Raw genomic sequence first — 55,413 nt, 5'->3', positions numbered from 1 at the left:
GACGCTTTCCGCAGGAATTGAAAGCCCGACCATGGCAAAGTAGCAACAGCTGCCGGCCAGCGAGCCAAGACCGGAATTTCCTACAAGGCTTCCGGAGTTTTTCAAAATACGTCCGTCACCACCTGTGCCCCAAGCTTTGCTGGAGTCATTTGGAATGCCATTCGGTTCGCGCATTGCTTGCCATCCGGCCGGATCGATCACATGAGCGGGGCTGGCGATGCGGGCCCGCTTCGATCAATCACGAATTGTTTTTCAGGGGAACGGGGAGGGAGGCCTCGGGTTGAAGTTCATCTGGGAAATATCGGGAGGCCGAAAAATGCCGGGCGATGATGGTCCCCCCGGATCGGTATCCGGAGCCAATCCGGCCCGGCAGCCGCTGCTCAACGTGAAGGGCGGGCTTTCCGTCCGCAGTGCGCGCAAGGTGCAGGAGTTCCTGAACGAGAACTTCTCGCGCAAGCTGGCGCTTGCCGAAATGGCCGCCGTCTGCGGATTTTCATCGTACCACTTCGTGCGCGCCTTCTCCAAGACGTTCGGCATGCCGCCGCATCAATATGTTCTCGATCTCAGGCTGGACTTCGCGGAAAGACTTCTTGCCGACAGCCGCATGACCATCGCCGACATCGCCCATCTCAGCGGGTTTTCGAGCCAGAGCCACTTCACCACCATGATGAAGAAATACCGGCAGATGACGCCGATGCAGGCGCGGGCGGGCAAGTTTAACGCAAAGATTAGATGAAGCCGCGCTCTCGTCATTATTTGATTACTTGATTTTAAAGCAGTTGCTAAGGTAACGAGCCGTTAACCTCCGCGTATATGCTCGTATCTTTTCTCACAAGACAGCAATTTCGTGAAATACCGCGAAGGGGAATCATGTCTTCCTGCTGTGGAGTGGAAGTGTCAGACATTTCGTGCCGGCCAGCGGAGAGGGAACCATGACCGACAATCATATTTCGGGCGGCCATATTTCGGGCGGCTCGCTCCTTGTTCAGCGCCGTGCGGCGCATTTCGCCAGTCACTGGATCGCGAATGGCGATCCTCGGTCCCGTTCGGCCCGGCGCCGCTTGATGGCGGTCCTGCGCATGGCGCATCGTGCGCTGGGCATGGGGCGCAAGCGCTTGGGGCTGGGAACGCTGGGCGTCGGCGGGGCGCTCGGGACAGCCGTGACGCTGGGCGCCTTCGCGATCGGCATGGCCGCGACGCCGGCTCAGGCGCAATATCAGGCCGGCGGCGGTTCGGCGACCGCTCCCGAGGCCATCGCGGTCGGAAACGGCTCAAACGCCAGCCTTAACTGGGCCATAGCGCTCGGCTTCCAGGCCCAATCGACGGCGCAATACGGCGTCGCCATTGGTCGCACCGCGTCGGCCACGGGCACCGGCGGCGCAGTGGCGATCGGCTCCGGTACGATTTCAAACAATATCAACACGGTAGCGATCGGCGTCGCCGCGGGTGCCACTGGGGCCGGGGCCAGCGCGCTGGGTACCAACGCCCAAGCTTCGGGAGGGAACTCCACCGCAGTCGGTGTCAGCGCCACGGCCAGCAACAACTATGCGTTCGCCGCTGGCTACGGATCCGTAGCCAGCGGGCTGCGCAGCACTGCGATTGGGCAGTTCGCAGGGGCGTCCGGGCTGGATGCTGTTGCACAAGGCACCAGCACCGTTGCGAACAGCCAAAATGCCGTCGCCGTCGGCTTCCAGTCGACCGCAACCGCGATAAACGCCGTCTATCTCGGCTCGCGCACCGCTGCCGGGACGGGAGCCTTGGCCCAGAGCGCCATTGCTATCGGTACGGACGTGACGGCGTCTCAGGTCGACACCACCGCAATCGGACGCCAAAGCAAGGCAACGGGAACGGGCGCCACGGCGATGGGTAAGAACGCCAGCGCCTGGGGCAACCAGTCCATTGCATTCGGTGTGGGCGCGCAGGCAGGCGTGCAGGCCGACACGGCCGTGCCCAACAGCATCGCCATCGGCACCAGCGCGCTTGCGAATAAGAACAACGCGATGGCGCTCGGCACGCTGGCCAATGCCACGGAGGACGGTGCCATCGCCATGGGCTCCTCTACCAACGCGACAGCCACGCAGGCCGTGGCGCTTGGCGTTTCCGTCAACGCCACTGGCGCCGGCGCCACCGTGGTGGGCAGCGCAGGCTCCACTGCGTCCGGCGCCTACTCCATTGTGGTAGGCGCCACCAGTACCGCGAGCGGAGCCAATTCCATCGCCATCGGCCCCTCGACCAACGCGACGGCGGCTAACACCATCGCCTTGGGCGCCAGCGCCAAGGCGGATTCCGCCGAAGCGGTCGCCATGGGCACCAATGCGGTAGCGACCGGCGGCAAGGCCGTCTCCATCGGCTCCGGCAACACCGCCTTTGGCGACGGCGCGGTCTCGATCGGCGACCCGAGCTATGCCAGCGGCACCGGCGCCTTCACCGGCGGCGCCAACAACATCGCCAACAGCGACGGCACGGCGACCGCCACCGCGGCCAACATGGCCAACGGCGCCGTCGCGATCGGCAACAGCAACAAGGCGATCGGGCAAGGTTCCGTGGCGCTGGGCAACGGCTCGACGGCGGGCGCCGCCGGTCTTGCGGGCAATGTCGCGATTGGCGATGGCGCGACGGCGGCGGCAAGCTCCGGCGACGTGGCGCTCGGTTCGGGCTCGGTGACCACCACGGCGGTCGGCACGGCCAGCGGGGTGGTCAACGGCACCACCTACGCCTTCCAGGGCACCAACCCGACCTCGACGGTCAGCATCGGCGCGGCCGGCGCGGAACGCACCATCACCAACTTGGCGGCTGGGCGGATCAGCGCGCTCTCGACCGACGCCATCAACGGCTCGCAGCTCTTCGCCACCAACCAGGCGGTCGATGCCATCGGCGCCGTCGTCAACAACATCAATGTTGGCGGCGGCATCAAGTATTTCCATGCCAACTCGACGCTGGCGGATTCGCAGGCGCTGGGAGCCGATTCCGTCGCTGTCGGCCCGAATGCGGTCGCCAACAATGCCGGCGATGTCGCGATCGGCCTGAATTCGACGTCGGGCGCCACGACCAATGTCGGCGGCACGACGATCGGCGGCGTCAACTATACCTTCGCCGGCGGCACGCCGGCGGGCGCCTTCTCGGTCGGCTCGGCCGGCGCCGAGCGCCAGATCCAGAACGTCGCCGCCGGACAGTTGAACGGCGGTTCGACCGACGCGGTCAACGGCTCGCAGCTCTTCGCCACCAATCAGCAGGTGACGGCCAACACCACCGCCATTTCCAATATCGGCGCAGGCGTGACCAATCTCGGCAACACGATCAACAACATCACCGGCGACACGTCGACCGTCTTCACCGACGCCAATGGCGAAGGCATCCGCTATGCCCGCACCAATGAGTTCGGGCTGGCGCAGACCGATTCCTTCGCCCAGGGCGTCGGCTCTACAGCGGTCGGCTACAATGCGACCGCCACCGGCGTCAGCGCGCTGGCGCTCGGCCGCGACAGCAATGCCAGCATCGACGGCGGCGTGGCCCTCGGCTCGGGTTCGCTCTCCGATCGCCCGATCGCTCCGGCTACCGGGCAACTGCCCGCCGGCCCATCCAACTTCATCCAGTACAACACCACCGACAAGGCGCTGCTCGGCGCCGTTTCGGTCGGCAACGCCACCTCCTACCGGCAGATCACCAATGTCGCCGACGGCACGCAGGACCAGGACGCGGTGACGGTGCGCCAGCTCGCGGGCGCCATCGCCGCCGTGTCGGCCACCTCGACCAAGTATTTCCATGCCAATTCGGTGGCGGCCGACTCGCTGGCGGTCGGCGCGGAATCGGTCGCGGTCGGTCCGACCACGGTCGTCAACGGCGATAACGGCATCGGCATCGGCAACGGCGCCATCGTCGACCAGACGGCGCCCGGCGGAACCGCGATCGGCCAGAACGCCCATGTGATGCTGGCGGACGGCCTGGCCTTCGGCACCAATTCGCTCGCCTCCGGCATCCAGTCGGTGGCGCTCGGCGCCGGCGCGCAAAGCACCTTCATCAACAGCGTGGCGCTGGGCGCGCAGTCCATCACCTCGGTCGGCGCGCAGGCCGGCTACGCGGCCTTTGCCCTGACCGCTCCGCAGACCTCGGTGGGCGAGGTGTCGATCGGCGACGCCGGAGCTGAACGCAAGCTCACCAATGTCGCGGCGGGCTCGGCCGACACCGACGGCGTCAACGTCTCGCAGCTGCGCGGCGTGTCGCAAAACGTAACCAACCTGTTCGGCGGCAACACCACGCTCAACCCCGACGGTTCGATCACCGGGCCGACCTACACCGTCCAGGGCAACACCTACACGACCGTCTATGACGGGCTCACGGCGGTCGACAATGCCTTGACCACCATCAGCAATGGCGGCGGCATCAAGTACTTCCACGCCAATTCGTCGCTGGCCGACAGTATCGCCGGCGGCACCGACGCCGTGGCGATCGGACCCGAAAGCGTGGCGAGCGGCAACGACAGCCTGGCCGCCGGCCATGGCTCTACCGCTACCGGGACGGGCGCCGTCGCGCTCGGCCAGGGCGCGCAGGCCAACAACGCCAACGATGTGGCGCTCGGCTCCGGCTCGGTGACGCAGACCGCCGTCGGCACCTCCAGCACCGTCATCAACGGCAAGACCTACGCCTTTGCCGGCACGACGCCGACCGGAACAGTCAGCGTCGGCGATGCCGGTGCGGAGAGGACGATCACCAATGTCGCAGCCGGACGGATCGCCGCCGACAGCACCGACGCGATCAATGGTTCACAGCTCTTCGCCTCCAACCAGGCGATCGAGGCCCTGCAAACCGGCGTCGGAAATCTCAACCAGAATGCGGTGACCTATGACACGCAGGGCGGCGCCAAGACGAACACCATCACGCTGCAAGGCGGAGACGTCAACGCGCCGGTCGTCATCTCCAACGTCGGACCTGGCGTCGCCGGCACCGACGCGGTCAATGTCAACCAGCTGACCAAGGGCCTGGACACCGCCATCAGCACATCCAACAGCTATACCGACAAGGTGGCGGCCACGACCCTGCAACAGGCCAACGACTATACCGACCAGAAACTCGGCCAGCTGAATTCGGACATCAGCGGCATCCGCGACGAAGCCCGGCAAGCGGCGGCAATCGGCCTCGCCGCCGCCTCGCTGCGCTACGACGACCGTCCCGGAAAGCTGAGCGTCGCGGCGGGCGGCGGCTTCTGGCGGGATGCCAGCGCCTTTGCCTTCGGCGCGGGCTACACCAGCGAGGACGGCCGCATCCGCGGCAATGTCTCGGGCACGGCGGCGGGCGGAAATGTCGGTGTCGGCGCCGGCCTGAGCTTCACGTTAAACTGAGGCGGGAATGAACGGGGCAACCAGCCGTCATGCCCGGCTTTTCCTCCTGACCTGCCTGGCGCTTGCCGGCGGCCTGTCCTTGGCCGCCGGGCCAGCCGCCGCGCAAGCGACCGCGCCCTACAGGATCAAGCCATCCGACGTGGCGGTGCCGCCGGATGTGAAGCTGGGCCAATACCAGCGCACCATCCGGCCCTTCGAGAACTGGACGCTGATCTGCGACGAGAACCTCAAGGCGCGCAAGAAGGTCTGCAATGTCTCGCAGGTGATCGAGGACGGGGCCGGCAGGATGGCCTTCAGCTGGTCGCTCGCGGCCACGCAGGACGGCAAGCCCTACATGATCCTGCGCACCGCGCCGAACGCCAAAAGCGACGGCCTGGTGTCGCTGAAGTTCGACGGGCGCGACCCGATCGACGTCCACTTGAACGGCTGCAACGAAGTGGTCTGCGTCGGCATGCTGCCGGTGGGGCCCGTCATGCGCCAGCAGATAGTGCAGAAAGCGACGCCGGCCATCTCCTACCCGACCGTCGACGGCCAGACGATTACCGTGACCGCAACGCTCAAGGGGCTGTCCGAGGCCCTTGCGCCAATCAAATAACCGAGGCAGCACCGTGAGCCAGCAAGACCCGTTCATCTCCCCAGCGCGCGGCCCGAGCGTGGAGCCGGACCGCAAGAGGATCGTCGAGCCCGATCGCAAGAGGGGCGCCGAGCCGCAGCGGCGGTGGCCGCGCGTCCTAGCCTTCTCGCTGCTGGGGCTGGCCATGATCGGCATCGGCTTCGCTGCCGCCAACTATGCCGCGATCGCCGGTCTCGTCGGCACCCCGACGGCCGCACAGGCCGGGATCGCGCCGCCCGCATTGCCGGACTCGCCCTTCCTCGAACATGTCAAACAGGCCGGGGTGCAGGCCTGCTCGACGATCTTTCCTGTGCTCGGACAGGTGCTGACGACGGGTTCTAAATACAGCGTCAAATCCTTGTGGAACGACCAGGCCGCCGACAAGCACGCCGTGCAGGCCCTCGTCGGCATGGAGTATGCGACGGAAAAATACAGCGGACCAGCCGCCGGCGTGGTTTTCGCATCGCCCACCACTTCCGGCTGCGAAGGCGCGATGGTGCGGGTGGCGCCGTTCGCCAGCCCGTGTTCGGAGATCCCGTCCGTTCTTCCGCAAGGCAGCAAGATCACCGACCATCTCGGCCAGGTCGAAGTGTACGAGCTGGGCGGCAATTCGGGTGAAGCGCTTCTGCTGCCGACCGGCAATAGCTGCGTGGTGATTTCCATCGCGTCGGCGTCGAAGTGAGACACGGGATAGGCGAATGGGCGAGGGCTCCTGGAAAGGATTGCAGACCATGATATCGCGACGTCTGGCAGTTTTGTGCATGGCCCTGCTGTGGAGCGGGCAGGTTGTCTCGGCCGACCTTGTGGCGCCGCCGGAGCCGGAGCCGAAGGAGGAAAAGGGCATCTGGGGGGCGATCGCCTATTCCAGCATCGATACCAAGCACGGCTTCTTCTGGGGCGCCGACAAGCGCCAGGAGGCGAAGGACGCCGCGATGAAATATTGCGAGAACGCCGGCGGCAAGGGCTGCACTGTTGTCACGGTGTTCCGCAATCATCGCCATTGGACAGACGACGACGAGACGGGCTTTCCCTACAAGCGCTGCGGTGCCCTAGCTGTGGCTAAGGAGAAGCAGAGCGACCGGCTGACGCCGTGGGGCGCGAACTCCGCCGAGACCCGCAAAGACGCGGAAGATCTCGCTCTGCATGCCTGCGAGGCGGCGGGAACCGAATGCAAGGTCCGCGAGTGGGTCTGTACCTGAAGCGCGCCGCGCTCACACGGCGCGCTTTGGAATTGCTTTTGCACGCTGCGTGAGGCAGATGACCATGCCCGCGGCCCCGAAAATCCCATCCGGTTTTTGGGGCCATGCGCGTGAACCCCGAAAGAGAAAGTCGCCATCGTTGTTTGACAGATTTGTTCTTCTGAAGGCGGCCGCAATCTGCGCGGTGGCCCTGGCTACATCGAGTGCCTGTGCGCAACAACAGCAGGCGGCCACGCTTCCAAACGGCGCGTCGTCGCTCCAGGAGACCTATCAGGACTGGAGCCTGGCCTGCACCATCCAGGACAATGCACGCGCCTGCTCGGTTTCGCAGGACCAGACGCAGAAGAACGGCCAGAGGCTGCTGGCGGTGGAGTTGCGGGCGGGGCCGAAGGGTGGATTGACCGGAACCCTGCTTCTGCCGTTCGGTATCCTGTTCGACCCAGGCGTGACGATCCAGATCGACGACCAGCCGCCCCTCGGCCAGTTGCGGTTCCGCACCTGCCTGCCGAACGGATGCGTGGCGCAGTTTCCGATCGATCGGGCGCTGGCGCAGAAGCTGAAGGCGGGCGGCGTATTGACGCTCAACGTCATCACCGACGCCGAGACCAAGCTCAACTTCCCCGTCTCCCTGAAAGGCCTCGCCGCCGCCCTCGACCGCGTCGCGGCGCTGAGCGGGCGCTGAGGAGGGGCGAAGTCGGCTTTAGTCCAGCTCGCGCGGCCTTTGGGCCGCAGCGCCGGAGCCCCACAAGGCGCGCCTGAGCAGGTTCCGTCCGCCCTTGCGCGGGACAAGATTGATATCGCTGACAAGCTTTGCGCCGCCCTCGCGCCGCTCCAATGTGATCTTGCGGCTGTGGAAGGCTTCCAGCTCGGCGCGATGCGCGACGCTTATGATGGTCACCTTCGGTAATTCATGGATGACCGTCTCCATCATCTTGTCCTGGCTCTTCTCATCGAGCGCAGACGTCGCTTCGTCCAGAACGACGATATCGGGATGATGCAGCAGGAGGCGCGCGAAGGCGAGCCGCTGCTTTTCGCCACCCGACAGGGTCTGGTCCCAGGGCGCGTCTTCCTCGATCCGGTCCTTGAGATAATCGAGCCCCACCTTGTCGAGGGCGGCGTTGATCTTCTCCAGCGTCCAGTTGTCGGCGGCGGCCGGATAGGCGACCGCGCGGCGCAGCGTTCCGGAGGGGATGTAGGGACGTTGCGGCAACATGAACAGCCGCCTGCCGGGGTGGAAGTCGACGCTGCCGCCACCCCACGGCCAAAGGCCTGCGACGGCCCGCACCAGCGTGCTCTTGCCCGAACCGGATTCGCCGGCCACCAGCACCCGCTCGCCAGGCTCGATCTCGACCTCGGTTTCCTTGACCACGCCGGTGCCGTCGTCGAGCGACACCGAGAGATTGTCCAGGCTGAGCATCGCACCGTCTTCGGTTTCGCCGTGCCTGATGCGGCCCAGCGCGTCGCTGCGTTCGGCGCGCTCCAGCCCGTCAAGCGACATCATCAGCGAGGCAATACGCCGTGCCGAGGCGTTCCAGTCGGCGAGGCGGGGATAGTTGTCGACCAGCCATCCGAACGCGGCCTGCACGATGGCGAAGGCTGAGGCAGCCTGCATGATCTGTCCAAGTGTCATGCTGCCTTCGAGAAATTTTGGCGCGCAAAGCAAGATCGGCACGACCGGTGCAAACAGGCTCGACCCCTGCGACACCAGCGCCGTGCGCATGTGCTGGCCTGTCAGCAGCGCCCATTGCCGGAGCACCGTGCCGAACGTCTTGTCGATGCCGCTGCGCTCCTCCTCCTCGCCGCCGAGCAAGGCGATGCTCTCGCCGTTTTCGCGCACGCGCGTCAGCGTGTAGCGGAAATCGGCTTCCGCTTGGTTCTTCTGCTCGGAGAGCCGCACGAAATGGCGGCCGATGACCACCATCGAAGTGGAGGTGATGGCGGCGTAGATCACCGCGGTCACGACCAGGAAGCCGGGAATGGTGACGCTCCAGCTTCCGATCGGCAAAGTCAGCGCCCCGCCGATCGTCCACAGCACCACGATGAAAGTGGAGGCCGACAAAAACGCGTTGATCACGCCGGAGATGAAATCGACGGGCGATTCCGTGGCGATCCGCAAATCCTCCGCGATGCGTGCCTCGGGGTTCGTGTGGTCGCCGCCCACGAGGTTCAGCTGATAGTAGCGGCCGCTTGCGAGCCAGCGCGCGATGATGGCAGTGGTCGACCAGGAACGCCAGCGGCGCTGGATCGTCATGCGAAGGTAGACTTGCGCGACGACAAGGCTTGCGCTTCCAACCACCAGCGGCGGGAACACGGCGCTGAGCACATAGACGGTGTGGGCATCGCGTTGCTCGATGGCGTCGAAGATCGAGCGGTTCCAGATGTTGATCCCATACTGGAAGCCGACATTGATGCATATCAGCATCAACAGCCCGATCGTGAACGGCCAGGCCAGCTTGTCGCCGCGCGTGCTCCAGTAGCCGCGCGCGCTGATCCAGAAGCGCCTCAGCAGGTATCGCTTGCGCGCCTGCTCGGCCTCCCGCGGCGTCAGCTCCGGACCGGGTTCGATGGCCCCGGGCGGCGGCGCAGCCTCGCCCACGACCTCGGACGCAACTTCGACTGTCGAGGCCTTCTCCTGGTGCGACTTCTCTGCCTTGCGCCGCCTGGCGCCGTCGACCGTTTTCGGCATGAGTTCAGCCTCGGATGTAACGGCGACAACGGCCTAAAAATCAAAAAGTTTCACCATGCCCGCTCCAGACGGCGCCATGGGTCTCCCCGTGCTCCCCTGCTCGACCCGCGATGCCGCCAGCCGCCGCTGGACAATTCGCCAGCCGGCGGGCCCGTTTAGCGACGGTCTCCTCGCAGCCGGAACGAGACCGTGTGCTTGGAACCAATGATGGGCGAGACTGTTTAGCCATGAACTTCGATGCGACGCCGACGTCCCGGCCCGGTCGGGTGAGCAGCGACCTTCAGGAGCCCCTTGTCATGAAGATTTCGTCCAGATTTCGTTCAGTCGCCATCGCCGTGATCACTGCCGCGGGCGTTGGCTTTGCCAGTGTCGCGCACGCCGACACCGGAACGATCCGCTTCTCCATCTACAAGGCGGCCTTCTTCATCGGCGGCGCCGGAGGCGAGGGCACGCTGACCTTCCATGGCCGCCGGTATCCGATCTCGGTCGGCGGCATTTCGGGCGGCCTCGCCTTCGGTGCCTCCAAGACCTATTTCCGGGGCACCGTGCGCCATATCAAGCGCGCCCGGGACGTGACGGGTGTGTACGGCGCGGCGGGCGGCGGCGGCGCGCTCGGCAAGGGCGCCCAGGTGATCGTCATGACCAACGACAAGGGCGCCCAGCTCGAGCTCACGGGCAGGCAGGTAGGGCTGCAAGTCAACGCCGATCTCAGCGGCATGAGCATCACGGTGAAGTGAGGGCGGTCACTGCGTCGGTGTTTCGAGGGATGAGCCGGCGGCCCCTCCCTACCGCTCCTCCACGATCCGCAGATAGGCCGCCGTCACGAACAGCACGATCAGGCCGAACAGGATCCTTCTTGCCCCCTCCGGCATCTGCAAAATCGTCAGCAGCGTCGTCAGCACGGTCAGGATCAAGGCACCGATGATGGTGCCGGTATAGCCGCCGCGGCCGCCGAAGATGGAGGTGCCGCCGATGACGGCGGCGGCCACGGAGGGCAGCACCAGCGGTTCGGCGAGGGACAGGGAAGGGGCCTTGATCAAGCCGATATAGAGCAAGCCGGTGATGCCGGCGAGCAGGCTGGAGAGGACGTAGAGCGCGGTGATGACCTGCCAGTAGCGCACGCCGGAAAGGCGGGTCGCGCGCTCATTGTCGCCGACGGCGTAGAGCAGGCGGCCGAAACCGGTGCGGTTGAGGCCGAAGACGATCAGCACCGCGACGGGGACGAACAGAAGCAGCGCGTTGGGAAACCCTGCGGTCACGCCGGTGCCGAGCCAGGCGAGGAAATCGGGGATCTTGGCGCCCGAGGCGATCACCGTGCGTTGATAGACCTGCAGGAAGCCGGTGCCGATCAGGCTGGTGCCCAGCGTCATGATCAGCGGATGGACGCGGAAGACGCCGACGCCGATGCCGTTGACGAGGCCGATCAGCACCGCCGGCATCATCGCCAGGAGGAAGGCCACGGCTGGCTCCTGGTTGACGGCTTGCGTAGCCATGATGAAGGCGCTCATCGTCGCCACCGTGCCGACAGAGAGATCGATGCCGCCGGTCAGCATGGTCATGGTCTGGCAGCCGGCAAGGATCGCCAAGGGAATGGCGAATTTGATGGTGTTGGCGATCCAGCGCTCGTTGACGATGCCGGGGCGCAGGATCTGCAAAATCACAACCAGGATGACCAGCAGGATGACCAGCGGAATCAGCGGCCGGTCGGCCATGAAGCGTTTGACACGGCGGCCGAAGGGGACGGGTTGGGGCGTGATCGCTGACGTGCTCATGGGGTGGCTCTTGTCTGCAAATGTAGCGCCCTACGGCGCCCCCCTCTGTCCTGCCGGACATCTCCCCCTCCAGGGGGGAGATCGGACGGGGTGACGGCTTTCGCAAATTGTCGGCGTTGCAAGAATGAGCGAGACGCCGAAGCTGCCAATCTCCCCCCTTGAGGGGGAGATGTCCGGCAGGACAGAGGGGGGCCTCGTAGAGCGCTGCGCCACATTTCACGCCCACTCATCATTGCCGCCCCCGCATCGTAATGAAAGCCCCGAACATCACCACGGCGACCATGATCAGGCCCTCGATGATGGCGGTGACGTTGGGGTCGATGGCAAGCAGGGTGAGATCGGTGCGCACCAGGCGCAGCACGAAGACGGCGACGATGGGGCCGAGCAGGCCGCCCTTGCCGCCGCCCAGCGCCACGCCGCCCAGCACCACGGCCGCGACGCTGGCGAGCAGATAGGGGCCGGGAATAGGAGCGCCGATGCCGGTGCTCATGGTCAGCGCCAGGCCGCCCATGGCCGCGAACAGGCCCGACAACGCATAGGCGATGATGCGGGTGCGCTTGACCGGCACGCCGCTGCGGAACGCCGCCAGCTCGCTCGAGCCGATGGCGTAGATGGACAGGCCGAGGCGCGAGCGCCTCAGCGGTATCCAGACGATGCAGAGGCAGATGATCAGCACCAGCAGAGCCTTCGGCAGCCAGGCGTCGATGTTCTGCGGCAGGCCGGGTATCGGGACCGTGCCTGAAATCATCGCCTTCAGCCATTCGGCGGCGCCGCCGCCCGGCGCGCCGAGCACAAGAAGCGCTGCCCCTTGCAGCACGAACAGCATGGCGAGCGTCACCACGATGTCGGGGACGCGGGTGACGACAATGAGCAGGCCGTTGAGCGCGCCGAGCACAAAACCCATGGCCAGTACGAAAGGCACCACGAACAGCGCGTATTCTTCCGAGGCGCTGGCCATCATCGAGGCGGCGGTGACGCTGGTCAGCGCCATCATGGCGGCGACCGACAGGTCGATGCCGCCGGCGATGACGACGACGGTCTGCGCGGCCACGGCAAAGGCGTAGGGCAAGACGGCCCGCGCGAGCGAGCCGAAATCGCCGCTGCCATAGCCGGGCTGGATCAGCTTGGTGACGACGAACAGCACGACGAGGAGGGCGAACAGGCCGGCGACCCAGCCCTGGCGGCGCAGGAGATGGCTCATGGCGTCGCCTCCGGTGCATCCGGGGTATTTGCTGTGGGGTCCGCCAAAATGCCGACATCGGCCTTGGCGCCGCGCGGCAGGCCGTAGGCGGCGCGCATCAGTGCCGGCTCGTCCGCCTCCTCGACCGGGAAGATATCGACGACGCGGCCGCCGAAGATGACGATGACGCGATCGCAGACGCGCTGCACCTCTTCGAGTTCCGAGGTGTAGAACAGCACCGACTTGCCGTGGCCGGCGAGCTCGCGCAGCAATTTATAGATCTCCTGCTTGGTGCCGACATCGATGCCGCGCGTCGGGTCGAAGCACAGGATGGTGCGGGCATCCGCCGCTATCCAGCGGGCGATGGTCACCTTCTGCTGGTTGCCGCCGGACAGGCGCTGCACCTCGCCTTGCGCGCGGGTGTCGATCTGGAGGCGCGCGATGGCGCTCGCCACCGTGGCGCGCTCCTTGCGCATGGCGATCGGCCCCCAGTTGCGCAAGGCGGCGCTGAAGGGCAGCGCGATGTTCTCGCGCACTGAGCGCTGCATGGCGAGGGCCTCGGAGCGGTCGCCCGGCACATAGGCGATGCCGGCGCGGATGGCGTCGATCGGATGGGTGAATTTCGCCGGCTGGGCGTCGATCTCGATCGTGCCGCCGGACGGTTTGATCGAGCCGGCAAGGGCGGCGAACAATTCATCCTGACCCTGGCCTTCGAGCGCGACGACGCCGGCGACCTCGCCGTCGGCGAGATCGAAGGAGACGTCGTTGAGCTTGGTGCCGACACGCAGATTGCGCACGGCGAGACGCGGGCGGACAGGGGCCGACGTGGCGGCCTGGCCGGCGGCGCGGGCTGCCATCTTGGTCTTCTCGATGCGGGCGCCGAGCATCAGCTCGACGATCTTTTCCTCCACGCCGGGCTCGATGTCGAGAACGCCGACGGTCGCGCCGTCGCGCAGCACGGTGGCGCGGTCGCAGAGCGCCGAAATCTCGACGAAGCGGTGCGAGATGAAGATCACGGCGCGGCCGCTGTCGCCCTGGCGACGCACGACTTCCAGCACCTTTTCAGCGAGGTTGGCGGGGAGCGCCGCGGTCATCTCGTCGAGCAGCAGCACGTCGGGCTCGACGGCGAGCGCCCGCGCCAGATCGAGCACGCGCAGCACCGCCAGCGGAATGTCGCGCGCGGTGTCGCGCAGGTCGAGGTCGGGAATACCAAGTTCGTGCACCCAGGCACGGAACGGCTCGACGGGCGTGCCGGTCAGCCGCAGATTGGACAGTATGTCGAGATCGGGGATCAGCGACGGTTCCTGGTAGACGGGCAGAAGGCCAGCGCGGCGCGCGGCGGCGGGCGAGCGTATGTCACGCGCCTCGCCACGGATCAGCACGCGCCCGGCCGAGGCAGGAACCGCGCCGGTCAGGATCTTCACCAGCGTCGACTTGCCGGCGCCATTGGCGCCCATCAGGGCATGCACCTCACCCGGCAGCACGGACAGCGACGCGTCGCGCAGCGCGGCAACCGCACCGTAATTCTTGGCGACGCCGGAGGCGTCGAGGAGGGGACTGGTGGTCAAATTGCTGTCCGTATCAGAAACTCAATTGCTGGCGCTCTACGGCGCCCCCCTCTGTCCTGCCGGACATCTCCCCACAAGGGGGGATTGGCCGTAACTTCGGCTTTCGCCAATTTTCAACGTGGCAAGACGAGAGCCGGCGCCGAAACTGCCAATCTCCCCCCAAATGGGGGAGATGTCCGGCAGGGCAGAGGGGGGCGCCGTAGAGCGCTAACCTATCAAACCTTTGGTTGGCGAGGACGGCAAACGCCATCCTCGCTAGCCAATCAAAATAGCCCTTACTCCCCCGGCCCCTTGCACGCGACGATCTGGTCCTTGGTGTAGGTCGTCCAGTCCGGGATCGAGATCGAGACCGGCCATTCCGGGCTGAGCGACGGATCGGCGGCGGCTTTCAGCTTGGCCTTGCCTTCCTCGGTGGCGTTTTCCCAGAGCTGCGGCTCGACCAGAACGGTCTGCTGCGCCGGCTTCTTGCCGTCGAGGATCTGGAGCGCGAGCGTTACGCCGGCGCCGCCGATCGAGCCGGGATTGGTCACGGCTGCCCCGACCAGGTCCTTGACCGAATTCAGCTGGCCGACGAAACCGGCATTGTCGGCGCCGACCACAGGCACCATCGGCGCCTGCGATTCCACCAGCGCGTCGACGATGACGTTGTCGATGCCCGAGGTCCACACGCCGTTGAACGGCGTGCCGGTGGCGAGGAAGGACAGCATCTGCTGCTTGGCCTGGTCCTGCTGCCAGCCGGTGAACACTTCCTGTGCGACCTTCACGTTGGGGAATTCGGCCAGCGCCTTCTTAAAGCCCTTGTCGCGGTCGCTGTCGGCCGAGGCGCCGGCGGCGCCGCGCATGTAAAACACCTCACCCTTGCCGCCCATCTGCTGGAACAGCCATTTGGCGCCGAGATAGGCATATTGTTCCTGGTTGTTGGAGATGATGTAGGCCGAGGGCTCGGTGACCGCCTGGTCGACGGCGACGACAACGATGCCGGCCTTGGTGGCTTCCTCCAGCCCGGCCTTGATGCCGGCGGGATCAGCCGGATTGACAACGATGGCGTCGACCTTGGCGCTGATAAGGTTGCGGATGTCCTCGAGCTGCCCGGCGGCGTCAGTGTTGCGGTGGGCGATGTTGAGCTTGGTCACTTCGCCGGAGGCCAGCGCCTGCGCCTTCATGGCGCAGACCATCTCCTCGCGCCAGCCATTGCCCTGCACGGTGTTGGAGATGCCGATCGTGTATTTGCCCTCGGCGGACGAGGCGCCCATCGAGGCCAGCAAGGCAGCACCGGCGAGGAGCGGAACAATGGGCAGCGGCACCATGGTCAGGTATTTCTTCATTTCAGATTTCCTCCACTTTGATTTTCATTTCAATTCCAAGTCGTTACACCGGGCCGCGCAGAAAGAGATTCAGGCGGCGCCTCGATGTTGTTTTTGCGCCTTCATTTGACGAAGGGACGCAGCACGTCGCGGGCAAGCAGGAAACCGCGCTTGACCTTATCGTCGCTGCCCTCGAACCACCGGTCCTCGTGCTCGATGATGATCGGGCCGTCATAGCCGGCACGGTAGAGGCCGGAGAAGAAGCCGTTCCAGCCGACATCGCCCAGCCCCGGCATGCGCGGCACCTGCCAGCCTATGCCAGACGAAAGGATTCCGCGCTCGTACAAACCATCATGATCAATCATCAGGTCCTTGGCGTGGACATGCAGCATGTAGGGGCCGAATTCCCTGATGAAGCGGGCCTGGTCGATCATCTGCCAGACCAGGTGCGAAGGATCGAAATTCATGCCGACATCGCCACCCCAGGTTTCGAGGATGCGGCGCCAGACCAGCGGCGAATAGGCGATGTTGTGGCCGCCCGGCCATTCGTCATAGCTGAAGATCATCGGGCAGTTCTCGAAGGCGAGCTTGACGCCGTGGTCGCGGGCATGGGCGACGATGTCGGGCCAGACCTCGAGCGCGTGCTGCCAGTTGACGTCGACGGTCTTCGAGGCATCGCCGCCGCAGAAGGTGTTGACCAGGGGCACGCCCATATTCGCGGCCAGCACGATCACCCGCTTCAGATGGTCGATCACCGTCTTGCGGTGGGCGGCATCGGGATGCAGCGGGTTGGGATAGTAGCCGAGACCGGAAATGGTCAGCCCCTTGCCGGCAAGGTTTGCCGCGATGTCCTTGGCCTGCGCCGGCGAGGTCGCGGCGGCGTCGATGTGGCTGGTGCCGGCATAGCGGCGGCTGGCGCCGGAGGCTTTCGGCCAGCAGGCGATTTCCAGCGCCTCGAAGCCGGCCGAGCTTGCCCAGTCGGCGACCGCGTCGAGCGGCGTCTCCGCGAACGGTGCGGTGAGCAGTCCAAGCCTCATAATGCCTCCCCCGGTCGTGAATTCACGACCGATTCCTACTATGCAGATCGTGCCGGTTGCTTCAACCGCTCATCTGCCGGTTGCGCGCATGCATGCCTGACGGTTGCCATCGGATCGTCCGACAACAGCCCGTCGAGCGCCGATGTGACGGCCTTGCGGAACATGTCGTTGGCGGCGAGGGCGGGATCGAAGATGGCGTCAATCGCCAGGATGCCCGCAGCCAGTACCGGGACGTCGCGTCCGCTTGCCTCCGCTATGCCAGCGATCTTGCCGGCATAGGGGTCCGACACCGGCCAGCGCCGGCCGAACCGGGATGAAGCCTGGATCAGATAGGCCATCCAGCCGGCGACGGATACCGACAGCAGCGCAATGCTTTTTTCCTCGCCCAGCCGATCGCGGATCGGGTTGAGCAAGCGCTGCACGATCTTTTGCGAGCCGTCGGTGGCGATCTGGTGGTTGCGGTGGCGGATCGCGGTATTCTGCAGACGGCCAAGGCTCTGCTCGACATAGGCTGATGGGTCCATGCCGGGCACCGGCTTCAACGTTGGCAGCGTCTCCTCGACGAGCATGCGGCGCACGAAGGCCGACAGCAGCGGGTCCGCCATCGCATCGAAAGTGTGTTCAAGGCCGGCCAGCACGCCGAGATAGCTGAGCGTCGTCTGAGCGCCGTTCAGCACACGCATCTTGAGATGCTCGAACGGCGTGACGTCGTCGACGAAGGTTGCCCCCACCAGGTCCCAGCGCGGCACGCGGCCGGCGAATTTCTGCTCGATCACCCATTGCCGGAACGGCTCGCCGACAACGACGGCTCCATCGCGGTAGCCGAAAAGCTGCTCCACACCGTCGAGATCGGCCTGCGTGCTCGCCGGCACGATGCGGTCGACCATGGCGCTGGGGAAGGCGGCATTGGCCGCGATCCAGCCGGCAAGGCCGTTGCCGCGCCGTTCGGCAAAAGTCCGCACGACATTTTCCAGGATGGTGCCGTTCGCCGGGATGTTGTCGCAGGAGAGCAGCGTCAGCGGCCGGCCGTGCGTGGCCATGCGTTGCTCCAGCGCCCGCGCCAGAATGCCGGGCACGCTGCGCGGCGTCAGCGGGTTTGCGAGATCGTGGACGATGTCGGGATGGTCGAGGTCGAGCGCGCCGCTGGCCGGAATATGACAATAGCCCTTTTCGGTAACGGTCAGCGTCACGAATTCGATGTCCGGGGAGGAGAGCACTTCGAGCGCGGGCATAGCGCTCGCCTGGCTGTCGACAACGCGCACGATGCTGCCGATGACGCGGGCCTCGACATGGGAATCCTGGCGGATGAGCCTGGTGTAGAGCCCGTCCTGAGGGCCGAGCGTATCGGCGAGCGCCGGCGGACGGATGTTGATGCCGACCACGCCCCAGCGGCCGAAGCTCCGCGCCAGGAGGTCGTCGGTGTATTCGGCCTGGTGGCAGCGGTGGAAGGCGCCGACGCCGAGATGCGCCATGCCTGCCTGGAGCAAGGCACGGTCATAGCCGGGCCTTTGCACCGTCGCCGTCAGGCGGCCGAGCAAGGCCGGACCGAGCGTCTCGTGCGCGGCTCTGCTCACCGGTTGGCTCCGATCACCCACTGTTCCTGGTCGATCAGCGAGCCGGTCATCGGTCCCGCGGCGTCGGAGAGAAGGAAGACGGCGAGCCTGGCCACGTCCTCCGCCGAGAACAGCCGGCCGAAGGGCTGCGCGGCGTTGGCGGCATCGAGCCAGCCGGCGCCGTGGCCGAGCGTCTCGGCCTGCATGACGCGCTCGGCGGGCGTATCGGTCCAGCCGACATTGATGCCGTTGACGCGGATGCGGTCGAAGCGGTGGGCGTTGGCGGCGTTCCTGGTCAGCGTCGCCAGCGCGCCCTTGGTGGCGGAATAGACGGCGAGCTCGGGCGAACCGCAATGGGCATTGATCGACAGGATGTTGACGATCGCGCCGCCCTGGCCCCGCTTCCGCATGTCGGCAATCGCCGCCTGCATGAGGAAGAAAGGGGCGCGGGCATTGACGGCGAACAGCGAGGCCCAGTCGTCGGGGGTCGCATCGAGGAAGGAGGCCCGGTCGGTCAGGCCGGCGGCATTGACGAGACCGTCGATACGGCCGAAGCGGTCGATGCAGGCTTGCGCCAGGAGGGCAGGGGCTGCCGGGTCGGAAAGCTCGGCGGCGATGAAGTGTGCCGGCGTGCCCGCTTGCGAGAGCTCCGCAGCAACGGCCTCGCCGCGCGTCCCGTCGCGGCCGGTGACCAGCAGGCCGCCGGCGCCGGCACGCGCCAAGGTTTCGGCGACTGCCCGGCCGATGCCTTGCGTCGCGCCGGTGACCAGCACCATCTTGCCGTCGAGCTGAAGCTCCATTCCTCCTCCCGGAACAAAGTTTCTATTTCTGAAGATATGGAATGTCAGTTCCCGTTAGTCAACCGCGCAATCATTCTGCCCGTTGGGCCACGACACCATGGACCAAAGCCATGCCGACGGCGAGCGACGCCGCCAGCGAGCGGAAGCCTGCGAAGTCCTGTTCCACAACTTCCAGCCAGGTGTCCGAGAACTTGACCAGCGGAGAAAAAGTGCTGTCGGTGATGGTGACGATCCGCGCGCGCCGCTCGTGGGCGACCGCGACGAGGTCGGGCGTGATCGAATTGTAGGGACTGAAGGAGACCGCCAGCACCGCGTCGCGTCTGCCGATGCAGCCGACCTGGTCGAGCGCGGTGGAGCCGACATTGTCGACCAGCACATTGCGCACGCCTTGCTGCGACAAGGTCAGCGAGAGATAGCTGGTGACGGGAAAGGCGCGCTTGGAGCCGATGACGTAGATCAGCTCGGCGGCCGAAAGCAACGCCACCATTTTCTCGAAGCTCTCGATATCGAAGCCGGTTTCGATGCGGCCGAGCGAGGCCTGCGAGGCGCCGACCATGCCGCGCAGGAAATGCAGGTCGGCATTGGATACGCGCGGCGTGCGTTCCTGGCCGCGCCCTTCCGGCCAGGACGCCTTGACATGGTCCTTGAACAGGCCCTGGAAATCGGAAAAGCCGGCATAGCCGAAGATCTGGGCGAAGCGCACCAGCGTCGAAGGCTGCACCCCTGCCTGCGCGGCGACCTGTGCGATGGTGCCGAGCGCGACGTCGCTCGGATGCTGCCACAGGAAGATCGCGACCTGGCGCAGCCGCTTGGGAAAATGGACCGTGCCCGACGACAGCACCGCGCGCAGCTCCTCGTAAGTCTGCGGCTTGATATAGCCGAGCGCCGCCAGCGAGCGCCCGCGCTTGCGGGTCGTCGCCTCGTCGGCGCTGGACCGTCCGGATGATTTGCGCGCCCCGCTCATGATTTCAGGCTAGCGCGATACGATCGTTTTACAATATGAAAATTGGAAATCCTGTTCGAGGGTGGTAGCTGTTCTGCAGCGAAGAAGTTCGATGCATTCAACATAGCACCCTATGGCGCCCCCCTCTGTCCTGCCGGACATCTCCCCCACAAGGGGGGAGATCGGATGTCACGCCGGCTTTCGCCAAATTGCCAGCGTTGCATGAAAGGCGTCGCGGTCGACGCTGCCAATCTCCCCACCTGTGGGGGAGATGTCCGGCAGGACAGAGGGGGGCGCTACAGAACTCGACGGTGGGTGCTGGCTTAACATCCTTAAATCGGAGGAGACAAACATGGTCTATGCGACATCGGACGGATCGGCGGGCAAGCGTTTGCGCGTCGGCATGGTGGGAGGCGGGCAGGGCGCCTTCATCGGCGCGGTGCATCGCCTCGCCATGCGGCTCGACGACCAGATCGCGCTGGTGGCCGGCGCGCTGTCGTCCGACCCCGGGAATGCCGCCGCCTCGGCCGCCGAGATCGGCATCGCGCCGGAGCGCAGCTATGCCGATTACCGCATGATGGCCAAGGCGGAGGCGGCGCGCCCGGACGGCATCGAGGCGGTCGTTATCGTCACGCCCAACCATCTGCACGCGCCGGTCGCGACAGCCTTTCTGGAAGCCGGCATCGATGTGATCTGCGACAAGCCGCTGTCGACGACGCTGGGCGAGGCGCAAGCCCTGGTGGCGCTGACGCGGGAGAAAAATCGCCGCTTCGTCGTCACCCTCAACAACACCGGCTACGCCATGGTGCGCCAGGCGCGCGAGATGGTGGCGGCGGGCGAACTCGGCCGCATCGTCTCCGTGCACGGCGCCTATATCCAGGACTGGCTGACCAGGCCGATCGATGCCGACGGCCAGAAACAGGCGGAATGGCGCACCGACCCGGCGCGCGCGGGCCAGTCGGCGGTGCTGGCCGATATCGGCGTGCATGCCTTCAACCTGGCGAGTTTCATCAGCGGCCGCGAGGCCGAGACGGTGTCGGCCGACCTGTTCACCGCCGTGCCGGGACGGCGGCTCGATGACAACGCGCATGTGCTGGTGCGCTGGGCGGGCGGGGCACGCGGCACGATCCTGGCCAGCCAGACGTCGCCCGGCCACTATAATGATCTCTCCGTGCGCATCTATGGCGACAAGGCGGGGCTTGAATGGTCGGGCACGCGGCCCGAGGAACTGCGCTTCTCCAGATATGGCGAGGAAAGCCGCACGCTCGTGCGCGGCGGCCATGGCTCGACGCAGGAAAGCCGGCGCGTGTCGCGCATGCCGGCCGCTCATCCCGAAGGCTATATCGAGGCCTTCGCCAATTTCTACCGCGACGCCGCCGACATCATCCGCGCGCATCGTTCGGGCGCCGCCGTCGATGCGGCCCGGGCGGCGCAGGTGCCCGATGTGGTCGACGGCGCGCGCGGCGTGAAGTTCGTCGCCGCGGCGGTGGAGTCGAACGCGGCTGACGGGGCGTGGACGGCGGCAAGGTTCGGGTGAGGGTGTGCCATCCAATGTGACATCGCGGCCACGCCCGACGGTGCCGCGCGGTTGACGGCGATCAAGAGTTGGCCGTCCATTCGGGACCGCGCTGTGTTCCGCCATTTTTCAAGCCCGTTGCGAGGCTGGTTTCGAAGGCAACAGCCGGTTGACTGGCTTCCAAATCGTTGCCGCCGACCTTGCGCGAGGTGATTGCGACGCTATGTCAGGCGCATCCGCGTTGCTCCCCGCCCGCGCATTCGGCAATCTGTCGCTTCTTCGGCGTTGAAGGCTTGCTCCGATGGAACTCGGTCTCATTGGATACTACAGCGACTTCGTGGTTTACCCCCTGGCGATCGCCCTGCTGGCTGTGGCCGGGCTTATCGAGGCCGGCGAAGAGAGCGCGCCAGGCTGGCTGGCGACGGCGCTGGCGTGCCTGTGTCTGTGGACGCTGATCGAATACGTCATGCACCGCTTCGTCCTTCACCACATTCCCTGGATCAGGGATCTGCACGCCCGCCATCATGTCGAGGAGCGCAGTCCGGTGGGCACGCCGACCTGGCTCAGCCTCGGCGTGCATGCGCTTGTCGCGTTCTTTCCCGTATGGATGGTCTCGGATTTCGCGGTCGCCAGCGCGGCGAGCTGCGGGCTGATGCTGGGCTACCTATGGTACGTCAGCATCCACCATGTGATCCATCACTGGCATCCCACTCATCCGAGCTATCTCTACACGCTGAAGCGCCGCCACGCGCTGCATCATCATGTCGACGAAAACGTCAATTTCGGCGTGACGTCGCTGTTCTGGGATCGGGTCTTCGGCACGATGCGGCTCTGAAGCCAACTGGTGTGCGCCATTCGGGAAGCGCAGACAGCCATTCCCGCTTACAATTCCTTCTGCGCCAATTCCCTGAACTCGTCGGGCACCGAGCGGGCCGCCTCCAGCGCCACGGTGCCGTAGCCGACGGCCTGTTTGCCGAAACGCTCGCGGATCTTGTCGATGGCGCGGTCGGCGCCGAAGCGTGCGAGGCCCTTCCTGGTGCCGGGGCGGCGCTTTTCGTCGGCGAGGCCGAGCGGCAGTTCGAGCTGCAATTCGGCACTTTCCTCCAGATGCGAGACCGAGATCGCCAGCAGCGAAATCGTCCTGTCATGCGGATGATCGGCAAGCACGCCCCGCACCAGGTCTGTCGCGATCTCGGCCAGCATCACCGTCGCCGAGATCGGCTGGTCGAGCGTGATCGAGCGGGTGACGGCGCTGAGGTCGGCGAAGCGCACGCGCACCGTCACCGTGCGGCCGGGGCGCGCCTTGGCGCGCAGCCGGCTGGCGACCCGGTCGGCCAGATGCAGCAGGACGGGGATGTAGACGCATTCCAGTGCCGGCTTGCGGCCAAGCGCCGACTGGGCACCGGCCGAATGGGCGCGGCGACGTGTTTCCAATTTGCGCGGATCGCGGTTCCACGACAAGGCGGCAAGCTTTTCGCCGGCGGCAGGGCCGAGCAGCCGCGCCAGCGCGCCGCTGTGCGTCCTGGCCAGTTCGCCGATTGTCTGGACGCCGATCTCGGCCAGCCGCGCGCTGGTCGCCGGGCCGACGCCCCACATCAGGGAGACCGGCAGGTCATGCAGGAAGGCGATCTCCGTGCCGGGCTCGACCACCACCAGCCCATCGGGCTTGGCCACCTGCGAGGCGATCTTGGCCAGGTGCTTGGTGCGCGCCACGCCGATCGAGATCGGCAGGCCGAGTTCGCTTCGCACGCGGCGGCGAATGGTCGAGGCGATCTCCCGCGGCTGGCCGAACAGATGCGTGCAACCGGCGACATCGGCGAAGGCCTCGTCGATGGAGATGCGCTCGACCAGCGGCGTGAAATCGTCGAGCACCTTCATCGCGGCGTCGCCGAGCCGCTGGTAGTCGCGGAAATTTCCGCCGACGAAAATCAACTGCGGGCAGAGCTCGCGCGCCTTGCGCCCCGGCATGCCCCCGCGCACGCCGAACGCGCGGGCTTCGTAGGAGGCGGCGAGCACGACGCCGCCGCCGACCGCGATCGGCTTGCCGCGCAGCGACGGGTCGAGAAGCTGCTCGACCGAGGCGTAGAAAGCGTCGAGATCGGCATGCAGGATGGTGGGCTCCATCCCCGGTTCCTCGCGACGTTGTAGAGTATGGAACATAAAGAGAACAAACATTGCTCGCTGTCAAGCGAGGTCGCGATCCGCCGGAACATTGTCGCTCACAATCGCGTTGACGGCCGAAGGGCGCCGCGTGCGGAGGCTGGCATGGGCAACTTTGAAATGATCGATCTGGTTTGCGTCGTCAACGCCTGCTCGACCGACCGCGCCGCGGGGCGGCTGGTTTCGATGGCCAAGGCCGTGGAGGAATTGCGGGTGCTGACCGGCGATTTCGTCTCGGCCGACGAAACGGTCGCGAATGCGCTGAGTGAAGTCGCGCTGCAGTGCGGCTGCGCCGTGCTGTTCGATGAGCAGGCGGGCGCCGACATATTGCGCACGCCATAGCTCGCCGCCGGCGTGCTGCAATGCATCACGCGACCGCTCCAATCGCTTGTTTTTGCGCTATTCCGAATAGAGGGCCGTGACGCGCTTTCTGAGGCGCGTTGCCTGTGCGGGTCGTTGTCCCTGAGGCCGCCTTGGCGACATCCATCAACCGAGATGCTCCGCCCGCAGCGCCTGCTTGAGGCGCTCCAGCGCCGGCTCGCCGTCGGCAGCGAGCTTATCGGCGATCCTTGCCAGATCATCGTCGGCCTTGCGGTGCTTGCTGCCCCAAGCGCCGAGCGTGGCCAGCACGGGCACAAGGTCGATGCCGGCCTCGGTCAGGCGATAGATCGCCTTCAGGCCATGCGTGGGATCACCGCTGCGGGTGAGGATGCCTTCGTCCTGCAATGTCTGGAGGCGCTCGGCCAGCGTACGCGAGGAAATGCCCTCATCGGATTGCAGGAATTCGCGAAAGTGCTTTTTTCCGGCGAAGACCAGGTCGCGGATGATGAGCAGCGTCCAGCGGTCGCCGAGCAGTTCGAGCGACAGGTTGATGGGGCAGCCAGACCGGTCCCGTGTCGACATGTGTATGGTTCCATTTTTAAATCGCTTTACTATTGACATCGTTTTCATCTCAGGTCAATAGTTCCAAATGTAAACCATCGGCAACCGTGCCGGCCGGACGGGTAAAACGAGCCGCTCGGCCTTTGACCGGGAGAACCATAATGAAAAAGCTGATCCTCCAGATGCAGATGTCGGTCGACGGTTTTGTCGGCGCCGCCGGGGATCATCGCTGGCAGCTCTGGGAATGGGGCGACGACAGCGCCTGGGACGAGGAGCTGAAGCGGGACTTCAACGCCGTCTTCGCCGGCATCGATACCATCCTCTTGAGCCGCAAGATGGCCGAGGAAGGCTACCTCACCCATTGGGGCAATGCGGCGAAGAGATATCCGCGCGACCCGTTCTATGCTTTCGCCCAGCGCATCGTCGAGGCGAGGAAGGTGGTGCCGAACGACAGGCTCAAGGCCTCGCGATGGGAGGGCACGACAGTGGTTAGCGGCGACCTGCCGCGGGAGGTCGACTTGCTGAAGAGGGGTGAGGGCGGCGACATCGCGGTGTTCGGCGGCGCCGGCTTCGCCTCGGCGCTGATCGCGGCCAGGCTGGTCGATGAGTTCCAGCTGTTCATCAACCCGGCCGTCCTGGGCGCCGGCCGCCGCATCTTCGACCAAGGCGGGTTCGGCAGGCTGCGGCTGCTCGGCTCGAAGGCCTATGCGAGCGGCATGGTGGTGAGCCGCTACGCGCCGGCCGGCTGACCGAAAGGCATCGCGCAATATTATACCTGCCTTGAGTTTTGGGCATGGTAGTCGGCGATGCAGGACCAAGCGCGAGGCCACTTTCTCCCAGGGGAGAAGGGATGACGCGCCTCAATGTGCCCATTGGTCCACGCCTTGACCTCCCAATTCACTTGGCATCGTGAAAAATAATGCCGAGCGTGTGGCGCATGCCCGAGCGCAGGCGGCTGACACCGTGGCGCAGATTGACGCGGTAATTGCCCTTGGTGCCCTGCACCGGCCGGTTGTGGACGGCAAAGGCGACGGCATCGCCCTGGCGCAAGGGCACCACTTCCACCCGGCTCTGCATGCGCGGCCGCTGTTCGGTCAGGGCGAACTCGCCGCCGGTGAAATCCTCGCCGGGTTCTGAAAGCAGAACCGCCACCTGCACCGGAAAGGCGAGGTCGCCATAGAGGTCCTGGTGCAGGCAGTTGAAGTCGCCGGGCACATATTGCAGCAGAAGTGGCGTCGGCCTGACCTGGCCGGCGGCGTGGCACTGCTTGAGAAAGGCGGCATGCGTTTCGGGATAGCGCGTGGCGATGCCCATGCGTTCGTTCCACCGGTTGGCGACCTCGGCGAGCCTGGGATAGAGCGCCGTGCGCAGCCCGCCGATCAGGTCTGGCAAGGGGTAGCGGAAATAGCGGTATTCGCCCTTGCCGAAGCCGTGCCTGGCCATGTGGATATGGCTGCGGAAATGTTCTTCATGCGGATAGAGCCCGGCGAGTTGTCGGCACTCCTGCGGCGTGAGCAGCTTTTCCATCACCGCACAGCCGAAGCCGTCGAGTTCGGCGGCTAGGGCTGGCCAGTCGTAAGCGGCAACGCGTTCCTCGGCGGCTTTCACCACCGATGCCGCAACCTTGGCATGGGCGTTCATATCGCGGCCTCTTTGTCGAGCAAAGCGTGCTTGCGCTCAGTGCCCCAGCGGTAGCCGGAGGGCGTGCCGTCGGCGCGGACGACGCGGTGGCAGGGAATGCCGAGCGCGATCGCGTTAGCGGCGCAGGCCGTCGCCACGGCGCGGGCGCCGTTCGATTGGCCGAGACGCTGGGCAAGGGCGGCGTAGGTGATGGTTGCGCCGCGGCGGATGCTGCGAAGCTCGCCCCAAACTTTTTGCTGGAACGGCGTGCCGTGGCTGATGTCGAGCGGCAGGTCCAGGCCGGCGGCGGGCGTTTCGATGAAACGCGTTATCGCCGCAAGATCGCCTTGCAAGGCGGTCTCGTCCTCGACCAGCATCCTGCCGGGGAAGCGGCTGGCGAGATCCTGCGCCAGCGCCTCGGCGTCGGAGTCGATCAGGATGGCGCAGACGCCGAGGGAACCGCGCGCGGCGAGGATTTTGCCGATCGCGGATTGGGCGATGGCGTAGGTGATGGTCGGCGCCGGAGGCTGTCGCCGGCGTGTGGGTTTGCATGAGGTTCATTGCTTCACTCCTTCTGTGTGCCTGAACCCTAGCCGCGTGCCTTCCGTTCCTCACTCCGATGCTTGCTTTCAAATTCAATTTCCGGAACGGTGCGGAGGTAAGTACCCTACGGCGCCCCCCTCTGTCCTGCCGGACATCTCCCCCACGAGGGGGGAGATTGGCAATTTCGGCGCCCCACTCATTCCTGCAACGTCGTAAATTGGCGAAGGCGGTTGTGACAGCCAATCTCCCCCCAAGTGGGGGGAGATGTCCGGCAGGACAGAGGGGGGCGCCGTAGAGCGCTGATTTATGCGATACGAATGACAGCAACCTCGCCAAGCAAAAAAACCTCGCCTGATAACAGCCGCAGTTCGATCTCGCCGGTCGCGCCACGGCTCCACTCGGCCTTGCCGCTCTCGACAAGCTCCCCGAGCGCAGCCATCACCAGCGACCGCGCATCTTTGGCGCGTCTGACGGCGCCGCGATGGGGGATCCCAATGTCCGCATCGGTGGTGGAAGACCTTGCCATCGCGCCCATTGCCGCTCCTCCTCAGGCCTCGCGGCCGAGCAGCGCGCGCTTGCGCTCCGCGCCCCAGGCGTAGCCGGACAGGGCGCCGTCCTTGCGGATCACGCGGTGGCAGGGAATGGCGACCGCGAGCGCGTTGGCGGCGCAGGCGCCGGCAACGGCGCGGGTCGCCTTCGGCGCGCCGATGCGCCCTGCTATCTCGGCATAGGAGACGGTGCGGCCGGCCGGGATGTCCCGCAGGGCCTGCCAGACGCGCTGCCGGAACGCGGTGCCGCGCAGGTCGAGCGGCAGGTCGAGACCAAGCCTTGGAGCCTCGACGAAACCGACGACGCGGGCGACGAGCGCCTCATAATCGCGGTCGGCGCCGATCAGGCGCGCCTTGGGGAAACGGTCCTGCAGGTCGCGCACCAGCGCGTCCGGGTCGTCGCCGAGCAGGATCGCGGCGACCCCCTTCCTGCTCGATGCGACAAGGATGGCGCCGAGCGAGCATTCGCCGACGGCGAAGCGGATCTCCTCGCTGGCGCCGCCGGCGCGGTAGCGCGTCGGCGTCATGCCGAGCATGCCGGCCGACTTCTCATAGAAGCGTCCGCTCGAATTGAAGCCGGCATCGTAGATCGCCGCTGTCACGCTGGCGCCGTCTTCCAGGCCCCGGCGCACCCTTTCGGCGCGCCGGGCGGCCGCGTAGTCCTTTGGCGTCAGGCCGGTGACGGCCTTGAAGGTGCGGTGGAAATAGCCGGCGCTGCGGCCGGCGGCGGCGGCCAGTTCACCGAGCGACGGTTCCTCCTCGCTCTGTTCGATCCTGCGGCAGGCCTCGGCCACCATCGCGGCGTTGCCGGCCTCGAGCGAAGGTCCGTCGGGATTGCAGCGCCGGCAGGCGCGAAAGCCGGTCGCCCTGGCCTCGTCCAGCGTGTCGTGGAGCTGCACGTTCTTCGGGTTGGCGCGCCGCGACGGGCAGGAGGGCCGGCAATAGACGCCGGTCGTGGCCACCGAATACCAGAAGCTGCCATCGGCCGATTTGTCGCGCGCCACGACTTGCGTCCAGCGCGGATCGTCGGCGACCGGCAGCGGCGCGGGTTTGAGATCCTTGGCAAGGGTGATGAACATGGCCGGCATTGAAGCCGCAGACGACCCGCGTCGCCACCCGTTTCCTGCCAACTGAGAGGTGGACGCGAGCCTATTCGTCGGGACACACAAAGAGTATGACAAGATTGATCCGGAGAAGGTGTGATGGAAAACATTCGACCCCTTAAGACCGAGGCCGATTACGATCGGGCGATTGCCGAAATCATCCAATATTTCGAGAACGAGCCGGAAATCGGCTCTCTTGGCGATTACCGGTTTGATGTTCTCGCGACCTTGATCGACGCTTATGAGGATAAGCACTACCCTATCGAAGCACCCACATCCCGTTGAAGGTTATTCACTCACACATTCAACCTGTCGCGAAAGGCGAAAGCCGCCGCACCCGGTGCCCGATCGCTGTTCCCCGAGCCCTCGTTTCTACGCCGCCCGTTTGGGCTCGACCGCGAACGGGCTGAGGCCGAGCCAGGTCTGCATCTTCCTTGCGATGTGCTGATCTCCGGTCAAGGCGACCTTCGCGCCGGCCTTCTCGACGGTGATCAATCCCATCCAGATCGCCGTCATCGTGTGCAGGTCGGTCGAGACGTAGAGGTCGATATCGAAGCCCGGATCGTACCAGCACAGATCGACCTCGCCATGCTTTTCGACGATCAGCCACCACGACCGTTTGGACGCCGGCAGCTCCTGGTACAGGAATTGTATCACGGTGCGCCCGTCGGGCAGCGGCGAGGGGTTCAGATTGCGCCGCATGTCCCACATCAGCAGCGACGGATCGAGGTTCTTGAGGGACAGCCGGGACTCGACCCATTTCTGTCCCCAAAAGCCCATCGCCTCGACGACGGGGCGCAAATCCCGGCCGGCCTCCGTCAGCCGGTATTCGGAGATGCCCTTCTCGCCCGGCACCTCCTTGCGCTCGACGATCCCGGCGAGCTCGAGCTCTTTCAGCCGTTGCGACAGAAGGCTGGGCGACATTTTGGGAACGCCGCGGCGCAGGTCGTTGAAACGGGTCGAACCCGCCACCAATTCGCGCATCAGCACCATCGTCCAGCGGGTGCACAGCACCTCGGCGGCCATCGATAGCGGGCAGAACTGCTTGTATCCGTGCTGGGCCATGATCCGACGTCCTCCCTCGAAACTGGGCTGAACATTAGGCCTTCATGAAGGAAGCGGCCAGTACGGAAACTGTACCGGCCCGGTACAGATCGCGGACTGGCCGGCGCCGGCCCTGCCATGCGAGCCCTTTGACCGGCCGCGGGGATCTCCCCTGTGCGCCGTACAGGGAGAAGACCATGACCACCTACGTAATCGCAGACATCAAGGTGAAGAACCCGCAGTGGATGCCGGCCTACGCCGCATCGGTGCACGACCTCGTCCACAAGCATGGCGGCAAGTATCTGTCGCGCAGCGGCAATGTGAAGACGCTTGAAGGCAAGCCGCTCGACACCACTCTGATCGCGCTGATGGCATTCCCGTCGGAAGCGGCGGCGCGCGCCTTCGCCAACGATCCGGCCTACGCGCCCTTCGTCTCGGCCCGTCAGGACGGTAGCGACAGCCGCTTCCAGATGATCGACAACACCGACCTGGCGGGGACGATCCCGTATCTGCCGAAGGGATGAAGCTTTCCTCCATCCGTCGCATCGCTTTCGGGCTCTCCGAGCAACGACAATCACGGCGCTTGCCTGCCGCGCCTCCGTATTTCCGGCGGCCGGCGCGCTGGGCCTTTTCAAGAAGAATGGAATGAACATGATACGCAAATTCCGCAACGGGCTTCTCATGGCGGGGGCCATGCTGGCCGCCTGCGCCACCTTCGCCCACGCCCATCAGCAAGAGGCCGTGCCTGCATCCGGCGCGAATCCACTGGCCGGCAAGGTGCGGGCGGCGAACAGCCGGTTCCTCGACGCCAAGGTCGCCACGGACGAAGGCTATGCGCCCATTCCCTGCGCCAGCGGCATCACCGGCGGCGCGATGGGCATTCACTATGTCAACGGGCAATACCTGAAGGACGACAAGATCGACATCGCCCGTCCCGAGGCCGTGATGTACGAGCCGATGGCCGACGGCACACTGAAGCTGGTGGCGGTCGAATACATCACCGCCAAGGGGCCGGCGTCACTGGACGGCCAATTGTTCAACTTCAACAGTGCGCCCAACCGTTACGGCCTGGGCGAATTCTACGAGCTGCATGTCTGGGCCTGGAAGGGCAACCCGACCGGCACCTTCGCCGACATGAACCCGAAAGTGTCGTGCGAACACGCGGCGGCACCCAGCCAGTAAGCAATGAAGCCAGGCGGTGCAGGCCGCCTGGCTCGACGCTGTCCGCTCCGGCCGTTATCGCGGCGCGGGATTAGGGGCCGCCAATCCCGTATCGGAAGTCTGTTGGGCCACGTCGGAAGCCTGCTGCCCGGATGCCGGTAGAACGAAGCGTCCGGTCAGGTACCAGAGCAGAGAGACCACGAGGATCGACAGGTAGCCGTCCACGGCATAGTGCCAGCCGGTATAGACCGAGCCGAACAGGATGAGTGCGGCGAACGACCAGCCTGCAACGGCCCAGCGGCGACCAAAGCCGGTGAGGAAGAAGGCATTGAGCGTGACGATGGCGACATGCATGCTGGGCATCGCCGTGATGCCGCTGCCCAGCGCGGAGCGGCCGCTGTCGTGTGCATCGAGCAGATAGCTGGCGGCGAACCGCACCGGCAAGGCATACGGGTCTGCCATCAGCGCTGCGAGCACCCCGGCAAATCGGCTGCCGCCATAGAACCGGTCGTAGAATATCGGCCCGCTGGATGACAGCATGATTGGAAGAACGGTGCCACACAACATCATGGTGAGCGCGAACGCCCAGAGATAGCGGATGCGCCGGGCGGGACTGTTCCAGAAGGCGACGAAGAGCACGACGCCAAGCCATTGCATGAACCACCAGGACATATAGGCCTTGAAAACCAGCATGGAGGCGGGCTTTGAAACGATGCCGTGCGTCCATACCCAAGGATCGACGCCGTGCAGCCAACGATCGAGGTCGGCCAGCATGGGATCGGCATAGTAAGGCACGATCTCCGGTATGGTGATCCTGAATGTTGTGAAAGCGATGATGCCGAGAAAGAATAGCAAGACGACCCGCGCGGCCGCCGGCCCGCGTTCCTTGAGTATGTGCACCATGAATCTTGTCGGCCTGGGCCCGCCATACACCAATGCCGTTAACCCGAGGCCAACCACCAGCAGCACCGGCAGCAAGCCGAGGAATGTCCCGAAGTACTTTATGGACAGCAGAAGATATCGCTCAGGCCGCAGGCAAAGCGCCGTCGCGACGCAGACCAGGCACAGGCCCGTCAGCAGCCAGCTGCTTCTGGTTGTCGCCACGCCAAGATCAACAGTGGAAACCGATCGGAGATCGCCGCCCTGTGTTCCGGTGTACCCACTCATCAGGGAGGTCCCGCCAGCTTTCGAACTTGTTATGAATGTTCTGGCGGCAACGTATTAATATCTTGTTGCACCCGTAATGGTGTCTGGTTTCCAATGTAATACTCAATAGTGTAGTATTGTATTCAAATACGGGCTGAGGACCATGGCGGTGCTGGCCCTGTGTTGGGTTGCTGCCAAGAGGCCTTTCGTCACGCACGTGCAATCGAGAGGGACCACTGCCTGGACGGCGATGGTCCCTCTCATTCAAGCCGCCTTGATCAGGCCGAGCTGGGTCAACGCCGCGACGCCGTCGTCGAGGCCGATCTCCTCGACGATCCTGCCCTCGATCACCTTCAGCACCGTGGTGCCGGTGAAGCGCATGGTGCGGCCGGTGGCGGCGGGCAGCGAACCGACGAGGAAATCGCTGAAGGCCGGACCGGCATGGGTGCCGCCGCCTTCCCACTGGCCGACGACATAGTCGCCTTCGGCGATGAGGTCGGCGGTGGCCCAGAAGTTGAGGTCCGGGAAGGCAGCGCGGAAATCGGTCATGAAGGCCTTGATGTCCTCGCGGCCGCGGCGCGATTCATGCAGCGAATATTTGAGCAGCATGTCGGACGCGGCGATGGCGTCGACGACGGAAAGATCGCAGGTTTCACCCCAGAAATCAGTGAACCATCTAGCGACGACGGCCTTGTTGTCTTCCTGTTTGGTCATGGGAAAAGTCCTCTTGTGTTTGCACGAGATCGCCAGGGCGGGCGGCGACCCCGCGCAAACACTAGGAGGATCGGCGGGCGGGCAAACTCCGCTTCTTGCCCGCCAATCGAAAGTCGGGACCGCAAGCGAGGAACGCGGCGCAGCCACCGGCGCGGTAACGCTTTCTTCTCTGGTTTTGCCGCAGATTGCCCCGCGGCGGGGTTGGACGAAACGGAAGATGGCGGGTCAGGACAAGAAAAGCCGTGATGGAACGTTCTGGGAGAAGGCCCTGGAGCGCGCCCAACTTGGCGTCTGGGACTGGGACCTTCGGACAGGCGAGTGTTTCTATTCCGCCACCTGGGCGCGGATGCTGGGCTATGACGAGGACGAGCTCGCCAACAGCAGCGACCTCTGGCTGCGGCTTACCCATCCCGACGATCGCGAGCAGGCGCTGGCCAGCGGCGACCGTCACATCGCCGGCCTGACCGACACCATCGAGACCGAGCTCAGGCTCCGGCACAAGCAAGGCCACTGGGTCTGGGTGCTCGACCGCGGCGGCATCGTCGAACGCGACGGCGACGGCCAGCCGATCCGGCTGATGGGCGTGCAGACCGATATTTCGAAACAGAAGGCGGCAGAGGCCGCGCTGGAACAGGTCAACATCCGCTTCCGCCTGGCGCTCGCGGCCAGCGGCACCGGCATCTGGCACTACGACATCGCCAGCAACAAAAGCTATTGGGATTTCCGCACCAGGGAAATTTTCGGCCTTGTCGCCGTTACCGACGAGGTGACGGCCGACCTGTGGCACAGCTACCTGCATCCCGACGACAAGCAGGCGGCCGAACGCGCCCACAGGGCGCCGCTGGAAACCGACGGCGTCATTGCCGCGCAATATCGCATCATCAGGCGCGACGGCGATATCCGTCATGTCGAATCGCTGGTGCGTTTCGTCGCCGCCGCCGGTGCCGCCGGCCAGATCCTCGGCACGGTGCGCGACATCACCGAGGACAAGCTGCGCGAACAGGAACTGGCCTATGCCGCCCGCCACGACGCGCTGACCGGCCTGTGGAACCGCGCCGCCTTCGATAGGCTGCTTGGCGAGCATATTGCGGTGGGGGCGCCGCTGGCGGTGTTCTATGTCGATCTCGATTACTTCAAGGCGCTCAATGATTTCGCCGGGCATGCCGCCGGCGATCTGGCGCTGAAGAGCGTCGCGGGGGGCATACGCGGCTGCCTGCCGTCGTCGGCGCATGCGGCGCGCCTGGGCGGTGACGAGTTCGCGCTGCTGGTGCCGCATTGCGACGCGGTGCAGGCCGAGCGGATCGCCGGGGCCGTGCTTGGGGCGGTGCGCGAGGCCGATCTCGGTCCGGCCGCGTCATCGCGCCGACTGGCGGCCTCGATCGGCATCGCCTTCATCGATGACGCCACGACCACCGTGGCCGATGCGCTGGCTTGCGCCGACGACGCCTGCTACGCGGCCAAGGCGGCGGGGCGCAACCGCTTCGCGGTGTTTTCGGCCGCGGCGCGATCGGGAGCCGCCGGCCTCAATGCGGCGCGCATCGCAGCCGACACCGTCGATGCCATGGACGACGGGCGGCTGAAACTGTTCGGCCAGGAAATCCATCTCCTGGGAAAGCCATGGCAAGAGTGCCGGCACGTCGAAGTGCTGGCGAGGCTCGCCGCGCGCAACGGGCGGCTGGTGCCGCCGAGCGAATTCATCCCGGTGGCCGAGCGTTTCGGTATCGCCTCGAAACTCGACCGCTGGATCATTCGCACGGCGCTGTTGCGGCACGGACCGGCGCTGCGTGCCGGGGCGCTGACGCTGGGCTTCAACCTGTCGGCTCAGACATTGAGCGATCCGGGGCTGTGGGATTTCGTCGACAACACCATCGAGGAAACCGGTGCGCCGCATTCCGGCATCGGATTCGAGATCACCGAAACCGCGGCCGTCACCAATTTCGATGCCGCGGAGGACTTCGTGCGCAAGGCGCGTGAGCGACGCTGCCGGGTCAGCCTCGACGATTTCGGCGCCGGCATGAGCTCGTTCGAGTATCTCAGGCGCTTTCCCGTCGATGCGATCAAGATCGACGGCTCGTTCATCGAACATATCACCGACAGCCGCTTCGACCGCGAGATCGTGCTGGCGATGACCGGCATTGCCAGGAGCCTCGACTTCGCCGTGGTGGGCGAAAAGATCGAACGGCACGATACGCTGGCCATGCTCCAGGACATGGGGGTCGCCTACGGTCAGGGCTTCTTTCTGCATCGTCCCGAGCCGCTGGAGGCGATCGTTTCGCGCGCGACGGCCGGAACGCCCGACAGGCGGCGCGCCTGAAGCGGGCAAGCCGCCCGCCAGAATCGCCGAGCCACTCCAACACTCCATTAGGCAATCCCGAAGAGCTGTATTAGGCAATCCCGAAGAGCTGTTAAGCACGGCCCCTGGAACGGCTCCGGGCGGTCGGCCGGGCGCGGCGGAACGATCACTGGCGGTCGGCGAACCGTGCCGATCGCGGAAACTCCAACACCTCTGCCTCCGATCGCCTGTGCTGCGCCTCCGCGACCGCTTCGATCAGCAGGTCGAGGGCTTCGCATGCCGAGCGGCTTGTCTCGTCATCGCCGCGCAAATAGTGATAGGCGCGTTCGAGATGCACCCGGGCGGCTGAAAAATCGCTGGTCAATGATCCCTCCATTACCTCGCCCTAATATATCTTGGCCGGTCTGGCGGAACACAGGGTAAATATCCACAGGCGGATTTTATTCAAATGCCGGGATTCCGATAAGGAAGAGCGAGGCCGTGGAACTGCCGATCTCCTCCACAAGGGGGAGATCGGCAGTTCCACCGGCCGCTGTCAGGAGAGACAACGCCCAACTCTTTGCCATGCCTTGCCACGCAGCTAGAGTGCTGGCTCCCTTGTCCGAGGATGGCAGCCATGATCGTCCAGGCCTGCATCAATGGCGCACGACCGCGCGATTTTCATCCGAAATTGCCGCTGACGGCGCAGGCGATGGCGAGCGATGCGGCCGCCTGCATCGCCGCGGGCGCGGCCGAGCTGCACATCCATCCGCGCGGCGTGGACGGGCGCGAGAGCCTGGCCGCCGTCGACGCGACCGTGCTGGCGGTGCGCCGGGCCTGTCCCGGCACGCTGATCGGCGTGTCGACAGGCGCCTGGATCGAGAATGACGTCGAGCGCACCCGCGCCGCGATCGCCGGCTGGCGCGAACTGCCCGATTATGCTTCGGTCAATCTTTCGGAGGCCGACGCGCCCGCCGTGATGGAGCTTTTGCGCCAGCGCGGCGTCGGCATCGAGGCCGGCCTTGCCACAACGGAAGATGCCCAGCGGTTCGTCAGTCTTGCCGATCACGGCCGGGTGCTGCGCATCCTGATCGAGATCGACATACAGGAATTGCCCGCCGCACTCGCCGAGGCGCACGGCATCGCCGCCGCGCTGGACCGCGCCGGGGTGCGGCGGCCGATCCTGCTGCACGGCGCCGATGCCACGGTCTGGCCGTTCGTGGAGCTCGCGCGTCGAAGGCGCTGGTCGACGCGGGTCGGACTGGAAGACGGCAGGACGCTTCCCGATGGAAAGGTGGCGCTGGACAATGCGGAGATCGTCGCGGCGACGGCGGCGGTGTTTTGGTCGAAAACCTGAAGGGTCTCAAGCGCCTTGGCTGTGCAGCCGGTGCGACAAGCCGACCCGACCTGCTCCGCCATAAATCGTTCTCACTCGAGGCGCACTAAATAAAGGCAAATTCGGCCTGGCGCGGGGAGCCTTGTGCAACTGCCGCGGAGTTCCTGCATGTCACTGTCCGGTACCACAACTCGCTACGGAAGCCTTGCCCAGGCATTCCACTGGTTGACGGCACTGCTCGTGCTCATCGCCTTCCTGGTCTCGGCAGGCGGTCCTCCTACACGCGTTTATTCAGCGCCCAGGGCCTCGATGCTGCTGCTTCATGAATCGCTCGGCTTCGCGGTTTTCTGGCTGCTGGTGATCCGCCTGGCCTGGCGGCTGTTCGATCGCATTCCCGACGCTCCGTCCATGCCCGCCTGGATGTATGTCGGGTCGAAGGCGGTACATTGGGCGCTCTACGCGTTGATGTTCGCTGTGCCGGTGACCGCCATGCTCGGCGCATGGTTTGGCGGCCATCCGGTCACGGTGTACGGCTTCGGTCCGATCGGTCCGCTTTTCGCCCCATGGGACGTCGGCGCTTCGCTGGCGGAAATCCACGGCACGCTTGGGGACATCCTCATGTGGTTGGCCGGCCTGCACGCCGCGGCGGCCGTCTTCCACCACGTTCTTCTGCGAGATCGCGTGCTCAGCCAGATGCTGCCCGGCTTGGCTGCTCCAGAATGATCCGGATCGCCTGATCCACCACGGGATGCAGGCCGCTGGCCTGGAAGGACAGGCGGTTGCCGGAGCCGACATTGCTGGTCATGGCGATGGTAAGACCGGTCGCCGGATCATGCAGCATGACCGCGACATAGCCCGGAATGCTGCCCTGATGGCCGTAGAAGGCGCGGTCGGCATAGGCGCTCTGGAACATGCCGGCGCCGGTCTCGCGCATGCGGGTGCCCGGGAAGCTCGCCGGCACGCGGCGTTCGAACATCTCGGCGAAGAAAGGCGGCGACAAGAGCTTGCCGGAGAACAGGCTGCGCATGAAGCTCACCATGTCGGACGGCGTCGACACCATGTCGCCGCAGCCATAGGCGGCGCCGAATGGGAAGGAATCGGAAGAATCCTGCAATTCGTCGGAGTAGGGCAGCACGCCGTCCATGCGCCACATCTCGCCGCCGGAAGCGATGTCTGTCGGTGCGCCCGGCGCCAGCGGCGGCCGGTGGTAGTAGCCGCGCACCATCGACCTTTCCGGGAATGCTTCGGTGGCTGGCGACCAGGTGTTTTCCAGGGCGAGCGGCCGCAGGACCGCGCTTCTGACATAGGCGCCGAGCGACTGGCCGGTGACGGCCTCGATCACCATGCCGGCCAACACATAGCCGGTGTTGTTGTAGACAGCGGGTCCGCCCGGTGCCTTCTGTTTGTCGGAGGCGAAGGCGATGTCGACCAGCTGCTGCGGCGTCCATTGCCGGCCCGGATCCATCGGTATGTAATATTCGAATTCCGGCAGGCCGCTGCGATGGTTGATCAGCTGGCGCACCGAAATATTCCCTGCGCCCGGCAGATCCGGGAACCAGGAGGAGATCGGCGCGCCGAGCTCGAGCTTGCCGGTCTCGGCGAGCTTGACCAGGGCCGCGGCGACGAAGGTCTTGGTGCAGCTGCCGATCTTGAACAGCTGGTCCGGTGTGACCGATATGCCATGAGCGCGGTCGGCAAGTCCGGCGGTGAGGGCGGTCGGCGCGCTGCCCGTCGAATAGGCCAGCGAGGCACCCACCGCGCCATCGGCGAGGTAGCGGTTGAGCAGGGAGGTCAGGTCTTTCGGCATTGATATCGCTTTCTTTTTTCCTTCTCCCCCTGTGGGAGAAGGTGGCCTCGCAAAGCGAGGTCGGATGAGGGGTGCTCCAGGGAACACCAACGTCTCATTCCGCTGGAACACCCCTCAACCGTCTCGGCGCTGCGCGCCGATCCACCTTCCCCCACAAGGGGGTAAGGACAGGGAGCGCCTGCCCTCACTCAGCCACATCGACCGCCGCGAAATTCTGCCGGCCGAAGGGGTCGAGGATGTAGTTGAGCACGCTCTTGCGGATCGGGATCGCCACCAGCGAATGGGCGATCGGCGCCACCGGCACCTCGGCCTTCAGGATTGCCTGCGCCTTCGCGTAGATCGCGGCGCGTTCTTTCGGGTCGGCGGCGACGCGGCCTTCATCCAGCAGCTTCTCGAAATCCTTGTCGCACCAGCGCGAGCGGTTCGAGCCACCCTTCACGCCGTCGCAGGACAGGAGATAGCTCAGCATGTTGTCGGGATCGCCATTGTCGCTGCTGCCGCCGAGCAGGAAAGCGTCCTGCTCGCCCGCTGCGGTGCGCTTGAGATATTCGCCCCATTCGAAGCTGACGATCTCGGACTGCACGCCGACCTTCGCCCAGTCGGCCTGGATCATCTCGGCCATGCGCTTGGCGTTGGGGTTGTAGGGGCGCGACACCGGCATCGCCCACAGGCTGATCTTGAGGCCGCTTTCGTGGCCTGCTTCCTTCAGCAGTTTCTTCGCGCCGTCGGGATCGTAGTCGATGCCGGCATCGGTAACGGCGCCGAGCTGCGCCGGCGGCACGACGCTGCCGGCAACCGTGCCGGCGCCGGCATAGACGGCATCGACGATTGCCTTGCGATCGACGGCCTTGGCAAGCGCGGTGCGCACGCGGACATCGCCCAGCGGCTGATGTTCGACGTTGAAGCCGAGGATGCCGATATTCTGGCCCTTGAGGTCGAGGACCGTAATGTCTGGATCGGCGCGCAATTCGGCGACGGCACTGGGCGGAGGCGGGGCCGCCACCTGGCATTCATTGGCCTTGAGGCGCTCGACGCGGGTGGTCGGCTCGGGCGTGACGGCGAAGACCAGCGTGTCGATCTTCGGCGCGCCGCGCCAGTAATCCTTGTTGGCGGCGTAGCGCACCTGGCTGTCGGGCACATAGGCCTCGAGCATGAACGGGCCGGTCCCGACCGGCTGGCTGTCGATCAGCTCCGGCGTGCCGGCGGCCACCATCTTTTCGGTCTGCTCCAGCGACAAGATCGAGAGGTAGTCGAGCGCCAGCCCGGCCAGGAAGGTGACGTTGGGGGCCGTCAGCGTGAAGCGCACGGTGTAATCGTCGACCTTGTCTATTTTGTCGATCAGCGTGCCCATGCCCAGCGCGTTGAAGTATTCGTAAGAGCCGCCGCCGAGCTTGTGGTAGGGATTGTTGGCGTCGCGCTGGCGATTGAATGTGTAAAGGACGTCGTCCGCGTTGAACTCGCGCGTCGGCGTGAAATGCTCGTTCGACTGGAATTTCACGCCATGGCGCAGGTGGAATGTGTAGGTCTTGCCGTCCGGCGAGACATCCCAGCTCTCGGCCAGCGCCGGTCCGACTTCGGTCGTGCCCGGCTTGAACTCCACCAGCCGGTTGAAGATCGTCTTGGCGGCGGCATCCATGGTGGAGTCGGCGATGCCGATCGCCGGGTTGAAGGTCTCGGGATTGGCCTCCGAGCAATAGACGAGCGTCTTGGCATGAGCCTGCCCGCCGAGAAGGACGGACGAGGCCAGAAGGGTCGAGCCAAGCACTGTGCGCAGAACGGTGGATTTCATCGCAAACGCTCCTGATGACATTTTTTCTGGTTGAGGGAAGGGCATGAAATTCATGGCGTCGCCGCCGGGGCCAGGAAGCGGTCGGGCGCCAGCCCCGCGGCGGTGACGCCAAGCGCGGTGACATCGTCGGGCAAGGGTTGGCCGCGCATCAGCGCCGATCCGAGCCGCGCCAATGTCAGCGACACCTGGAAACCGTAGCCGCCCTGGCCGCCGAGCCAGAAGAAGCCGGGCAGGCGCGGGTCGAAGCCGGCGACCGGCGTGCGGTCGGGCGCGAAGGTGCGCAGGCCGGCCCAGGGCGTGGACGGGCGGCCGATGCATATGGACGTCGCCTGCTCGATCCGGTCGACGGCAATGGCGACGTCGATGTCTTCCGGCCAGGCGTCGCAAGGCTCGGAATCGGTTTCGTCGGCCAGCGAGCCGATCAGCCTGCCGGCGTCTGGCTTGAAGTAGAATTGTTCGTGCAGATCGACCACCAGCGGCCAGCCGGCAATGTCGGCGCCCGCGGGCGGGTCGAACAGGAAGGCGGTGCGCCGCTTGGGCTGGAAGCCGAGGCCGGTGAGCCCCGCCAGGCCGGCCACGACATCGACCCAGGCGCCGGCGGCGTTGACGACGATGTCGGCGGGATAGGCGCCGGCACTGGTGGCGACGCGCAGGCCATTGCCGGCGCGCGCGATCGCGCGCACCTCTTCGCTCGTGCGCATGATGCCGCCCCTGGCCTTCAGTGCCGAAGCGCAGGCCGCAAGCATCTTGCCGGTATCGACGTCCACCGCACCCGGTTCATGGACACCGCCGCATGTGGTTTGCGGATCGATGACGGGAACCAGCGCATGCAGCTCAGCGGCGGAGAGGCGGCGTACGCTCGGCACCATGGCCTGCAATTCGCCGGCCAGCCGGTCGACGGCCGCGCCGTCATCGGCGCGGCCGACATGCAGCGCGCCACGTTGATGCGCGACGAAGCCGCCGTCGAAGATCGCCCGGCGGCTCGCCAGCGTCAGCGCGCGCACCAGGCGGTTGCCATAAGTCTCGGTGAACAGGGCGGCCGAGCGGCCGCTGGCATGATAGCCCGGCTGGCTCTCGCGCTCGATGAGGGTGACGTCGGCCCAGTCCGCCACCTCGGCGGCAAGCGAGAGGCCGGCAATGCCGCCGCCGATGACGACGATTTTCGGGAGTGAATTCGACTGCATCGTTCAGTCGTAAAAATAATTTCTTATCCAGTCAATATTTAGCGTATAAGAAAATTGTTGGCGTTGTTGATGACGGCGGGAAGTTCAATTACCTAGGATGGAGCGGCGCGATCCCGCGGCATGGAGCTGATATGTCGGAGCAACCGAAGCTGGGTGATTGCCTGCGCGGCTTGAGGAAGACGCATGGCTGGACCCTCCAGGAGGTGAGCAGGCTCACCGGTGTCGCGGTGTCGACGCTGTCCAAGGTCGAGAACGACCAGATGTCGCTGAGTTACGACAAGCTGCTGCAGATCTGCGAAGGGCTCGGCATCCATGTAACGGAACTGCTCAGCGGCGACCGCAAGCAGCCGGCGGCGCGCACCCGCCGCTCCGTGACGTCACCGTCCAACACACTGCGCCAACTGACCCGCAATTACGACTACCGGTACCTGGCCACCGACCTGGTGCGCAAGCGCATGGTGCCGATCCACGCCTATGCGCGCGCCCGCACGCCCGAGGAGTTCGGGCCGCTGACGAAACATGCCGGCGAGGAATTTTTGATCGTGCTCAAGGGCGAGATCGAACTGCACACCGACCAGTACGCGCCGGTGCGGCTGAAACAGGGCGAGAGCGTCTATATCGATTCCACCATGGGCCACGCCTACCTCTCGGTGGGCGAGGGCGACGCCGAAATGCTGTGCGTCTGCTCCGGCGACGAGCCCGACATGGAAGGCACGCTGCTCAGCGTGCTGGAGACGGTGGAAGGCTAGGGCGGTTGGCGCGTCGCATTTTTCTGCAGGTCGGTTCAGCCTTTCTGGTTCGAAGCGGCCGACGAAACCGGCTATATGACCGCTGAACCGCAACTCCCGCCAACCCTTGAGAGGAAAACCCAATGAGTTCAGAAAAAGTGGCTGTCATCGTGGCGGGCGGCAGCGGCATGGGGGCGGCAGCGGCCAAGCGGCTGGCGGCGGACGGGTTCAAGGTCGCCATCCTGTCTTCGTCCGGCAAGGGCGAGGCGCTGGCCAAGGAACTGGGCGGCATCGGTGTCACCGGTTCCAACCAGTCGAACGAGGATCTGCGGCGCCTCGCGGACCTGACGCTGGAGCACTATGGCCGCATCGACGTTCTGGTCAATAGCGGCGGCCACGGGCCGCGCGCGCCGATCCTGGAGATCACCGACGAACAGTGGCACGCCGGCATGGACGTCTACCTGCTCAACGTCATCCGGCCGGTGCGCATCGTGGCGCCGCAGATGGTCAAGCAGAAGGCCGGCGCCATCATCAACATCTCGACCGCCTGGGTGGTGGAGCCGAGCCCGATGTTCCCGACCTCGGCCGTGTTCCGCGCCGGCCTAGCCGCCTACACCAAGATCTTCGCCAACACGTATGCAGCGGACAATGTGCGCATGAACAATGTGCTGCCCGGCTGGATCGACAGCCTGCCGGCGACGGAAGAACGCCGCGACTCGGTGCCGATGCAGCGCTACGGCACGTCGGAAGAGATCGCCGCGACCATCGCCTTCCTGGCTTCGGACGGCGCCGGCTACATCACCGGCCAGAACATCCGCGTCGACGGCGGGATCATTCGCGCTATTTGAGGCGGGTCCGGGAGGGGAGGCCTGTCCGACGCGCGCCGCGGAGGGGATCCGGCATCCCGCCTGGCGCGACGACATCTCGCACCAAGGAGGAAAAATGCGGCTTCTGATACTTGGCACCGGCTGGATGGCGCAGGAACATGCACGGCAATTCAGCGCCATCGATGGCGTCGACATTGTCGGGGCCGTCGACCTCGATCCGGCGCGCGTCGGCGAATTCGCCGACGGCTTCAACATCCCCAACCGCTTCACCGCGCTGGACGAGGCGCTGCAATGGGGCGCTTTCGACGCCGTGGCCAATGTCACGCCGGACCGCATCCACCACCCGACCACCATGCAGTTGATCGCCGCCGGCAAACCGGTGCTGTGCGAGAAACCGCTGGCCGAGAATTTCGGCAAGGCGATCGAGATGGCCGAGGCCGCCGAGAAAGCCGGCATCGTCAACATGGTGAACCTCACCTACCGCAATGTGGCGGCGTTGCAGAAGGCCCGCCGGATGGTGCAGGCCGGTGAGATCGGCACGGTCCGGCATGTCGAGGCGTCCTATCTGCAGAGCTGGCTGGTGTCGAAATTCTGGGGCGACTGGCGCAGCGACCCGAAATGGCTCTGGCGCCTGTCGCGCGGCCATGGCTCCAACGGCGTGCTCGGCGATGTCGGCATCCACATCCTCGATTTCGCCAGCTATGGCGCGGCCCTCGGCATCGACCATGTGTTCTGCCGGCTGCGTTCCTTCGACAAGGCGCCCGGCAACCGCATCGGCGACTATGGGCTCGACGCCAATGACAGTTTCGCCATGACGGTGGATTTCTCCAACGGCGCCTTCGGCGTGGTGCATGCCAGCCGCTGGGCGACCGGCCATCTCAACGAATTGCGCCTGCGCATCTATGGCGACAGAGGCGGTCTCGAAGTGGTACACAATCTCGACGGCTCGTCGCTCAAGGCCTGCCTCGGCGAAAATGTCGACGACGGGATATGGGAAGAGCTCGACGCCGGCACGGTGGCGACCAACTACCAGCGTTTCGCCGACGCGGTGCGGACCGGCGTGCAGGCCGAACCGTCCTTCCGCCACGCCGCCGAACTGCAGAAGGTGCTGGATCTGGCCGTGGTATCGGACGAGAAGCGGGCGGAGCTCGCGGCGAGCGCGCAGACGCGGTGAGGGTCGCGCCTTCCTCTCAGGGACCGGTCACGAGGCCAAAAACCAGTTTTTGCAAATTGCCGCCATTGCCGAATTCGACGCGGTCGAAATCGCGGCTTGCCTGCCGCTGCGCCTGCGACAGTTCGGAGAGGCGCCTGGTCATCTCGGTCCGGATCTTGGCGCATTTGGGATCGTCGGCAATGCTGAGCCCGACGGTCGCCGCCTCGATCTTGCGCACCATGGCGATGATATCGGCGCCATGCACCTTCTCATGGGCGGCGACGCCGGCGATGAAGCTCTCCCAGCTCTTCTGCACGACCGGCGGCAGGGAGCCTGACGGCTTCGGCAAGGCATAGGTGATGATCAGCTTCGGCCTGGCCGATGCCAGCACGCAATCGCCGCCCTTGTTCTGGTAGTCCCTGGTCCAGGTCAGCTTGAAATTGGTGTAGGCGATGGTGCGCGTTTTGGCGCCGCGGATCAGCGGTCCGTTCTCGCCGATCGACCGGTAGAGCTCCTGTCCGGTCCGGCCCGAGATGGCGTAGGGCTCGATCGTCTCGACCGGCTTCCATTGGGCATAGGCGACAAGCGGCAAGGCGAGCACCGCGACCAACGACAGGCACAGACGAACACACGCTCTCAACACCGCTCTCCGCGAAACCAGGACCGGCGCCGACGCCAATGCCATCTTGTGGCTTTCCTATAGGCTGCCGGCGGGTGCTGCAAATGTGTTGGAGGGAGGCGCTGGCGCCGTGCGGCAAGACCAGGATGGGTATGGGGTTGAAGAAGTTCCCTCGGTTCGTCATCCTAGGGCGGAGCAAGGAGCGAAGCGACGCGGCGCAGGCCCTAGGATCCATGCCGTGACACCTGCCGAAGAATGCAGCGAATCAGGATGTTCTCCCAACGCATGGCCTGATAGCCCCGACACATGACCGGCTATGTCTACATGACCGCCAGCCAGAAGGGCGGCACCATTTACATCGGCGTCACAAACGATCTCGGTCGTCGTTTGCCAGAACACAAGTCGGCCAGGGTTCGCGCTTCACCAGCCAATATGGCGTGCAGCGACTGGTCTGGTACGAGGAGTATTTCGATATCACGGACGCCATCCAGCGCGAGAAATCGCTCAAGCGCTGGCGGCGGCAATGGAAGGTCGAACTGATCGAAAAGGCCAATCCTGAATGGTTCGAGCTATTTCGTGGAACAGGATGGTAGCCAGGGGCCACTTCGTCCTCGGGTTGACTCGGGGCATGTCGCGGTGCTCGGTGATCGAAATTCCGCACGGTAGCGGCGCTCCCATGTCACGGCATGGATCCCAGGGTCTCCGCGACGGAGCTTCGCTCCTGCTTCGCCCTAGGATGACGAAGATAGGGTGGGGCTTCCAAACCAACGGCCTTGCCGGCGCCGGCGCGTCGCCGTAAGTCGTGCTCATGATCACCTTCCGCAAGGCCCTGGCCTCCGACCTGCCTGCCCTCGTGGCCATGCTGGCGGACGATCCGCTTGGCGCGGCCAGAGAGGATGCCTCGCTGCCGCTGGCGCAGGGCTATGTCGATGCCTTCAACGCCATCGATGCCGACCCCAACCAGTTGCTGGCGGTGGCGGTCGATGGCGCCGACGTGGTCGGCACCTTGCAGATCAGCTTCCTTGCCGGGCTGTCGCGCAAGGGCGCCTGGCGCGGTCAGATCGAGGCGGTGCGGGTCGCCGGGCACCGCCGTTCCGAAGGCATAGGCAGGCTGATGATCGAATGGGCTGTTGATCAATGCCGGGCGCGCGGTTGCGGCCTCGTCCAGCTCACCACCGACAAGACCAGAGCGGACGCGCACCGCTTCTATGAAAGCCTCGGCTTCACCGGCACCCATCTCGGCTACAAGAAGACCTTGTAGCGCAGGCGGGGCCGTCGCTTTCCGCTAAGGCGGGCGGCTGGCGCATGCGGGAAGGCTAGCAGGCCCTATTCAATTTGCGGCGAGACCAGATATAGGTCAGCTAAGTTGACCTATATTCGATGCGTCCGGGGAGGCGTGCTTGACCCTTATGAACCTGTTGGCGTCGCGCTCGTCGCGCATGAAGGCCTCGGAAATCCGCGAGCTGCTGAAGCTGCTCGACCAGCCGGACATCATCTCCTTCGCAGGCGGCATTCCCGATCCGGCGCTGTTTCCGGCCGAGGCGATCCGCGACGCCTATGCCGACGTGCTCGGCGGCGGCGAGGCGGGGGCCGCGCTTCAGTACCAGGTGAGCGAGGGCTATCTGCCGCTGCGGCGATGGATCGCCGGGCAGATGGGCAAGCTCGGCGTCGCCTGCGAGGAAGCCAACATCTTCATCACTTCGGGCTCGCAGCAGGCGCTCGATTATATCGGCAAGCTGCTGCTGTCGCCCGGCGACACCGCACTGGTGACGTGGCCGACCTATCTCGGCGCGCTGCAAGCCTTCAACGCCTATGAACCGCGCTACGACCGGCTGCGGCCGGAAGGCGGTAACATGACGCCGGATGCCTATCGCGCGGCGGCGGCGGCGAATGGCGGCCGGGTCAAGTTCGCCTATCTGGTGCCGGATTTCGCCAACCCGACCGGCAACACGCTGGACAGGCAGCAGCGCGAGGCGGTGCTCGACCTTGCCGGCGAGCTCGACATCGCAATCGTCGAGGACGCCGCCTACCGGGCGCTGCGCTATGATGGCGAAAGCGTGCCGCCGATCCTGGCGCTGGACTGCGCCCGATCCGGCGGCATCGACAAGGCGCGCACGCTCTATTGCGGCTCGTTCTCGAAGATCCTGTCGCCGGGCATGCGCGTCGGCTGGGTCTGCGCGCCGCGTCACGTGGTGGAGAAGCTGGTGCTGATGAAGCAGGCTTCCGACCTGCACAGCCCGTCGATCAACCAGATGGTGATGCACCGGGCGGCCGAAGCGGTGTTCGAGGCCCAGGTCGAAAAGCTGATCGGCGCCTATCGCGAACGCCGCGACGGCCTGCTCGGCGCGCTCGCGGCCAACATGCCGGAAGGCGTGACCTGGAGCCGCCCGGAAGGCGGCATGTTCGTCTGGGTGACGCTGCCGGAAGGCGCTGACGCCACCACGCTCCTGGCGCGCTCGGTGAAGGAGGCGCGTGTCGCCTTCGTGCCCGGCAGCGCCTTCTTCGCCGATGGCACCGGGCGCAACACGCTGCGGCTGTCCTTCACGCTCGCTGACCGGCGCGCGGTGAGCGAGGGCATTCCGCGGCTGGCGGCGCTGCTCAAGGCTTAAGGCGCCGGCCAAACGACGGCGCATCGCCCCAGCGGCGAACAAACCCGGGTTGCCCTGACTTGTTGCTGGTGCAAAATAGCCTTGTGTCCACGAACGCGGGTTCATGCGCCATGACCGACCTTTCCGGTATCTACCGCGACTACATTGCCTGCCTCAACCGGCAGGACTGGCCGAACCTCGGGCAGTTCGTCGACGATGACGTGTCCCACAATGGCAGGCGGATCGGTCTCTCCGGCTACCGTGCGATGCTGGAGAAGGATTTCGACGACATTCCGGATCTTCGTTTCGATATCCGGCTGCTGGTCTGCGATCCGCCTCATGTCGCGAGCCGCCTGATGTTCGACTGCACGCCCAGGGGAAATTTCCTCGGGCTTGCCGTAGACGGCCGGAAAGTGTCCTTCGCCGAGAACGTCTTCTATGAATTTCGCGGCGCGAAGATCCGGCTCGTGTGGTCCATCATCGACAAGGCCGCCATCGAAGCCCAGCTTTGAACCACGAACCTCTCCTGGCGTGCTCGGTGAAGGAAGCGCGTGTCGCCTTCGTGCCCGGCAGCGCCTTCTTCGCCGATGGCACCGGGCGCAACACGCTGCGGCTGTCCTTCACCTTGGCCGACCGCGGCGCGGTGACCGAGGGCATTCCCAGATTGGCCAAGCTGCTGAGGAACTAGCACCGACCGGATTCCTGGCCCCGGGGCGTCAGGCCGGCTTGTCGGCAGCCCTTGTGCGCCTGGCAAGGCGTGCGGTAAATGCGGGCGTGCCTTTGCCGGTCGAATGAGGATGTCATGGTCTCCGCAACGCCCAGAGTGACGCTGCTTCTCGGCAGCGCGCCCGATGTCGTGCGCTGCGCCGCCTGGCCGAAGGAGACCTTCGCCAGCATCGTCGCCATCAACAATGCCTGGCGCGTGCGCCCCGACTGGGACGTGCTGGTGCATGCCGGCGATTTCCCGTCCAACCGGATGCCGCCTCTGGAACCGCTGCGGCAGGCCGAGATCTTCAGCGCCGCGCATTACGTGCCGGCCCAGAATACTTTCGGCGGCTTCGTCTATGCCGGCGCCACCATGTCGCTGACAGCGGCCTATTGGGCCGTCCACAGCCAGAGGCCGGACGTGCTCGCCTTCCTCGGCTGCGACATGATCTACGACACGGCCGGCGACACCCATTTCTACGGCATCGGCCGCGCCGACCCGCTGCGCGACGATGTCACGCTGCAGAGCCTCGAGGCCAAATCCGCCCGCCTGCTCATTCATGCGCTGCGACGCGGCACGCTCTGCATCAACCTGTCGGACCTGCCGCAAAGCCGCCTGGTCTTCCCAAGGCTGTCCTTCGAGGAATTGCGGTTACTGTCCCCCGAGCGCCTCGCCGGCATGAAGATGGATGCGCGTGCGGGCATCCATCACCATAGGGTCGAAGTGGCCGAGCAAATCGAGCGCGAGCTCGGCTATTTCTACGAGGATGGCATGTACTGGAACCATCTCGACGAAATCGACCGCGCGCAGCTAGCCGACATCGACCGGCTCTGGATCTCGGCGATCGGTCCGGCTGAGCCGACCGAAGAATGCAGCGCGGCGGAATAGCGCCGTCCGGCAGCTTTTGTTGCAGGGACCAGCAATTCCCGCGGCTCCCACCAGCAGTTTCGCGCCAAATTGCCTAATTTCGGGCCGCTTTTCGGCTAAACTCGTCGGCATCTTGGCTGGAAGTGGAGGAAGCCATGAGCTTGCGCCTCGGTTTCGCCGTGCTGGTGCTGTTCGGCCTCGCCAATCAGGCGGCGGCTTTCGAGATTTCAAGCCCGTCGGTTTCCAACGGCAAATGGGCCGAAAAATATCTCGGCGACAAGGCCGGCGGCTGCAGCGGGCAAAGCGTATCGATCGCCTTGAGATGGAAGGACCCGCCGGCAGGCACCAAGAGCTACGCGCTCACCATGTTCGACCCCGACGCCGGCGGCGGCAAGGGTTTCTGGCACTGGCTGGCCTGGAACATCCCGGCAAGCGCGAAGGGCCTGGCCGAAGGGGCTGGCTCGAAGCGCGGCAAAGGCTTGCCCAAGGGTACGGTGCTCGGCAAGGGTGGCATCGGCCGCGCAGGCTATTTCGGGCCATGCCCGCCGCCCGGCAGCGGCACGCATCACTATGTCTTCACGCTCTATGCGCTCGGCGCGCCGAAGCTGCGCGCGCCGGAGAATCCCTCTCCGGAAATGGTGGCAGTGGCCGCGAAGAGCCAGGCGCTCGGCGAGACCAGCGTGACGTACACCTATGGGCGGTAAGCATGACCGGTTCAGGCAGTCGCCCGGGCCACCAGCGCATTGACGACGCTGTTGGCAAACACGTTCCAAGAGATCGTTTGAATTCCGTTCCGGTGGCCATCTGGCGGCTTTGCGCGCGGCCTCGGCCGGCGCGTCAGCGCGTCCAGAAATCGCGATGCGGCGCGATCAGCTCGTCCTCGATCTCGGGGAAGGGGCCAAAGACCTCGATCTTCTTCTGGCCCGAGGCGAGCACTGTGCGCGAGGGCAGGCTCATCGTCGGATTCTCGGCGTGATCGCCGGTGAGCGCCAGGAGCTTCGTCTCCTCGAAGCCGTAGACCAGGCGGCCGATATTGGCCCAGTAGAGTGTTCCGGCGCACATCGCACAGGGTTCGCCGGTCGAGACCAGCGTGCAGGACCAGAGGAAATCCGGCTCGTAGGCAGCCGCGGCGCGCCGGGCGAGCTCCGTCTCGGCATGGCGCACCGTGTCGAGATTTCCCTGGCGCATAAGCAAGCGATCGTCCGGCCCGACCAGCACGCAGCCGAACGGATGATGTCCGTGCACGGCCGCCTCGCGAGCGACGGCGTCGGCGGCGCGAAGGTGGGCGAGCATCTGGTCGCGGGTCATTGCGCAATCCTAACACGACGGGCGAGGAGAGGAACCGACACCCGGCGACCGGCTTGGTAGGGCGGAGAGTGCGCCGATGGGCGGGCATTGGCAAGCTTCGCCCGGCGGGCAAAACCCGAGCGCGGGCCATCGCTGATCAGGCGAATGAGGTTTGAAGCACTGTTCCCCGCACTCGTATCCTTGTATACGAAATTGAAGCCATCCGCGTGAGGAATTGATGAGTCCACCGCCTGGGACCGTGCCGTTTTTCAGCCAGTGGGAGACGCCCGACATGACCTTGGCCGTGCTTGCCGATGGCGCCGAGGTGGCGCTGCGGCGCGATGCGCTGTGGGAGAATTCGGGCGCGCGGACACTGGACGAATACGCGCTGTGGGCCGCCAATGTCTGCGGCATGGCGTGCCTCAAGATGATCCTGGCGGCGCGCGGCCAGATCGTGCCGACCATCGAACTGGCCAGGCGCTGCACCGGATATGGCGGTTATGTCGTCACCGAACGATCGATCAAGGGCCTGATCTACGCCCCCTTTGTCAGCTTCGTGAAGGCGGAATTCGGCCTGGAAGCGAAGGTGATGACCAGTGTCGCTACATCGGATATTCCGGCGATCCTCGGGCAGTCGCGCTTCTTCATCGCCTCGGTCAGCAGTTCGATCCGCTGGCCCGAGCGCGAGCCGCCGTCCAAGGGCGGCCATCTGGTGCTGGTCATGTCGGCATCGGATGAAGGTTTTCGCTTTCACAATCCGTCCGGCCATACCGGCGCCACACAGGCGAATGCAGTGTTGGCGGCCGCCGATTTCGATCGCTTCTTTGCCAATCGCGGCATTGCCGTCAGCATTTGATCTTGTGGGATTTCGATGAAGGACAAGGCTTTTCAATGAAGAACAAGATTAGGGTCGCCGTCCTCTATGGCGGACGTTCGGCCGAGCATGACGTATCGCGCCTTTCGGCCGCCAATGTGCTGAAGGCCATCGACCGGACGCTTTACGAGGTGGTCCCGATCGCCATTTCCAGGGACGGAAGATGGCTGCTGCAATCTTCATCCGAAGCCGGCGACGACGGAGCCGGGGCACCGGTGTCTGAGGACGGCGTGGAGGTCGCATTGTTGCCCGGTGGTAGAGGCAGGCTGGTGGCCGCACGGGGCGGCGGAGCACAGCCCGACCTGCCGCCGGTCGACGTCGTCTTTCCCGTGCTGCACGGTCCTTTCGGCGAGGACGGCTCGGTGCAGGGCTATGCCGAGGTCGCCGACGTCGCCTATGTCGGCTGCGGCATTCTCGCCTCGGCCGCCGCCATGGACAAGGATGTCGCCAAGCGGCTGCTGCGCGAGGCCGGGCTGCCGGTTGCCCGTTCCGTCACCGTGCATCGAAACGATGTCGGGCCGTTCCAGGAGATCGCCGGCGCGCTCGGCCTGCCTTTCTTCGCCAAGCCGGCGCGCCAGGGCTCCTCCTTCGGCGTCAGCAAGGTGAACGACCGGGACGGCTTCGAACGGGCCGTCGAGACGGCTTTCCGCTACGACGGCAAGGTCCTGATCGAAGAGTTCGTCGACGGCCGCGAGATCGAATGCTCGGTGCTGGAGCGGGCCGACGGAACGCTGACCGTATCGCTGCCCGGCGAGATCATCCCGGCCGGCAAGCACGGCTTCTACACCTATGAAGCCAAATATCTGGACGCCGACGGCGCCGTGGTGAACGTGCCCGCCGATGTCCCGGCCGCCGTCGCCGACGTGGCAAGGGAGATGGCCGCGCGGGCTTTCCAGGCGCTCGGCTGCGAGGCGATGGCCCGCGTCGACTTCTTCCTGCGCGCCGACGGCTCGCTGCTGGTCAACGAGGTCAACACGCTGCCAGGCTTCACCGACATTTCGATGTATGCCAAGGCGCTGGCGGCGATCGGCATCGGCTACAGCAAGGTCATCGACGTGCTGATCGAGCACGCACTGGCGCGGCATGCCGCGCGAAAGTCCTGACGTTCGGCGGGGCATTGACGCCGGATCATGCGAAGCTAGATTCGAGCCCTTGGCGAGAGGAGAGCTTGCATGGAAGAACTGCATCGCGGCCGGCTCATCGATCATATCCAGCTAGTGGTCAGGGACATCGCCGCCAGCCGCCGCTTTTACGAAGCAGTATTTCGAGTGCTCGATATTCCGATCGGCGGCAGCGCCGCCGATTATTTCTGGGCCGACGAGCTTTTCATTTCAACCGCCGACAGCCGCGCGGCTCGGGGAGAGTTGACCGGTCGCCATCACCTGGCATTCCAGGCGAAGGATCGCGCCATGGTCGATGCGTTCTACAAGGCCGGGCTGGACGGCGGCGGCAGGGACAATGGCGGGCCGGGTGAACGCCGGTACCACCCCGGCTACTACGCCGCTTTCCTTCTCGACCCGGACGGCAACAACATCGAAGCGGTGCATCACGGGGCGGCCAACCGCAGTGCTGCCTCGGTGAAGATCACGTTCTAGAATGCGCCGACAAGAGGCGGGTGGCGCGGAGGCGACCCGTCCGTGGGGCAGGCCTTGAAGGCCATGTGAGGCATAGTTACATCAACCATTAAGCGTGCGTTTGCACGCGAATACAACGCTTTGGCCAAGCTTCATCTATGGAGGTTGTCATGGCAAATACACTCATGGAAGGAAAGAAAGGCCAGGACTGGCTCAATCTGGTCCTTGCCGTCTGCCTGTTTATCTCACCCTGGATAATCGGCTTCGCTGCTGAAACCGCTCCCGCATGGAACGCCTGGATTGTCGGCGTCGTGCTGGGCGCGGTGGCCGTGGCGGCGCTTGCCGCCTTCGCCGAGTGGGAGGAATGGGTAGGTGTCGTTCTCGGGCTCTGGCTGATCGTGTCGCCCTGGCTGCTCAAATTCATGGCGAACACGAATGCGATGGCCACCCACGTCATTCTCGGCGTGCTGGTGGTTGCCGTATCGGGTTGGGCCGTCTGGGACGTCCGTCACCCGCACGCACATGCGTGACCGCTGACCAAGGACGGGGCCGGCGCGCGAGCGGGGCCCCTTCCGGCTTTGAACGTCTGCCCATTGCGTTTGCCGCCGGCTGCGAAGGGCAGGGTCGCCGGCTTGCAATCTGAGGCCAGGCCATGGATCTCGACGGACCGAACGCCATATCCTGCACAGCATATCCTGCGTAATTCAGGGAGTTTTGAGCGTGACCCTCGCGCGGATGGCGGTTCTGGCAGCGGCCTTCATGGCCGCCGCGGCCGCCAGTCACTCTTCCGTGACCGCGGAGGCTACGGAGAAGGTCGCGTTGCGCGTCGTGATCGACGGCGCCATCGGCCCGGCGAGCGCCAGGCAGCTCAACGAAGCGCTGGCCAAAGCCGCCGAGCGGCACGCCGAAGCCGTTGTCCTCGAGATCGACACGCCGGGCGGGCTGGTCACCTCGATGCGCGAAATGATCGCCGATATCCTTGCCTCGCCGGTTCCCGTCATCGGCTATGTCGCGCCCGCCGGCGCGCATGCGGCAAGTGCCGGAACCTATATCCTTTATGCCACCCATGTCGCGGCGATGGCGCCCGGCACCAATCTGGGCGCCGCCACGCCGGTCGAGCTTGGCGGGTTGCCGCCCCTTCCCGGTGGCGACGAGAAGGACAAGGGCGACCAGAAGAATGCCACCGGGCCTCCGGCCGGCGACCCGATGATGACAAAGGTGACGAACGACGCGGTCGCCTTGATCCGTTCGCTCGCCGAACTGCGCGGCCGCAATGCCGACTGGGGCGAAAAGGCGGTGCGCGAGGCAGCCAGCCTTTCCGCCAATGCGGCACTTCAGGCACATGTAGTCGACCTCGTCGCCCGCAACACCGCCGAACTGCTCCAGCTTGCCGACGGCCGCACGGTCGAGGTGGCCGGCAAGCAACAGGTGCTGGCGACCAAGGGCGTGGCGGTCGAGACGCTCGATCCCGGCTGGCTGATCCGGCTTCTCGCCGTCATCACCGATCCCAACATCGCCGTCGTCCTGATGCTGGCCGGCGTCTACGGCCTCGTCTTCGAGTTCACCAGCCCAGGCGCCGTGGCGCCCGGCGTGATCGGGACCATCTGCCTGCTGCTCGGGCTCTATGCCCTCAATCTACTGCCGATCAGCTATACCGGCCTCGCCCTGATGCTGCTTGGCATCGCCTTCCTCGTCATCGAGGCCTTCAACCCGACCGTGGTGCTCGGGCTTGGAGGCGTGGCAGCCTTCCTGCTCGGCGCCGCCATGCTGCTCAAGGTCGAGGGCCCGGGCTTCGAGATGTCGTGGGCGCTCATCGGCACCGCCGCGGCGCTGACGCTTGGCCTGGCGCTGCTGGCCGGCAGCTATCTGTGGAGGGCGCGCAGGAGCCTGCCGCGTGTCGGCGCGCAGGCCATGCACGGGCTGCCGGCCAGGATCCTCGACTGGTCGGGCAGCGAGGGCCATGTGCTCGCGCAGGGCGAGCGCTGGCGGGCGAAAGCCGATGAACCGCTCGCCCCCGGCGACAGCGTCGAGGTGGCCGATGTCAGGGATCTCGTGCTGACGGTCCGGCGCAGGAACAATGGAGCAAGGCAATGATCATCGGTTACGTCGCCTATCTGCTACTCGCCCTCATCGTGCTGATCTTCCTGTCCTCCGCCATTCGCATCCTGCGGGAATATGAGCGCGGCGTGGTCTTCACGCTCGGCCGCTTCACCGGGGTGAAGGGCCCCGGCCTCATCCTCCTCATCCCCTTCGTCCAGCAGATGGTGCGGGTCGACCTGCGCGTGGTGGTCCAGGACGTGCCGCCGCAGGACGTGATCTCGCGCGACAATGTCTCGGTGAAGGTGAACGCGGTGCTGTATTTCCGCATCGTCGACGCCGAGCGGGCCGTCATCCAGGTCGAGGACTTCATGGCCGCGACAAACCAGCTCGCGCAGACCACGTTGCGCTCGGTTCTCGGCAAGCACGAACTCGACGAGATGCTGGCCGAGCGCGACAAGTTGAACAGCGACATCCAGGAGATCCTGGACCAGCGGACCGACGCATGGGGCATCAAGGTGTCCAATGTCGAGATCAAGCATGTCGACCTTAACGAGAACATGGTCCGCGCCATCGCCAAGCAGGCCGAGGCTGAAAGGCTGCGGCGCGCGAAGGTGATCAACGCCGATGGCGAGCAGCAGGCGGCGGCAAAGCTGGTCGAGGCCGGCAAGATGCTGGCGCAGGAGCCACAGGCCATGCAACTGCGCTATTTCGAGGCGCTGCACGACATCGCCGGCGAGCGCTCGTCGACGGTGGTGTTTCCGCTGCCGATGGACCTGCTCACGATTTTCAACAAGCAGCCGGGCGCCGGGAAATAAGCTTGGGAGGGGTTTGGCAGCCCGGCCGCGGGCCGGCGAGCTCGGGACCGGCACGATCACCCGGCGATTCCCCGAAGTTGCGATCTCCACGCCAAGCGCTGCCGGTCCTTTGCTGTCAATTTTAGGAGTTTTATTCAGAATTCGGCAATATATAGCGGGCTTTTTAGCGGATTCATTGTTTTTAATTAGCTTAAGCTTTCGCTATGGATTCTCGACTAGGGTGACGGCGAAATGATCGAGAGCCCTGACGGCGTGGCGGCTTGCCCGGCCAGTCAGGTCAATCGCCTCCTGCAAGTCAAGCTTCGGTTGCATAAATGAGTGGGCCCATGTCGATTGCCGGCATCATCGAAAGGATCCTGGACAAGTTGTCCGGCTCCAGCCTGCTTGCGGCCGGCCTCTTGCTGCTGACCGCGCTGGGCAGCGCCCTGATCGCCTATTGGCGGACGGCGGAGCGCAAGAGCTTCAGGGAATTCTTCGATTTCGTCTTTCCCAACGAGATCGTCACGCATCCCTCGGCGC

Annotated in this window: 57 protein-coding genes and 2 pseudogenes (2 of these 59 cut by a window edge); 35 read left to right on the top strand and 24 right to left on the bottom strand. The window is 65.4% G+C overall.

The genetic code is table 11. The annotated features are described in order from the left end of the window. From FJ949_RS25035 to FJ949_RS25005, 7 genes are all read left to right on the top strand, one after another. A protein-coding gene (locus FJ949_RS25035; RefSeq protein ID WP_224647520.1) for an AraC family transcriptional regulator crosses the window boundary here: on the top strand, positions 1-43 show its 3' end. It extends 1,148 nt beyond the left edge of the window; the window shows 43 of its 1,191 coding nt (coding positions 1,149-1,191); the start codon falls outside the window, past its left edge; the stop codon is at positions 41-43. A 174-nt stretch (positions 44-217) separates the two neighbouring features. Next, the gene (locus FJ949_RS25030) at positions 218-736 is read left to right on the top strand and encodes an AraC family transcriptional regulator (protein ID WP_140500094.1); all 519 of its coding nucleotides are present in this window, start codon (positions 218-220) and stop codon (positions 734-736) included. A 196-nt stretch (positions 737-932) separates the two neighbouring features. Further along, positions 933-5,336, top strand: a complete 4,404-nt coding sequence (locus FJ949_RS25025) for a YadA-like family protein (protein WP_140500093.1) — start codon at positions 933-935, stop codon at positions 5,334-5,336. 7 nt (positions 5,337-5,343) lie between these two features. Beyond that, positions 5,344-5,931: an invasion associated locus B family protein gene (locus FJ949_RS25020; RefSeq protein WP_140500091.1), complete on the top strand. Its 588-nt coding sequence runs from the start codon at positions 5,344-5,346 to the stop codon at positions 5,929-5,931. 13 nt (positions 5,932-5,944) lie between these two features. Next, positions 5,945-6,631, top strand: a complete 687-nt coding sequence (locus tag FJ949_RS25015) for a hypothetical protein (protein WP_140500089.1) — start codon at positions 5,945-5,947, stop codon at positions 6,629-6,631. A gap of 49 nt (positions 6,632-6,680) precedes the next feature. Next, on the top strand, positions 6,681-7,148 hold the full coding sequence (locus FJ949_RS25010; protein WP_140500087.1) for a DUF4189 domain-containing protein: 468 nt from the start codon (positions 6,681-6,683) through the stop codon (positions 7,146-7,148). A gap of 139 nt (positions 7,149-7,287) precedes the next feature. Next, a complete protein-coding gene (locus FJ949_RS25005; protein WP_224647519.1) occupies positions 7,288-7,830 on the top strand; it encodes an invasion associated locus B family protein in 543 nt (180 codons plus the stop codon). A gap of 18 nt (positions 7,831-7,848) precedes the next feature. Here the strand turns inward: FJ949_RS25005 and FJ949_RS25000 are convergent, their stop codons facing one another. Continuing rightward, a complete protein-coding gene (locus tag FJ949_RS25000) occupies positions 7,849-9,834 on the bottom strand; it encodes an ABC transporter ATP-binding protein/permease (RefSeq protein ID WP_140500084.1) in 1,986 nt (661 codons plus the stop codon). 296 nt (positions 9,835-10,130) lie between these two features. Between FJ949_RS25000 and FJ949_RS24995 the strand changes: the two genes are divergently transcribed. Then, on the top strand, positions 10,131-10,571 hold the full coding sequence (locus tag FJ949_RS24995; RefSeq protein ID WP_140500175.1) for a hypothetical protein: 441 nt from the start codon (positions 10,131-10,133) through the stop codon (positions 10,569-10,571). A 48-nt stretch (positions 10,572-10,619) separates the two neighbouring features. On the opposite strand, the gene FJ949_RS24990 is transcribed toward FJ949_RS24995, so the two are convergent. The 8 genes from FJ949_RS24990 to FJ949_RS24950 all read right to left on the bottom strand — a co-directional run bounded on the left by FJ949_RS24990 (position 10,620) and on the right by FJ949_RS24950 (position 20,012). Next, positions 10,620-11,606 (bottom strand): ABC transporter permease, encoded by a 987-nt coding sequence (locus FJ949_RS24990; RefSeq protein ID WP_140500083.1) that lies wholly within the window; start codon positions 11,604-11,606, stop codon positions 10,620-10,622. A 229-nt stretch (positions 11,607-11,835) separates the two neighbouring features. Next, positions 11,836-12,807 (bottom strand): ABC transporter permease, encoded by a 972-nt coding sequence (locus tag FJ949_RS24980; RefSeq protein WP_140500081.1) that lies wholly within the window; start codon positions 12,805-12,807, stop codon positions 11,836-11,838. Next, positions 12,804-14,354 (bottom strand): sugar ABC transporter ATP-binding protein, encoded by a 1,551-nt coding sequence (locus tag FJ949_RS24975; RefSeq protein WP_140500079.1) that lies wholly within the window; start codon positions 14,352-14,354, stop codon positions 12,804-12,806. The genes FJ949_RS24980 and FJ949_RS24975 overlap by 4 nt, the downstream gene beginning before the upstream one ends. Before the next feature lie 275 nt (positions 14,355-14,629). Next, positions 14,630-15,679 (bottom strand): ABC transporter substrate-binding protein, encoded by a 1,050-nt coding sequence (locus tag FJ949_RS24970; protein WP_140500077.1) that lies wholly within the window; start codon positions 15,677-15,679, stop codon positions 14,630-14,632. A gap of 101 nt (positions 15,680-15,780) precedes the next feature. Then, complete coding sequence (locus tag FJ949_RS24965; protein ID WP_140500076.1) at positions 15,781-16,695, bottom strand: sugar phosphate isomerase/epimerase; 915 nt, start codon at positions 16,693-16,695, stop codon at positions 15,781-15,783. A 38-nt stretch (positions 16,696-16,733) separates the two neighbouring features. Then, on the bottom strand, positions 16,734-18,269 hold the full coding sequence (locus tag FJ949_RS24960; RefSeq protein WP_140500074.1) for a mannitol dehydrogenase family protein: 1,536 nt from the start codon (positions 18,267-18,269) through the stop codon (positions 16,734-16,736). Beyond that, positions 18,266-19,048, bottom strand: coding sequence for an SDR family oxidoreductase (locus FJ949_RS24955; RefSeq protein WP_140500072.1), 783 nt, complete (start codon positions 19,046-19,048; stop codon positions 18,266-18,268). The genes FJ949_RS24960 and FJ949_RS24955 overlap by 4 nt, the downstream gene beginning before the upstream one ends. A 70-nt stretch (positions 19,049-19,118) precedes the next feature. After that, positions 19,119-20,012, bottom strand: coding sequence for a MurR/RpiR family transcriptional regulator (locus FJ949_RS24950; RefSeq protein WP_140500070.1), 894 nt, complete (start codon positions 20,010-20,012; stop codon positions 19,119-19,121). Between the two features lie 331 nt (positions 20,013-20,343). Here FJ949_RS24950 and FJ949_RS24945 point away from each other — a divergent pair, with 331 nt between their 5' ends. Together FJ949_RS24945 and FJ949_RS24940 are read left to right on the top strand one after the other, a co-directional pair. Continuing rightward, positions 20,344-21,528 carry a Gfo/Idh/MocA family oxidoreductase gene (locus tag FJ949_RS24945; protein WP_140500068.1) on the top strand — a complete coding sequence of 395 codons (1,185 nt, stop codon included), beginning with the start codon at positions 20,344-20,346 and terminating at the stop codon, positions 21,526-21,528. 280 nt (positions 21,529-21,808) lie between these two features. Beyond that, positions 21,809-22,342 (top strand): sterol desaturase family protein, encoded by a 534-nt coding sequence (locus FJ949_RS24940; protein ID WP_140500066.1) that lies wholly within the window; start codon positions 21,809-21,811, stop codon positions 22,340-22,342. A gap of 47 nt (positions 22,343-22,389) precedes the next feature. Here FJ949_RS24940 and dinB read toward each other — a convergent pair whose 3' ends face one another. Then, positions 22,390-23,631 (bottom strand): DNA polymerase IV, encoded by a 1,242-nt coding sequence (gene dinB, locus FJ949_RS24935; protein WP_140500065.1) that lies wholly within the window; start codon positions 23,629-23,631, stop codon positions 22,390-22,392. 141 nt (positions 23,632-23,772) lie between these two features. On the opposite strand from dinB, the gene FJ949_RS24930 reads away from it, so the two are divergent. Then, the gene (locus FJ949_RS24930) at positions 23,773-24,009 is read left to right on the top strand and encodes a hypothetical protein (RefSeq protein WP_140500063.1); all 237 of its coding nucleotides are present in this window, start codon (positions 23,773-23,775) and stop codon (positions 24,007-24,009) included. Positions 24,010-24,153: 144 nt separating this feature from the next. Here the strand turns inward: FJ949_RS24930 and FJ949_RS24925 are convergent, their stop codons facing one another. Continuing rightward, positions 24,154-24,570 carry a helix-turn-helix domain-containing protein gene (locus tag FJ949_RS24925; RefSeq protein ID WP_140500061.1) on the bottom strand — a complete coding sequence of 139 codons (417 nt, stop codon included), beginning with the start codon at positions 24,568-24,570 and terminating at the stop codon, positions 24,154-24,156. A 140-nt stretch (positions 24,571-24,710) separates the two neighbouring features. Here FJ949_RS24925 and FJ949_RS24920 point away from each other — a divergent pair, with 140 nt between their 5' ends. Next, positions 24,711-25,298 carry a dihydrofolate reductase family protein gene (locus tag FJ949_RS24920; RefSeq protein ID WP_140500059.1) on the top strand — a complete coding sequence of 196 codons (588 nt, stop codon included), beginning with the start codon at positions 24,711-24,713 and terminating at the stop codon, positions 25,296-25,298. A 148-nt stretch (positions 25,299-25,446) separates the two neighbouring features. Here the strand turns inward: FJ949_RS24920 and FJ949_RS24915 are convergent, their stop codons facing one another. The 4 genes from FJ949_RS24915 to ada form a co-directional block, all read right to left on the bottom strand. Beyond that, a complete protein-coding gene (locus FJ949_RS24915) occupies positions 25,447-26,190 on the bottom strand; it encodes a 2OG-Fe(II) oxygenase (protein WP_140500057.1) in 744 nt (247 codons plus the stop codon). Continuing rightward, on the bottom strand, positions 26,187-26,522 hold the full coding sequence (locus FJ949_RS30885; RefSeq protein WP_246680035.1) for a methylated-DNA--[protein]-cysteine S-methyltransferase: 336 nt from the start codon (positions 26,520-26,522) through the stop codon (positions 26,187-26,189). Before FJ949_RS30885 ends, FJ949_RS24915 begins: the two co-directional genes overlap by 4 nt. Before the next feature lie 494 nt (positions 26,523-27,016). Continuing rightward, positions 27,017-27,247 carry a hypothetical protein gene (locus tag FJ949_RS24900; protein ID WP_140500055.1) on the bottom strand — a complete coding sequence of 77 codons (231 nt, stop codon included), beginning with the start codon at positions 27,245-27,247 and terminating at the stop codon, positions 27,017-27,019. A gap of 12 nt (positions 27,248-27,259) precedes the next feature. Then, entirely contained in the window at positions 27,260-28,339 is a 1,080-nt protein-coding gene (ada, locus tag FJ949_RS24895) for a bifunctional DNA-binding transcriptional regulator/O6-methylguanine-DNA methyltransferase Ada (protein ID WP_181167217.1), read from the bottom strand. A 123-nt stretch (positions 28,340-28,462) separates the two neighbouring features. Here ada and FJ949_RS24890 point away from each other — a divergent pair, with 123 nt between their 5' ends. After that, positions 28,463-28,648: a transcriptional regulator gene (locus FJ949_RS24890; RefSeq protein WP_140500052.1), complete on the top strand. Its 186-nt coding sequence runs from the start codon at positions 28,463-28,465 to the stop codon at positions 28,646-28,648. Positions 28,649-28,735: 87 nt separating this feature from the next. Here the strand turns inward: FJ949_RS24890 and FJ949_RS24885 are convergent, their stop codons facing one another. Beyond that, positions 28,736-29,428, bottom strand: coding sequence for a helix-turn-helix domain-containing protein (locus tag FJ949_RS24885; protein WP_140500050.1), 693 nt, complete (start codon positions 29,426-29,428; stop codon positions 28,736-28,738). Between the two features lie 176 nt (positions 29,429-29,604). Here FJ949_RS24885 and FJ949_RS24880 point away from each other — a divergent pair, with 176 nt between their 5' ends. Together FJ949_RS24880 and FJ949_RS24875 are read left to right on the top strand one after the other, a co-directional pair. Continuing rightward, on the top strand, positions 29,605-29,931 hold the full coding sequence (locus tag FJ949_RS24880) for a DUF1330 domain-containing protein (protein ID WP_140500048.1): 327 nt from the start codon (positions 29,605-29,607) through the stop codon (positions 29,929-29,931). A 121-nt stretch (positions 29,932-30,052) separates the two neighbouring features. After that, the gene (locus FJ949_RS24875) at positions 30,053-30,589 is read left to right on the top strand and encodes a hypothetical protein (RefSeq protein ID WP_181165266.1); all 537 of its coding nucleotides are present in this window, start codon (positions 30,053-30,055) and stop codon (positions 30,587-30,589) included. Between the two features lie 54 nt (positions 30,590-30,643). On the opposite strand, the gene FJ949_RS24870 is transcribed toward FJ949_RS24875, so the two are convergent. Both FJ949_RS24870 and FJ949_RS24865 read right to left on the bottom strand, forming a co-directional pair. Then, entirely contained in the window at positions 30,644-31,735 is a 1,092-nt protein-coding gene (locus tag FJ949_RS24870; protein ID WP_140500047.1) for a phosphatase PAP2 family protein, read from the bottom strand. A 243-nt stretch (positions 31,736-31,978) separates the two neighbouring features. Further along, the gene (locus FJ949_RS24865; protein ID WP_140500045.1) at positions 31,979-32,428 is read right to left on the bottom strand and encodes an ester cyclase; all 450 of its coding nucleotides are present in this window, start codon (positions 32,426-32,428) and stop codon (positions 31,979-31,981) included. Between the two features lie 217 nt (positions 32,429-32,645). Here FJ949_RS24865 and FJ949_RS24860 point away from each other — a divergent pair, with 217 nt between their 5' ends. Beyond that, positions 32,646-34,742, top strand: coding sequence for an EAL domain-containing protein (locus FJ949_RS24860; protein WP_140500044.1), 2,097 nt, complete (start codon positions 32,646-32,648; stop codon positions 34,740-34,742). 145 nt (positions 34,743-34,887) lie between these two features. Here the strand turns inward: FJ949_RS24860 and FJ949_RS24855 are convergent, their stop codons facing one another. Next, a complete protein-coding gene (locus FJ949_RS24855) occupies positions 34,888-35,085 on the bottom strand; it encodes a hypothetical protein (protein WP_181165267.1) in 198 nt (65 codons plus the stop codon). A gap of 252 nt (positions 35,086-35,337) precedes the next feature. Between FJ949_RS24855 and FJ949_RS24850 the strand changes: the two genes are divergently transcribed. After that, a complete protein-coding gene (locus tag FJ949_RS24850) occupies positions 35,338-36,057 on the top strand; it encodes a 3-keto-5-aminohexanoate cleavage protein (protein WP_140500040.1) in 720 nt (239 codons plus the stop codon). Positions 36,058-36,204: 147 nt separating this feature from the next. Continuing rightward, positions 36,205-36,759 carry a cytochrome b gene (locus tag FJ949_RS24845; RefSeq protein ID WP_140500038.1) on the top strand — a complete coding sequence of 185 codons (555 nt, stop codon included), beginning with the start codon at positions 36,205-36,207 and terminating at the stop codon, positions 36,757-36,759. Here the strand turns inward: FJ949_RS24845 and FJ949_RS24840 are convergent. The 3 genes from FJ949_RS24840 to FJ949_RS24830 all read right to left on the bottom strand — a co-directional run bounded on the left by FJ949_RS24840 (position 36,722) and on the right by FJ949_RS24830 (position 40,816). After that, a complete protein-coding gene (locus tag FJ949_RS24840; protein WP_140500036.1) occupies positions 36,722-37,843 on the bottom strand; it encodes a serine hydrolase domain-containing protein in 1,122 nt (373 codons plus the stop codon). The two genes, FJ949_RS24845 and FJ949_RS24840, sit on opposite strands and share 38 nt — an antisense overlap. Before the next feature lie 184 nt (positions 37,844-38,027). Beyond that, a complete protein-coding gene (locus FJ949_RS24835; RefSeq protein ID WP_140500035.1) occupies positions 38,028-39,632 on the bottom strand; it encodes an ABC transporter substrate-binding protein in 1,605 nt (534 codons plus the stop codon). A gap of 50 nt (positions 39,633-39,682) precedes the next feature. Beyond that, positions 39,683-40,816: an FAD-binding oxidoreductase gene (locus FJ949_RS24830; RefSeq protein WP_140500033.1), complete on the bottom strand. Its 1,134-nt coding sequence runs from the start codon at positions 40,814-40,816 to the stop codon at positions 39,683-39,685. 131 nt (positions 40,817-40,947) lie between these two features. Between FJ949_RS24830 and FJ949_RS24825 the strand changes: the two genes are divergently transcribed. The 3 genes from FJ949_RS24825 to FJ949_RS24815 all read left to right on the top strand — a co-directional run bounded on the left by FJ949_RS24825 (position 40,948) and on the right by FJ949_RS24815 (position 43,545). Continuing rightward, on the top strand, positions 40,948-41,565 hold the full coding sequence (locus FJ949_RS24825; protein ID WP_140500031.1) for an XRE family transcriptional regulator: 618 nt from the start codon (positions 40,948-40,950) through the stop codon (positions 41,563-41,565). Positions 41,566-41,687: 122 nt separating this feature from the next. Then, complete coding sequence (locus tag FJ949_RS24820; RefSeq protein ID WP_140500029.1) at positions 41,688-42,392, top strand: SDR family oxidoreductase; 705 nt, start codon at positions 41,688-41,690, stop codon at positions 42,390-42,392. Positions 42,393-42,486: 94 nt separating this feature from the next. Beyond that, on the top strand, positions 42,487-43,545 hold the full coding sequence (locus FJ949_RS24815; RefSeq protein ID WP_140500028.1) for a Gfo/Idh/MocA family oxidoreductase: 1,059 nt from the start codon (positions 42,487-42,489) through the stop codon (positions 43,543-43,545). Positions 43,546-43,561: 16 nt separating this feature from the next. Here the strand turns inward: FJ949_RS24815 and FJ949_RS24810 are convergent, their stop codons facing one another. Beyond that, positions 43,562-44,209: a DUF922 domain-containing protein gene (locus FJ949_RS24810; protein ID WP_140500026.1), complete on the bottom strand. Its 648-nt coding sequence runs from the start codon at positions 44,207-44,209 to the stop codon at positions 43,562-43,564. Positions 44,210-44,449: 240 nt separating this feature from the next. Between FJ949_RS24810 and FJ949_RS24805 the strand changes: the two are divergent. The 7 genes and pseudogenes from FJ949_RS24805 to FJ949_RS24775 all read left to right on the top strand — a co-directional run bounded on the left by FJ949_RS24805 (position 44,450) and on the right by FJ949_RS24775 (position 49,008). Continuing rightward, positions 44,450-44,736, top strand: a pseudogene (locus tag FJ949_RS24805) (GIY-YIG nuclease family protein). Between the two features lie 215 nt (positions 44,737-44,951). Then, positions 44,952-45,404: a GNAT family N-acetyltransferase gene (locus FJ949_RS24800; protein ID WP_140500024.1), complete on the top strand. Its 453-nt coding sequence runs from the start codon at positions 44,952-44,954 to the stop codon at positions 45,402-45,404. Between the two features lie 148 nt (positions 45,405-45,552). Continuing rightward, positions 45,553-46,752: a PLP-dependent aminotransferase family protein gene (locus tag FJ949_RS24795; protein WP_181167687.1), complete on the top strand. Its 1,200-nt coding sequence runs from the start codon at positions 45,553-45,555 to the stop codon at positions 46,750-46,752. Positions 46,753-46,862: 110 nt separating this feature from the next. Continuing rightward, complete coding sequence (locus FJ949_RS24790) at positions 46,863-47,243, top strand: ester cyclase (RefSeq protein WP_140500021.1); 381 nt, start codon at positions 46,863-46,865, stop codon at positions 47,241-47,243. Positions 47,244-47,254: 11 nt separating this feature from the next. After that, positions 47,255-47,419, top strand: a pseudogene (locus FJ949_RS24785) (PLP-dependent aminotransferase family protein); the annotation flags it as partial. A 114-nt stretch (positions 47,420-47,533) separates the two neighbouring features. After that, the gene (locus tag FJ949_RS24780; RefSeq protein WP_140500019.1) at positions 47,534-48,325 is read left to right on the top strand and encodes a hypothetical protein; all 792 of its coding nucleotides are present in this window, start codon (positions 47,534-47,536) and stop codon (positions 48,323-48,325) included. 134 nt (positions 48,326-48,459) lie between these two features. Beyond that, positions 48,460-49,008 carry a YbhB/YbcL family Raf kinase inhibitor-like protein gene (locus FJ949_RS24775; protein ID WP_140500017.1) on the top strand — a complete coding sequence of 183 codons (549 nt, stop codon included), beginning with the start codon at positions 48,460-48,462 and terminating at the stop codon, positions 49,006-49,008. Between the two features lie 133 nt (positions 49,009-49,141). Here FJ949_RS24775 and FJ949_RS24770 read toward each other — a convergent pair whose 3' ends face one another. Next, a complete protein-coding gene (locus FJ949_RS24770; RefSeq protein WP_140500015.1) occupies positions 49,142-49,612 on the bottom strand; it encodes a nucleoside deaminase in 471 nt (156 codons plus the stop codon). Positions 49,613-49,829: 217 nt separating this feature from the next. On the opposite strand from FJ949_RS24770, the gene FJ949_RS24765 reads away from it, so the two are divergent. The 7 genes from FJ949_RS24765 to FJ949_RS24735 form a co-directional block, all read left to right on the top strand. Further along, entirely contained in the window at positions 49,830-50,447 is a 618-nt protein-coding gene (locus FJ949_RS24765) for a C39 family peptidase (protein ID WP_140500014.1), read from the top strand. A gap of 35 nt (positions 50,448-50,482) precedes the next feature. Beyond that, on the top strand, positions 50,483-51,568 hold the full coding sequence (locus FJ949_RS24760; protein ID WP_140500012.1) for a D-alanine--D-alanine ligase family protein: 1,086 nt from the start codon (positions 50,483-50,485) through the stop codon (positions 51,566-51,568). Positions 51,569-51,637: 69 nt separating this feature from the next. After that, entirely contained in the window at positions 51,638-52,060 is a 423-nt protein-coding gene (locus tag FJ949_RS24755; protein WP_140500011.1) for a VOC family protein, read from the top strand. A 149-nt stretch (positions 52,061-52,209) separates the two neighbouring features. Then, positions 52,210-52,569 (top strand): SPW repeat protein, encoded by a 360-nt coding sequence (locus FJ949_RS24750; RefSeq protein WP_140500009.1) that lies wholly within the window; start codon positions 52,210-52,212, stop codon positions 52,567-52,569. Between the two features lie 190 nt (positions 52,570-52,759). Beyond that, positions 52,760-54,133, top strand: coding sequence for a nodulation protein NfeD (locus FJ949_RS24745; RefSeq protein WP_140500007.1), 1,374 nt, complete (start codon positions 52,760-52,762; stop codon positions 54,131-54,133). Continuing rightward, positions 54,130-54,894 (top strand): slipin family protein, encoded by a 765-nt coding sequence (locus FJ949_RS24740; protein ID WP_140500005.1) that lies wholly within the window; start codon positions 54,130-54,132, stop codon positions 54,892-54,894. Before FJ949_RS24745 ends, FJ949_RS24740 begins: the two co-directional genes overlap by 4 nt. Positions 54,895-55,220: 326 nt before the next feature. Beyond that, on the top strand, positions 55,221-55,413 hold the 5' portion of the coding sequence (locus FJ949_RS24735) for a sterol desaturase family protein (protein ID WP_140500004.1). 800 nt of this gene lie beyond the right edge of the window; 193 of the gene's 993 nt are visible here — the first part of the coding sequence; the start codon lies at positions 55,221-55,223; its stop codon lies off the right edge, out of view.

This window comes from Mesorhizobium sp. B2-4-1, assembly GCF_006442185.1.
Taxonomy (GTDB): Bacteria; Pseudomonadota; Alphaproteobacteria; order Rhizobiales; family Rhizobiaceae; genus Mesorhizobium.
The sequence above is the reverse complement of the archived record's forward strand: the minus strand, read 5'-3'. Positions and strand labels throughout refer to the sequence as shown.

Bases quoted from the DNA above. Each gene is read 5' to 3' on its own strand.
- FJ949_RS24930 (WP_140500063.1), top strand. From the start codon at position 23,773: ATGGGCAACTTTGAAATGATCGATCTGGTTTGCGTCGTCAACGCCTGC.
- FJ949_RS24990 (WP_140500083.1), bottom strand. From the start codon at position 11,606: ATGAGCACGTCAGCGATCACGCCCCAACCCGTCCCCTTCGGCCGCCGT.
- FJ949_RS24945 (WP_140500068.1), top strand. From the start codon at position 20,344: ATGGTCTATGCGACATCGGACGGATCGGCGGGCAAGCGTTTGCGCGTC.
- FJ949_RS24845 (WP_140500038.1), top strand. From the start codon at position 36,205: ATGTCACTGTCCGGTACCACAACTCGCTACGGAAGCCTTGCCCAGGCA.
- FJ949_RS24835 (WP_140500035.1), bottom strand. From the start codon at position 39,632: ATGAAATCCACCGTTCTGCGCACAGTGCTTGGCTCGACCCTTCTGGCC.
- FJ949_RS25010 (WP_140500087.1), top strand. From the start codon at position 6,681: ATGATATCGCGACGTCTGGCAGTTTTGTGCATGGCCCTGCTGTGGAGC.
- FJ949_RS24900 (WP_140500055.1), bottom strand. From the start codon at position 27,247: ATGGGCGCGATGGCAAGGTCTTCCACCACCGATGCGGACATTGGGATC.
- FJ949_RS24825 (WP_140500031.1), top strand. From the start codon at position 40,948: ATGTCGGAGCAACCGAAGCTGGGTGATTGCCTGCGCGGCTTGAGGAAG.
- FJ949_RS24870 (WP_140500047.1), bottom strand. From the start codon at position 31,735: ATGAGTGGGTACACCGGAACACAGGGCGGCGATCTCCGATCGGTTTCC.
- FJ949_RS24890 (WP_140500052.1), top strand. From the start codon at position 28,463: ATGGAAAACATTCGACCCCTTAAGACCGAGGCCGATTACGATCGGGCG.
- FJ949_RS24865 (WP_140500045.1), bottom strand. From the start codon at position 32,428: ATGACCAAACAGGAAGACAACAAGGCCGTCGTCGCTAGATGGTTCACT.
- ada (WP_181167217.1), bottom strand. From the start codon at position 28,339: ATGTTCATCACCCTTGCCAAGGATCTCAAACCCGCGCCGCTGCCGGTC.
- FJ949_RS24790 (WP_140500021.1), top strand. From the start codon at position 46,863: ATGACCGACCTTTCCGGTATCTACCGCGACTACATTGCCTGCCTCAAC.
- FJ949_RS24940 (WP_140500066.1), top strand. From the start codon at position 21,809: ATGGAACTCGGTCTCATTGGATACTACAGCGACTTCGTGGTTTACCCC.
- FJ949_RS24820 (WP_140500029.1), top strand. From the start codon at position 41,688: ATGAGTTCAGAAAAAGTGGCTGTCATCGTGGCGGGCGGCAGCGGCATG.
- FJ949_RS24800 (WP_140500024.1), top strand. From the start codon at position 44,952: ATGATCACCTTCCGCAAGGCCCTGGCCTCCGACCTGCCTGCCCTCGTG.
- FJ949_RS24995 (WP_140500175.1), top strand. From the start codon at position 10,131: ATGAAGATTTCGTCCAGATTTCGTTCAGTCGCCATCGCCGTGATCACT.
- FJ949_RS24795 (WP_181167687.1), top strand. From the start codon at position 45,553: ATGAACCTGTTGGCGTCGCGCTCGTCGCGCATGAAGGCCTCGGAAATC.
- FJ949_RS25020 (WP_140500091.1), top strand. From the start codon at position 5,344: ATGAACGGGGCAACCAGCCGTCATGCCCGGCTTTTCCTCCTGACCTGC.
- FJ949_RS24765 (WP_140500014.1), top strand. From the start codon at position 49,830: ATGAGTCCACCGCCTGGGACCGTGCCGTTTTTCAGCCAGTGGGAGACG.
- FJ949_RS24760 (WP_140500012.1), top strand. From the start codon at position 50,483: ATGAAGAACAAGATTAGGGTCGCCGTCCTCTATGGCGGACGTTCGGCC.
- FJ949_RS25030 (WP_140500094.1), top strand. From the start codon at position 218: ATGCGGGCCCGCTTCGATCAATCACGAATTGTTTTTCAGGGGAACGGG.
- FJ949_RS24885 (WP_140500050.1), bottom strand. From the start codon at position 29,428: ATGGCCCAGCACGGATACAAGCAGTTCTGCCCGCTATCGATGGCCGCC.
- FJ949_RS25000 (WP_140500084.1), bottom strand. From the start codon at position 9,834: ATGCCGAAAACGGTCGACGGCGCCAGGCGGCGCAAGGCAGAGAAGTCG.
- FJ949_RS24775 (WP_140500017.1), top strand. From the start codon at position 48,460: ATGAGCTTGCGCCTCGGTTTCGCCGTGCTGGTGCTGTTCGGCCTCGCC.
- FJ949_RS25025 (WP_140500093.1), top strand. From the start codon at position 933: ATGACCGACAATCATATTTCGGGCGGCCATATTTCGGGCGGCTCGCTC.
- FJ949_RS24840 (WP_140500036.1), bottom strand. From the start codon at position 37,843: ATGCCGAAAGACCTGACCTCCCTGCTCAACCGCTACCTCGCCGATGGC.
- FJ949_RS24980 (WP_140500081.1), bottom strand. From the start codon at position 12,807: ATGAGCCATCTCCTGCGCCGCCAGGGCTGGGTCGCCGGCCTGTTCGCC.
- FJ949_RS24755 (WP_140500011.1), top strand. From the start codon at position 51,638: ATGGAAGAACTGCATCGCGGCCGGCTCATCGATCATATCCAGCTAGTG.
- dinB (WP_140500065.1), bottom strand. From the start codon at position 23,631: ATGGAGCCCACCATCCTGCATGCCGATCTCGACGCTTTCTACGCCTCG.
- FJ949_RS24850 (WP_140500040.1), top strand. From the start codon at position 35,338: ATGATCGTCCAGGCCTGCATCAATGGCGCACGACCGCGCGATTTTCAT.
- FJ949_RS24880 (WP_140500048.1), top strand. From the start codon at position 29,605: ATGACCACCTACGTAATCGCAGACATCAAGGTGAAGAACCCGCAGTGG.
- FJ949_RS24810 (WP_140500026.1), bottom strand. From the start codon at position 44,209: ATGGCATTGGCGTCGGCGCCGGTCCTGGTTTCGCGGAGAGCGGTGTTG.
- FJ949_RS24740 (WP_140500005.1), top strand. From the start codon at position 54,130: ATGATCATCGGTTACGTCGCCTATCTGCTACTCGCCCTCATCGTGCTG.
- FJ949_RS24970 (WP_140500077.1), bottom strand. From the start codon at position 15,679: ATGAAGAAATACCTGACCATGGTGCCGCTGCCCATTGTTCCGCTCCTC.
- FJ949_RS24950 (WP_140500070.1), bottom strand. From the start codon at position 20,012: ATGAGCGGGGCGCGCAAATCATCCGGACGGTCCAGCGCCGACGAGGCG.
- FJ949_RS24875 (WP_181165266.1), top strand. From the start codon at position 30,053: ATGAACATGATACGCAAATTCCGCAACGGGCTTCTCATGGCGGGGGCC.
- FJ949_RS24860 (WP_140500044.1), top strand. From the start codon at position 32,646: ATGGCGGGTCAGGACAAGAAAAGCCGTGATGGAACGTTCTGGGAGAAG.
- FJ949_RS24770 (WP_140500015.1), bottom strand. From the start codon at position 49,612: ATGACCCGCGACCAGATGCTCGCCCACCTTCGCGCCGCCGACGCCGTC.
- FJ949_RS24815 (WP_140500028.1), top strand. From the start codon at position 42,487: ATGCGGCTTCTGATACTTGGCACCGGCTGGATGGCGCAGGAACATGCA.
- FJ949_RS24780 (WP_140500019.1), top strand. From the start codon at position 47,534: ATGGTCTCCGCAACGCCCAGAGTGACGCTGCTTCTCGGCAGCGCGCCC.
- FJ949_RS24920 (WP_140500059.1), top strand. From the start codon at position 24,711: ATGAAAAAGCTGATCCTCCAGATGCAGATGTCGGTCGACGGTTTTGTC.
- FJ949_RS24830 (WP_140500033.1), bottom strand. From the start codon at position 40,816: ATGCAGTCGAATTCACTCCCGAAAATCGTCGTCATCGGCGGCGGCATT.
- FJ949_RS24915 (WP_140500057.1), bottom strand. From the start codon at position 26,190: ATGAACGCCCATGCCAAGGTTGCGGCATCGGTGGTGAAAGCCGCCGAG.
- FJ949_RS24965 (WP_140500076.1), bottom strand. From the start codon at position 16,695: ATGAGGCTTGGACTGCTCACCGCACCGTTCGCGGAGACGCCGCTCGAC.
- FJ949_RS24955 (WP_140500072.1), bottom strand. From the start codon at position 19,048: ATGGAGCTTCAGCTCGACGGCAAGATGGTGCTGGTCACCGGCGCGACG.
- FJ949_RS24925 (WP_140500061.1), bottom strand. From the start codon at position 24,570: ATGTCGACACGGGACCGGTCTGGCTGCCCCATCAACCTGTCGCTCGAA.
- FJ949_RS24750 (WP_140500009.1), top strand. From the start codon at position 52,210: ATGGCAAATACACTCATGGAAGGAAAGAAAGGCCAGGACTGGCTCAAT.